Consider the following 57554-nt stretch of genomic DNA (forward strand, 5'->3'; position numbering starts at 1 on the left):
GGGCCAGGGGCGGGGGGGGGGGCCGCGGCGGGGGAACCGGCCGTCGCGGCGAGCGCGGTGCCGGCCGCCGGGCCCGCGCCGAGCAGGCCGGTACGGCGCAGCATGGTGCGGCGCGACTGCTGTTCGGGGGTCAGGGCCTCGTCGGGGACGGAGGCATCGAAGGCGGCGGGCAGCGCCGGAGCCGACTCGTGATCGTGGCTGTGATCGTGCGCGTGGCCGTGACCGTGTATGTGGTGATGCCCGTGTCCCATGAAGCGCCTCCTGGATGCCGCTGCCTTCTGCGGCTGCCTTCTCACGGCGCGAATGCGCCGCGTGAGGAGAATCGAGGCGAAAGATGAACATTGAACGGCCGGGGGGTGATCGCCGGGTTCCCTGGACACGGCGGGTAAACCCGTCCCTCACTGTTCTCCCAACTGACCTTTACCGTCACACTGGTTGCCGCTGAACCTGAGCCTCGTTCACCTTCTTCCTTCCGACTCCCCCGACCGGAGACACCCCCACCATGAGAAGACTGCTCGGCACCCTCACGGCCGCGGCACTCGCCGTCACCGGCCTCGCCACCACCGGCTCGACCCCCGCGGCGGCCGCCACCGGCTCCTTCAACGTCCTCACGTACAACGTCGCGGGCCTCCCTCTCGGCCTCGGCGACAGCGACCCGGAGACCAACACCCCGCTGATCGGCCAGCGGCTCGGGCCGTACGACATCGTGAACGTCCAGGAGGACTTCAACTACCACGCCTCCCTGTACGCCAACGACACCCACCCGCACCGCACGCCGACGAGCGGCGGCGCGGCCTTCGGCGACGGGATGAACACCCTCTCCGACTACTCCTTCGACGACTTCCAGCGGGTGAAGTGGAACAACTGCACCGGCACGAACTGCCTCACCCCGAAGGGCTTCTCGCTGGCCCGGGTCCGCCTCGCCGAGGGCGTCTTCGTCGATCTCTACAACGTGCACACCAACGCCGACTCCGACGACGCCGCGCTCGCCGCCCGCCGCGCCAACATCGAGCAGATGTCGGACTTCATCCAGGCGAACTCCGCCGGCAACGCGGTGATCGTCATGGGCGACACGAACACGCGGTACACGCGCGCCGGCGACAACATCCGCACGCTCATCTCCGAGAACGGCCTCAAGGACCCGTGGGTCGACCTGGTCAAGGGAGGCACCCCGCCCGCGCAGGGCAGCGACGCCCTGCTCTGCGACTCCGCCGCCCCGGCCAACGACTGCGAGGTCGTCGACAAGGTCCTCTACCGCGGCAGCGACCTCGTCTCCCTGAACGCCACCCGCTACAACAACGACTGGAAGTCGTTCCTCCGCTCCGACGGCAAGCACCTCTCCGACCACTTCCCGCACGCCGTCGACTTCTCGTACACCGTCAACTCCGCCCTCAAGGCGAGCGACTTCTGGGGCGGCCCGCACGGCACGGCCTTCAACGACGCGGACGACCTGCCGGGAACTGTCTCCCCCCGCACGCTCACGCTGCGCGGCGCCTCCCGCCTGGACGGGGTCTCCCTGACCCACGACGGCGGCACGACGCTCAGCCACGGCGGCACGGGCGGTACGGCGACGTCCCTGACCCTCGCCTCCGGAGAGCACCTCACGTCCGTCAAGCTGACGCAGGGTCAGAAGGACGGCCGCACAAGGATCTTCTCCGCCGCCTTCACCACGGACAAGGGCCGCACCCTGACCTCCGGCACGCCGACGTCCGCCGCGAAGACCTTCACGGCCCCGTCCGGCTGGCAGATCGTCGGCTTCACGGGCCGCGCGGGGGGCGAGATCGACAAGCTGGGTGTGCTGTACGCGCCGATCGGCTGACGGGGCAGGACCTCAGGATGACGCGGTCGGCCGCCGCAGAGGACGGCCGACCGCCGGAGCGAACCGGGCGTCCGCGACCTCCCCGCGTCTGACGTGGCGTGCGCGCGCCCCGACGGCGCGATGTCGTTCGGGGCGCGCGGCAGCGGTTGGTTCGGGTTCAGGCGTTGTAGCCGCCGTGGGCGTCCAGTACCGCGCCCGTGACGTACGACGCGGCGGGGCTCGCCAGGAAGGCGATCGCCGCGGCGATTTCGTCGGGGTGCCCCATGCGCTGCAGGGACAGCGAGCTGAGCAGGGCCTTGAGGGTCTCGGGATCCGGCGCTTGCATGCCGCCCTCCATCAGTCCGGCCTCTACGACGTTGGCCGTGATGTTCCGGGGCCCGAGGTCGCGTGCGGCGCCCAGGGTGTACCTCTCGATCCCGGACTTGGTCGCCGCGTAGTCGGCAATGCCGGGAGCGCCGACCCGGGAGCCCAGTCCGGAACTCACCGTGATGATGCGGCCGCCCTCGCGCAGCACTCGGGAGGCGGCCCGGATGACGGCGATCACGCCGAGGTAGTTGGTGGCGTGCATCCGGTCCAGCGCGGCGGTGTCGGCGTCCGGATCGTCCACCATTCCGGCCGCCGGGACCGCCGCGTTGTTGACGAGGATGTCCAGGCCGCCGAAGTGCGCGACCACGTCGTCGATCAGCGCAGGCGCCTGACTCATGTCCGCCTGGTCGGACTTGAAGGCGACGGCCTTGGCTCCCTTGCCGTGCACCTCGTCGACGACGGCCTGCGCCTGCTTCTCGGAGCTGACGTAGGTGAAGGCGACGTCGGCGCCCTGTTCGGCCAGCAGTCGTACGGTCGCGGCTCCCAGTCCGCGCGACCCCCCGGTGACCAGGGCGACCTTGCCCGTGAGTGGCTTGCTCATTCTTCTCACCTCGTTGATTGACTCTTTCCGGCAGTCGCAACGTTAATTGTTACGACAGGCTGTTGCAACCTTTGTTGTTACGACAGCGGCCGTCGTAACATAAAGCGTTGCGGCCGAGAGGAGGGGTGCATGAGTGCCAACAGCAGGTTGACCATCGCCGCCCACGCGCTGGCCTGGATCGGCCTCTACCAGCGCCAGGGTCATGAGGTCGCCACCTCCGAGCAGATCGCGGCCAGCGCGAACACCAACCCCGTGGTGATCAGACGGCTGCTCGGCGAGCTGCGCAGGGCCGGGCTCGTGGAGTCCCGGCGGGGGGTGGGCGCGGGCTGGTCGCTGGCGCGCGAGCTGGAGTCGATGACCCTGCTCGACGTGTACGAGGCCGTGGAACCCGGCCCGCTGTTCGCGATGCACCGCACCACCCCGGACCAGGAATGCGTGGTGGGTCACGGCATCCAGCCGGCCATGCAGGGCATCTACGAGGGCCTCGAGAAGACCCTGAGACACGAGCTGGCCCGCGTCACGCTCGAGAACGTACTCCGGGACGTACTCGCGGCACCTCGCTAGCGCCCCCCGAGCGGCTCGCGGAGACGCTGGTTCCGGTCGGCGTCCCAGGTGCCACGCCGACCACATAGACTGGAAGCTTCGCGAATGTCACGTGCCGTCGGCCACGGGGGAGGGAACGCGCCTTGTCTCAGCAGCAGTTGGGCCGCAGGCCGCGCGGGCCCGGTTCGGTGCCACCGGTGCCGGACGGCGGGGACGGCGACGGCGGTGCGCAGCCGGCCCGGTTCGTCGGCTGGCTCGGCGGACTGGGCTGTGCGGCGGCCGGGTACGGGGTGTTCCAGTTCCTGTTCGGGGTACTGCCTGACTCCCTCGACGGAGAGGCCGCCAAGTATCTGATCGCCGGGGTGAGCGGCCTCGGCACGGGGCTCGCCGCCTGGCTGGCGGCGGCGCTGGTGCGGGCCCGGGCCGCAGCCGTCGCACGCGTGCCGAGCACAGCGGCTCCGGCGATCGGTCCGACCCTCGCGCCCGGCCCGCTTCCCGAGGTGTTCGCCGGTGCGTACGACGCTCTCGCCGAGCAACTGGCCGTCGTCGACGACCCGGACCTCGGGCGGCTCACCGGCTGGACGCACTCCCTGGGCGAGAGCAGCCCCGCCCGCCCCACCGCGGTCGGCACGGCCTACGGCCTGCACATCATGCTCGACCTCGGCGCGCCCGACGGACGGGTGTCCACCGGCGATCTGGTGGACACGCTGTGGCGGCTGCGGCTCCCGGACGGCGGCTGGTCGGCCCGCTCGCAGGGGTCCGAGCCGCGTCCGGAGGTCACCGCGCTGGTGCTGGGCGCGCTGGCCCGGGCGGGGGCGTCGCGCGACCGGCTCGCGGACGAGGTGGCCCGGTGTACGGCCGGGTTCACCCATGAACTCGACCGCGCCGGACGGGAGTCGACGCACGTCGTGACGACGGTGCTGCGCGGACTGCTGCGCGCCGCGCCCGACTCCGCCCTGCTGCCCCGGCTGCGCGAGGCGATCGTCGACGGCGCGCTCAGCGACCCGGGCCGCGAGCACCTGCGCTGCTGGGACTACCGGCTCGACCTGGACAACGGCACGGCGTCCGCGCTGCACACCGCCCAGGCGGTGGTCGCCCTGGACCGGGCGGCCCTGGTCCTCGGCGACAACGCGTCCGCCCGCGCCACCCGGGAGGACGGCGTCCGCTGGCTGCTGGCCTGCCCGGACGGACCGCACGACTCCTGCGCCGACCTGGCCAACCTCCGCGAAGAGGTACGGCGCCCCCGCACCGACGACCCCTCGCGCCACGAGGTGCTGAACGTACGGCACTTCACCGCCGCCTGGGTGGTCCGTGCCCTGATGTCGCCGACGGCACGGCGGGTCGCCCGTGACGAAGGGCTCGAGGAGCGGTGGCGGGAGCGGCTGGACGGCGCCGTCGCCGCGGTGTGGGCCGGGCAGTCCGGCGGCACCTGGACCTGGGGGCTCGGTGACGGCACACAACTGCGCCGGCCGATCTGGATGACGTATCAAGGCCTTTGCGCGCTGCGGGCCCATGCCGTATGGATGTATCAGCCAGAGGCTTGAGCGCCGAGAGGCAACTGCGGTCGGTCGAACTCGCCTGTCGCGGGCGGGAGTTGGAGGTTGATGCATGGGCGGTCGGCAGGTTCTGGGGGCTCGGCGGCTGCTAGCTTCGGCGCTGGACGGTGAGCTGTCCGAGCACGAGTTCGCGACCGCCGCCCGCTCCGTCGTCGCCGAACTGGGCTCCACGGAGCGCCTGTTGGAGCTGATCGCCGAACTCGCCTCCGGGGAGGGCGATCCGGAAGGATGCGCCAGGCTGTCGTACCGCCATGTACTCGGTTTCGACAAGCTCCTGCTGATCGACGGCGGTCCCCGGCACATGCTGCGTGCGCACCTCTGGCATCCCGGCACCGGCGGGATCGGCAAGGAGGACATCCACAACCACCGTTCCCCGCTGGCCTCTTACATCGTCCGGGGGCGGCTGGCCATGGAGCTGTACGAGGTGCGGGGCGACGGCGGGATCGCTGCCGACCGGTACGAGGAGTCCCTGGCGGAGAGCTCGGCGGACTGGCGACTGGCGCCGGCGGGTCCGGCCCGGCTGCGGCTGACGCATGTGGGGCAGTACGCGGCGGGCAGCTCGTACGCCCTGCCGCCGCACACCCTGCACCGCGCCTGGTGCGACACCGACCGGCCGACCGTGACGCTGTTCCTGGAGACGGGAAGCGAACGGCGGCGCAGCACCGATGTGTTCACGGCCGCGGGCCCGCATCCGGGGGCGGTGGCGAAGGTGCCGATGAGCACGGCGGACTACCTGGGCGCGCTCGGCGGTCTGGCGGAACTGCTCAGGAGTTCATGAGGGCCTGGCGTACGACATCGAGGTTGTAGTCGTCGATGTCGACCCGGGTCAGCTCGGACGGCCGCAGCCAGATGTGCTCCTGGTCGGGTTCGGGCAGGCTGACCGACCCGGACAACGGCCTGACCAGGAAGTTGTCCTGCCAGTTCTTGATCTCGCGGCCCCGGTAGTCGCTGACGAAGGACGACTGGCCGACCTTCCGTACGATCTCCCCGAGCAGCCCGGTCTCTTCCTTCAGCTCACGCAGCGCGCCGTCCTCGGGACTCTCTCCCGGCTCCAGCTTCCCGCACGGCACGCCCCACACCCGCGGCAGAAACCGCTCCTTCTCACTGCGGCGCACCAGCAGTACCTGCTGGTCGTCGTTCATCACGACGGCGGCCGCCAGTCGCCTGTCGCCGGGGATGTCCATATCCATGGTTCCTCGGTCCCTCGCCGGTGATGAGTACGGTGCTGCGTACAAAGGTTCTGATACCCACGAAAGCATCCACGGTACCAGCCGGGCCGTTTCCGGTCTGTGCCGTCGGTCTCACGGCGTACCCGCCCGCTCCCCCGCCCCGCGCTCCACGCAGAACTCGTTGCCCTCGGGATCGGCGAGGACCGCCCAGCCCCTGCCGTCCGGATTGCGGCGGTCGTCGAGCAGCGTGGCGCCGAGGGCCAGGAGCCGCTCGACCTCCTCGTCACGCGTGCGGTCCTGCGGCTGAAGGTCGAAGTGCACACGGTTCTTGACAGACTTGGCTTCCGGCACGGCGATGAAGAGCAGGCCCGCGCCCTCGATCAGGACCTCATCGTCGCCGGGCTCGTCGTCCTTGTGCACGGGCAGGTCCAGGACCCGCGACCAGAAGGTGGCGAGTTCGTAGGGGTGGGCGCAGTCGATGCTCGTATGGCGGATCGCGGAAGTCATGCGGGGATTCTTGGTCACCCGGCGGATCCGGGCAACGCAATAACGTCCAGGTGTCGGTTTCTACGCGGTGGCGGTGGCGACCAGGACCGAGGAGAGCGAGAGCAGCGCGGGTGGCAGCACTGCCTGTCGGTCCGAGAGGGGAAGGACTTCGTCGGCGATCCGCAGGCCGAGGGTGTGCGTCATGAAGGTGCGGCGGGCGGTGACGCGTGCCCACATCTGCGGGTAGCGCTCGGCGAGTTCCGCGCGCAGGTCGGCGTCGGCGATCGCGACGGCGTCCTCGCAGTTGGCGGCCAGGTCCGGGGTGCATCCCACGGGGATGATGTCTGCTTGCAGTGACATGCCGGAGTGGACGGTGCCGTGGGATCCGGCGGCGAAGGGGCTGTCGAGCCATTCGTCGATGTGCTGCAGGTGCCCGGGGTTCAGTAGCGGGCGGATCGACGACTTCGCCAGCTCCCGCGTGGTCCGCTCGGCGATCTCGGCGGTCGATGCCCCCAGGGTGAGGCCCTGGTACCAGGTGGCGATGGCGGCGAAGTAGCCGGCCGCGAAGTCGGTCTGCCGCTGGTCGAGTTCGTCGGCGCGCAGTACGTATCCGGCGCGCGAGGTCAGTCCGCCCTGGAGACCGACCGCGGTCGACAGCAGGTCTCCGTGTCCGATCACGCGGTCGCTGGGGCTGCACAGACCCACGATCTTGCCTGACCCGGTGGTCAGCATCACGTGCGCGGTCAGGGGCAGACCGTTGAGGGCCATGTGCTCGGCGGTCGCCAGTTCCGAGCGTCCGGGCGTGAGCGCCTCGAGTGCGCGCCACGCGTGGCCGGCGGCGCGGGTGGCGCGGTGCTCGTTGAGCGCGATCTGGTCGGCCTCGTTGCGGGAGCGCAGGCCGTCGATGCCCATGGGGATCGACGTGGCGTCGGTGAGGTTCTGGGTGACGTCGAGGATCTCGCCGATCACGAAGGCCGGGACGGCGTAGGCGTACGGCGAGAGCGGGGAGTCGCCGGCCGTGATCTGCCGCCATCCGACGAGTCCCACGCGGGATTCCGGGCCGACGCCGGCCTGGCGCAGGGCTGCGGAGACGCGCTGCTGGATGCTGCGGTCCTGCCCGGGCAGGCTGAGCGACTGGCACAGCACGGCGTTCGCGGTGACGGGTAGGCCGGGGATCATCGCGCTCGACTCGTTGCCGGCGAGGATCCAGGGTGCGTTGTCCAGGTCAAGGACCACCAGGGCTTCCTCGAACCGGGGGTCGAAACCCGTCAGGTAGAGGCTGTTGCCGGGGTGTTCCCGGTCGGCGTAGGCGATGAGGTGGGTGAGGCCCAGCTCGCGCATCCGCGCGCGCGTGCGGCTGATCCGGCCGGCGTACACCTCGCCCGACAGGACCGGCTCGGGCTCGAGCGCGGACAGCGGGGGGAGTTCGACGTCGCGCAGTGTGATGTGGTCAGACACGGGAGTCTCCTTCGGCGACGATGGCGACCGCGCGGACCGGGGAACCGGTGCCGCCCGCGATCTTCAGCGGCAGGGCGGCGAACAGGACCACCGGGGGCAGTCCGTCGAGGTTGGTCAGGTTCTCCAGGACCAGGACGCCGTTGGGCAGGAACTCGTAGTGCGCCTTCAGGTCGGCGCCCGACACGTCACCGGGGTCGATGCTGATGCAGTCGATACCGACCGCCTTGATGTTCTTGCCGCGCAGATAGGCGGACGCCGCACCGCTCAGCCCCGGCCAGCCGCGCAGGTAGTCGAAGCCCTCGGGGATGCGCTTCCAGTGCCGGGCCCAGCCGGTGTTGACGATGACGATGTCGCCCTCGCGGACCGGCTCGTTCGCCTCCTCCCAGGCCCGCACGTCCTCCAGGCTGATGTGGTGGCTGGTGGCCTCGAAGGGGCCGAAGGCCATCACCACGGCGCGGCCGATCAGTTGGGACACACTCAGGTCGGCGGTGGAGATCCGCCGGGGGTCCTCTGGATCGGGGACGAAGTGCGAGGGCGAGTCGATGTGCGTGCCGGAGTGGTCGCACATGATGAGCTGCTTGAATTCCGCGACGTCGTCCATCGACACGTAGTCGGCGATGATGTACTTCGGATGCGTCGGGAAAGTGGGGATGCCGATTTCGAGCGTGTGGCTCAGGTCGACGATGCCGAAGCCACGCAAAGTGTCGGCGAGACGGTCTATCTCACCGACGGCGTTTATCTGGGGAGTCATGCGAGTAGCGAAACACGCTTGCCGGAGGGGTAACAAAGACCACTTCTCACTTACCTAAGAGGAAATAGCTATAGGGCACGCCTATGAGGTGGCCCTTAGAGTGGCCCTATGACAGTCACCCTGCGGCAGATCGAGTACGCACTCGCTGTCGATGAAGCGGGGGCCATCTGCGCCGCCGCGAAAGCACTGCATGTCGCCCAGCCGTCCCTGTCCCAGCAGATCTCGAGCCTGGAACGATCCCTGGGTGTCGTGCTGTTCGAGCGTACGGCGACGGGCACCTCGACCACTCCCGCGGGGCGGGCCTTCCTCGTCGAGGCCCAGCAGGCGATGCGGGCGGTCGAGCGTGCGCGGGAGGTGGCGGTCCAGGCGGCGGCCAGCACGCGCAAGGACATCGTCATCGGCGCGAACGAGATGACGCCCACCCTGTGGCTGGCGAAGTCCGTGGCAGCTCTGCGGGCGTCCGCTCCGAAGCTCTCGGCTCGCGTCGTGAACTTCGCCGACGCGGAATCGCTCGTCGAGGCAGTCAGGTCGGGGGGCATCGACGTCGGCGTCGGTCCTCTTCACGCGTCGTCGTGGCGGGAGCGTAAGCACCGCATCGGCTCACTGGAACTCGGGATGGCCGTCCCCCACGGCTCCTCCCACTCCCCCACGGCTCCTGTGCCGGCCGGGGACCTCGGGGCACAGGACTGGGTCGCCTGCCCGTCGAACGCTCCGGTCCTGACCGAGCTGCGGAAATCGATCGGCGACACGCGCACGGACGATCCGTCCGCGGCCAGTCTGAGTGCCGCCGTTTCCTATGTGGACGCCGGCCTGGGAGCGACCCTGGTGCCTTCCGGCTACGCCCTGCCCGCGTCGCTCGACCTGGTGCCCATCGATCCCCCACCGACGGTGGACGTCTTTGCCTTCGCCCTGCGCGGCACCGACGCGGTGACGTTCAACCGGATCGCACGAGAGATCACCGCGCACGGTACCGCGCCCTGAAGGGGCGCGGGGCTGTGACATTTGCGGCTCCGCCGCGTGGGCGCGACCAGCCACAACGGACCCGCAGCGCAGAACCGCCCTACGCCCGCCCCGCGGCCTTCTGACTGCGACGGGAGACGGAGTCGATAACCACCGCACCCAGCAGAACACCCCCGGTGATCATGTACTGGATCGACGTGTTCATGTTCAGCAGGTCGAGACCGGTCTGGATCGACTGGATGACCAGCATGCCGAGCAGCGCGGACCAGACGGAGCCCCGACCGCCGAACAGCGACGTACCGCCGATGACCGCCGCGGCGATGGCCAGCATCAGCGTGTTGCCGCCACCGGCGGACAGCGTGGCGCTGGCGGTCTGGCCGGCGAAGAACATGCCGCCGACCGCGGCGAACCCACCGGCGATCGCGAAGACGGAGATACGGATCATCGGCACGCTGATACCCGCACGGCGGGCCGCCTCCGTGCCGCCGCCGACCGCGAACACCTTCCGGCCGTAGGTGGTGCGGCGCAACACGAAGTCCATGGTGATCAGGCAGGCCAGGAAGATGACCAGCGCGTTGGAGACGCCGGCGGAGTTGTTCAGCACGGCCGCGGCGGCGAAGGACACGAGCGCCAGCAGGAGGACGCGCAGCAGGATCTCGCCGGTGGGCCGGAAGGGCACGTTCGCGGCCTTGCGGCGGCGCTGCTCGTTGACGTTGCCGACGAGACTCAGTACGACGCCGAGGCCGGCCAGCAGGTAGGCGCCGATGATGGCCTGGTCCATGAAGAAGGAACTCTGGCCGAGCAGGTGGACCGGGCCGGAGTCGGACGGGATGTTGATGGTGCCGCTGTCGCCCAGCAGCCACAGCATCAGTCCGTTCCAGCCGAGGAAACCGGCCAGGGTCACCACGAAGGCGGGTACGCCGATCCTGGCGAAGAACCAGCCGTGCAGCGCACCGATCAGGATGCCGGTGATGATCGTGAGGGCGAGCGCGAGCCAGGCGTTCAGCCCCTGGTCGGCCACGAACACCGCGAACAGGGTGGACGCCAGGCCGCTGACCGAGCCGACGGACAGGTCGATCTCGCCGAGCAGCAGCACGAACACCAGGCCGATGGCGAGCATGCCGGTGGCCGACAGGTAGTAGCTGATGTTCGCCAGGTTGTCGGCGCTCAGGAAACGGTCGTTCTGCAGTTGGAAGATCGCCCAGATGACGACCAGGCCGATGACCACCGGCAGCGAGCCCAGCTCGCCGCCCTTGATCTTCCGCCGGAACTCGGTGACGTAGCCCTTGAGGCCCTCCTCACGGACCAGCAGGCGCGGGTCGACGACGGCGACCGGCGCGGCGGTGGGGTCGTCGGCGGCCGCGGAGCGGGGGGTCAGGGTCTTCGAGGTGTTGCTCACTGTGCCGCCTCCGCGGTGCGACGCCCCGCACGACGGGTCACGGCGTTGTCCGTGGCACCCGTGATCGCGGCGATGATCTCTTCGTGGCTGGTGTCCTTCACGGGGAAGGAGCCGTTGTTCCTGCCCAGGCGCAGGACGGCGACGGTGTCCGCGACCGCCTTCACGTCGGCCATGTTGTGGCTGATGAGGATGGTGCCGAGGTTCCGCTCACGCAGCCGCTCGACCAGGTCGAGGACCTGCGCGGTCTGCTCGACGCCGAGGGCGGCGGTGGGTTCGTCGAGGATGACGACCTTCGGGTCGCCGATGAGTGCGCGGGCGATGGCGACGACCTGGCGCTGACCGCCGGAGAGGCTCGCGATCGGGATGCGCACGCTGGGGATGCGGATGGAGAGCGTGGACAGCAGCTCGCGGGCGTTCTTCTCCATCGACACCTCGTCGATGACGCCCCGGTGCAGCAGTTCGCGGCCGAGGTAGAGGTTGCCGACCACATCGAGGTTGTCGCAGAGCGCGAGGTCCTGGTAGACGGTCGCGATACCGAGACCCTGGGCGTCGTGCGGCTTGTCGATGCGGGCCGGCTCGCCCTCCCACTCGATGACGCCCTCGTCGATGGGGTGGACCCCCGCGATCGTCTTGACCAGGGTGGACTTTCCGGCGCCGTTGTCGCCCACCAGGGCGACCACTTCTCCGGCGTGGACCTCCAGCTCGACGTCGGTGAGTGCCTGCACCGCACCGAACCGCTTGGAGACTCCGCGCAACGCCAGCACGGGCGTAGCGGACACGTGAACCATCTCCTTCGCCGCCTGACCGGCGGGAATACCGTGCACGCCTGGGCGGGCGCGGTGGATGACAAGAGGTGGATGACAAGAGACGCCTATTCGAGGCCGGCCTTCTCGCAGGCGGCGGCGTAGCCGGCGGTGCATATGTCGGTGACCGTGTACAGGCCGTCCTTGACCACCGTGTCGTCGATGTTGTCCACCGTGACCGACACCGGGGTCAGCAGCCGGGAGGGGACCTTGTCGCCGGAGCCGCTGGTCTCCATCTGGGTGGCGAGGGCGGAGATGTCCTTGCCCTGCAGCAGGTTGACCGCGAGCTGGGCGGCGGCCTCGGCCTCGGGCTTGAAGGCCTTGTAGATGGTGGCCGACTGGGTGCCGGTGAGGATGCGCTGGATGGCGGCGAGCTCGGCGTCCTGACCGGTCAGCGGGATGCCGCTGATACCGGCGCCCTTGAGGGTGTTGGCGATGCCGCCGGCCATGCCGTCGTTGGCGGCGTAGACGCCCGCGATGTTCTTGGCGCCGAGCTGGGTGATCGCGGCGGACATCTTCTGCGCGGCGACGGTGTCCTTCCACAGGCCGGACTGCTCGTAGGCGATGTCGACCTTGCCGTCGAGGGCTTTGTGGGCGCCTTCCTTGAACTTGGCGGCGTTCGGGTCGGCGTCGTCACCGTTGACCATGACGACCTTGGACTTCGGGGTCGCCTTGGAGCCGAGCGCGGCGAGCAGGGCCCGGCCCTGGAGTTCGCCGACCTTGACGGTGTCGAAGGAGACGTACGCCGAGACCGGGCCCTGGGCCAGGCGGTCGTAGGCGATGACCTTGATGCCCTTGTCCACCGCGGACTGGATGGAGGACTTGATCGCGGCGGAGTCCTGCGGGTCGACCACGAGGACCTTGACGCCCTTGGTCACCATGCTGCTGATCTGCTGAGCCTGCTTGGCGGGGTCGCCGGCGGCGTTCGCGTACTCGACGGTGCAGTCCGGGCACAGGGACTTGACCTTGGCCCCGAAGTACGGCTTGTCGAACTTGTCGTAGCGCTCGGTGACGCTGTCCGGCAGGAGGAGGCCGACGGAGTTGCCTCCGGAGGAGGAGCCGGCGCTGTCACTGCCGGAATCGTCGTCCCCGGCCTTCCCGCAGGCGGCCACGGAAAAAGCCAGCGAAACCGCGGCAGTGCCTATGACGAATCTGCGCATCGGTGCGTTCATTTCGGAATGCCTTCGAGAAAGGGCCGCAAGATGGCGGCCGGCTGGGGACTGCCGTATGCCTTTAGCAGAGCAGTCAAGCCGCATTCGTCCGCTTGTTACAAAGACGGGTTTCCTCTTCGGCGATAGGGCGAGCCTCTTACCCGGGATCTGGGAAATGCGCGGATCCGTCGTGCAGCCGGACCCGCGTCTCGGTGCCGTCGCTCCAGCGGACGGTCAACTCCCCCGCCCCGTCGAGATGCACGGCGGCCGAGTCCGCGAGAGGGACCGGTTCCGGGTCAACGGTCAGCCGGGCGAGCGCGACGAAGAGAGTGCCGTCGGTCGTCGATCCCGTGAGGTCGTCGTTCAGGCCCACCACGGGCAGGAGTTCGGCCCGCGCCCCGTCCTGCGCCGCCCATCCGGTGATCCGCACGGAGGTGCCCTCCGGAGCACCGGACACCCTGAAGGCCCTCACCTCCACCGCCCCCCGCGCCAGCACCAGGCTCGTCACCCGGGCCCCGCCCGCCGCCCGGTGCCGGGAGGCGACCCAGCCCTCCCCCACGCCCAGCGGCACGATGTCCGTGCGGCTCGGGTCGTCGTCGACGATCACACTGTTGTCGTACGACGGTGAGGGCCGCGTCACGGTCGAGTAGGCGAGCCGGGTGTAGTACGGGTCGTAGCGGACGTCCTCGCTGCCGTGGTTGTGGAGGCGGACCAGGCCGTCGGAACGGGTGGAGTGGATCAGCCAGTTCGCCGGGTGGACCGGGGTCACGGCGTCGGAGCGTTCCGCCGGTCCTGGCTCCTCGGTCGCCGTCCACACCTCGTGGTCCGGCGGCAGGAGCAGGCCGAGGAAGCCCTTGCTGGCCCAGTAGGGGGACGCCGGGCCCGAATAGCCTTGCAGGAGCGCCTCGTCGGGGCCGTGCCAGCCGAGGGTGAGCAGGCCGTTGTCGTCCACCGCACCCCGGTCGAGAAAGTAACGCAGCGCCCCTGAGGCCAGCCGTCGGGTCTCGCCCGGCGACAGGGGGGTACGGCCGGTCAGCGCGCCCAGCCACAGCGGGGACGTCGTGGCGAACCGGTACGTCAGGGAGCGGCCCTGGTGCATGGGGGCGCCGTCGCCGCCGAACAGCCGGGCGTAGTCCTCCAGATGGCGTGCGAGCCGGCCGCCGTAGAGGTCGAGCAGTTCGGGGTCGTCGGCGAGCCAGGCGTGCAGCACCGGGTAGAGGTGCATGGCCCAGCCGTTGTAGTAGTCGAACTTGCGGCCGTCGCCGTCGGTGTACCAGCCGTCGCCGACGTACCACTTCTCGATGCGTTCCAGGCCGCGGTCGATCGCCGCGCGGGACGCCTCGGTTTCGTAACCGATGTCCTGGAGGAAGCCGCCCACGGTGACCGGGAACAGCTCCCAGTTGCAGGGCCAGGCTTCGGCGGTGAGCGCGTCGCCCAGCCAGGCCGCGGCGCGCTGCCGGACGCCGTCGTCGAGACGGTCCCAGAGCAGGGGGCGGGTCAGTCGCAGGGCGAGGGCGATCGAGGCCGCCTCCACCAGCGGCTGGCTGCGGTCCTCGATACGCGGCCAGATGCCGGAGACGCCCGCCGCGAGACCGTCCGCGTAACGCTCCAGCGCGGTCTCGTCCCGGAGGAAGGCCGCCAGCAGCAGCGTACGGGCGTAGCCCTCCAGGCCGTCCGACAGCCGGCCGGACCAGCTCGTGCGGTCGCCGGGCAGGTGGTACAGCGCACGGTCCTCGGTCGCGTACGGCTCGACCGCGGCGAGCAGGGCACCGGCGGCGGCCTCCCAGTGGGCGCGGGTGTAACCGGTGTACGGGCTCAGGTCACGGTCGTCGCGGGGCAGTTCCATCAACAGCGCTTTCCTTCCGGCAAAGGCCTGGGGCGCTCCGGTTCCGGTCGGAACGCCCCAGGGGCTCATCCCACCCGCACCAGGCCCTTGGGCACTAGATGCCGGGTGACGAGTTCTGCACGGACCAGTTCCGCATACACCGTGGCCCCGCGCACGGAGGTGTGCGTGTTGTCCCGCTTCTCGTTGTACAGGTACAGCGCCTTGGACGCCTCGGCTCCCAAGGACTCCACGAGCGTCTTCGTCTTCGCCGTCAAGTCGATCAGCGGGACGTCGTGCGCGGCGGCGACCGAGCGGGTCACGGCCGGGTGGTCGACGCCGAGGCCGTTGACCAGGAGCGCGGTGCCGTTGTTCAGGGTGCCGTCGGAGTTGAACCAGCGTCGCACGATGGGGGTCACCAGGACCGGGGTCCCGCCCTTCTCACGTACGCCCGCGACCAGTGTCTCGAGGTTGGCGCGGTATGTCGCCCCGTCGGTCGTCTTGTCGTTGTGGGCGAGCTGGATCAGGACGAGGTCGCCGCGGTGGATCAACGGCTGGACGGTGGCCCACAGTTGGGGATTCTGCAGGTAGCTGACCGTGCTCTCGCCGGAGTCGGCGTAGTTGGCGACGGACACGCCCTTGCGGAGGAACTGGGGCAACTGCTGGCCCCAGCCGGAGTACGGGTCGCCGGGCTGGTCGCAGACCGTGGAGTCGCCGACGAGGAAGACCTGGCGGGCGTGCCGGGCGGGGGTGACCTTGATGTCGGCGAGGGCGGGGGCCGAGCCGCCGATCGCCAGGTCGAGGCCCGCGGTGCCGTCGGGTCCGGTGGGTTCGCCCTCGGGGGTGCGGACGTTCACGGTGAGGCTGCGGGCGACTCGCTCACCGGCCTCGGCGGCCGTCTCGGGGAGGAGAGCGCGGCGGGTCTCACCGGTGATGCTCGTGCTGGACGCGGTCTCGCCGCCGAGGAGGACCCTCACGTCGTACGTGCCGGGCGGGAGGTCGAAGTGGCAGGCGGTGGCGGTGCAGTGGGACAGGTCCAGCGGCCGTGGGTGGGCCTGGGCGGGCGCGGCGGACAGCGCGCTGCCCAGCGTGACCGCCACCAGGGCGGTCAGGGCGAAACGTCTCATGCGCGGCTCCCTCCGACGACAACAGCGGCAGGCTCGACAATGCTTGGCCGCTGGACCGTATCGCGCTTGGCAAGCGCTTTCTAGACCCCGCGCGTCCACTGCTGGTTGCTCGCGCCGTTGCAGGTGTACGTGATGATCGCGGCGGAGTTGGCGGTGGACGCTCCGTTCACGTCCAGGCACTCACCCGTGGCGCGGGACTTGATGGTGACGTAGCTGCCGGTGGTGGTGAGCGACCACTGCTGGTTGGTGGCCGACGCGTTGCAGTTCTCCTGGGTGACCGTGTTCGCGTTCTCCTGCACGCACAGGGAGCTGTTTCTCACGGCCAACTGGTAGTAGCCGCCGCCCACCGACTTGAACCAGTACCTCTGGTTCCCGCCGCCGTTGCAGTCGTACTGCTTGAGCTGCGCGCCCTGCCACAGCGACTGGCTGGTCACGTCGGCGCACTTGGAACTGTGCCGGGCGATCAGGGTGTTGTACGTGGCACTCGCGCCGCTGATCGTGCCGGTGGCGGTGTCGATGGTGACCTCCGGCGACCAGGACATCGACATCGAGGTGGAGGTCGGGAAGGTCAACGGCAGCCAGACGTAGCGGGAGTCGTTGACGGTGCCGCCGAAGGAGTTGCCCCAGCGGTCGCCCAGGTAGAGGTACGAGGTGGTCGAAGTGCCCTGCACGGGAAGGACGTACGCGGTCTGCGAGCCGTAAGTCGTCGAGTCGCCGACGTTCTTCATGGCCGTCCACGGGCCGGCGATGTTCGTGGCGGTGGCGTACTGCTGCTGGTTGGGGCTCCAGCCGGTCGCGCCCGAGGTGAGCATGAAGTAGACGCCGCCCCGCTTGAACAGGGCCGGGGCCTCGCGGTGGCCGCCGTGCCAGGGGTCGGCGACCAGGGCGGCGATGCCTGTGTAGTCGCTGGTCAGGCGGTAGATCTGGAGGTCGTAGTTCTCGCGGGCGGCGGAGATCATGTAGCCGGTGCCGTCGGTGTCGACGAAGACCGTGATGTCGCGGGACATGTGCTGGCCGAGCGGGCGGAAGCTGCCCCGCCAGGTGTAGTTGCCGTCCACGGTGTCGGAGACGGCCACGGCGGCGCGGGCCTCGCTGTAGTCGGAGCCGTTCTCCTTGTGCATCCACATCACGAACTTGCCGGTGGACGCGTTGTACATGACCTTCGGGCGCTCGATGTTGGCGGTGGCGAGCTCCGGGTCGCTGGCCTCGGTCAGGACGTGGTTCCTGAACTCCCAGTTCTTCAGGTCGCTGGAGCGGTAGGCGTCGACGTAGCGGAAGGTGTTGTCGGCGTTGCGGTGCTCGCCGAACCAGTAGTAGTACGAGCCGACCTTGATGACCCCGCCGCCGTGGGCGTGCACGGGGGAACCGTTGACGTCGGTGAACTGCGTGCCGTTCATGATGGTCTGGGGTGCGGCCTGGGCCGGGCCCGCGGTGACCAGGGCGCCGGCCAGGGCCAGACAGAGGGCGAGCAGAACCGCGTACGCACGTCTCATGTCACGCACTCTCCTTCGCGGGGGCGGCTGCCGTGTCGGCCACGGGGATGCCGAAGTCGGGGGTGCCGTCCGGTTTCCAGCCGAGTTTCTGGACGCGGGTGTGCCGGTTGGGGTCGTTCAGCGGGTCGCCGACGATCTCCTTGTACTGGCGGGCGTGGTAGACGATGACGTCCGTGCGGCCGTCCTCGGCGACCGTGAAGCTGTTATGGCCAGGGCCGTACTGCTTGGTCGTGTCGTTGCTGGTGAAGACCGGCGTCGGCGACTTGGACCAGTTCGCGGGGTTCATCAGGTCGGCGTCCGCGTCGACGGTGAGCAGGCCCATGCAGTAGTTCGCGTCGGTGGCGCTGGCGGAGTACGACATGAAGAGCCGGCCGTGGCGGGCGATGACGGAGGGGCCCTCGTTGACCTTGAAGCCGATGGACTCCCAGTCGTACTCGGGGGTGGAGAGCCGGACTTGAGGTCCCGTCAGGGTCCACGGGTTCGCCATCCTGGACAGGAAGATGCCGGTGTTGTTGTCCATGCCGGGCTCGTGCTGCGCCCAGGAGAGGTAGCGGGTGCCCCGGTGGGTGAAGGTGGTGGCGTCGAGGGAGAACGTTTCCCAGGCCGTCTTCAGCTGGCCGCGCTCCACCCAAGTCCCCTTGAAGGGGTCCCTGCTGGCGTTCTCCAGGACCCAGATCCGGATGTCCCACACGCTCTCGGCGGGCGCGGCGGCGAAGTAGATGTACCACTTCCCGCCTATGCGGTGGATCTCCGGCGCCCAGATGTGCGCGCCCATGGGGCCGGTGGCGTGCTTGGTCCAGATGACCGACTCGGCGGCGGTGGCGAGCCCGTTCAGGGTGCGGGAGCGGCGCAGGATGATCCGGTCGTACTCGGGGGCGGTCGCCGTGAAGTAGTAGTGGCCGTCGCTGTGGCGGTGGATGTGCGGGTCGGCGCGGTTGCGGACGAGCGGATTCACGAACGGCGCGGCCTTCCGGCTGGGTGCGTCGGTGGCGGCGTGGGCCACCGAGGGGGCGGCGACCAGGGCACCCGCGGCCAGGGCGCCCTTCAGCATCAGTCTGCGGTCGAGGGCATGGGATTCGTAGCGGCTCATTCGGGCTGCCTCTCGGGGGGCGAGAAGTTTGATGTGCGGCTCGTTCGGAATCGCGAACGTCATCTGTGATTACGAACGCCGAAAAGGTATGGGGGTGCCACGGGGAGGTCAACGGGACTGACGCGCCGAATTTCGGTCGGGCAGATTTCTGTTATCCCTCGCCGACCGGCGCGTCTCCTGTGCGTGAGCAGCTTCCCCCACAAGACCGCAGCGGCGGCCGGCGCCTTCGCGGCCATCGCCTTCCTGGTGACCGCTCCCCCTGCCGAGGCCGCGGGCACCCGGGACGTCACCGCCGACGTCCTCGCGGACCGCGACGTGACGCTCAACGGCGACACGGTCGTCACCGTGCCGTCGGGGACGACGACGTACGACGGCGCGTTCCACGGCGAGGGCACACTCACCGTGCGCGGCACCGGCACCCTGGTCCTGACCAAGGACAGCGACTTCACGCTGCCGAAGTCCCGGCAGCGGCAAAGGGTCACGACGCAGGGCGGCAACCACCCGTACGTCACCACGGCCGACCCGGACCCGCCCGCGGTCACCGTCGAGCGCGGGGCGACGCTGCAGTACGGAAACGGGGGCACGACCGGGCTGATCGGCCGCTTCCCGTACAACACCCCGGCGTTCCGGCTCAACCAGGACAACATCCGGGTCGACGGCACTCTGCGGCTCTCCCTGAAGAGCGCCTACAACCTGGGCACCATCAGCGGCTCCGGGCTGATCACCCAGCCGAGGTTCCTCTGGGGCACCTGGGACATCTCGGGCACCCACCCCTTCTCCGGGGTGATCGACAACGGCACACAGGCGAACGCCGGACGACCGGAGTACGCGACGTCACTGCCCAACATGCGCAAGGTCCTCAACCAGGGCACGTGGACCGTCGACACCCCGCTGGGCCAGACCGTCACCCAGCGCATGGACTTCTACCAGCGCGAGTACGGCAGCGACATCAACGTCCAGTCCCGGCCCGGCAGCAAGGTCGTCCTGACCGGCCAGTACAGCTGGTCGAACCAGGGCGGCGACACCAACCCGTCGCTCAGCGACCCCGCCCTGAACTGGACGCCCGCACGGAAGAACATCAACAAGCGCGGCACCAACATCAAGGGCGCCAACGTCCAGTGGGGCGACGGCACCACGAACAAGATCTTCATGCCGGGTACCGCCGAGACCGTCTACATCAACTTGCTCGCGGCCAGATCGCGTTCGCTGCTCACCTTCGACTACAACGGGCCGGTGACCCTGGGCGCCCCCATCGGCGGCGGCGTCTTCCACGACACGCTGTCCGCACCCGGCGCCGGCGACATCGTCATCGCCGGGACACCCGGCAACGACGTCACCTTCGCGGCCAAGCAGTACTACGACGGCTCGACCACGGTGAAGAAGAGGGCGGTGCTGCGGCTCGGCTCGGGCAAGCGGGGCGGCGACGGCTCGCTGCTGACGGGCACGGAGCGGCGGCGGGTGGTGAACGACGGGACGCTCGTCGTGCGGAACGTGACCGACCCGGTGAAACTGACGCACGTCAGCGGCGGCGGGTCGCTCGTGCAGTCGGGCGCGGCGACGACCACGCTCACGGGCGGCTCGGTCACGTACACCGGGACCACGACCGTGAAGAAGGGCACCCTGGCACTGCGGGACGGGGCAACGCTCGTACGCAGCAGGGCGATTCGGCTCATGTCGGAGGGGGCACGGCTGGACGCGGGTACGGGGGTACTGCGTGTGGCCACTGCCCTCTCCGGCAAGGGCACGGTGAAGGGCTCGGTGACGAACGACGGCGTGGTCGCGGGCGGTGTCGCCGTGACCGGTGACTACACCCAGGGCGCGAAGGGCCAACTGGTCCTGGCGGACAAGCCGTTGAAGGTCGCGGGAGCGGTCCGGCTGGCCGGGGACCTCGATGTGTCCGCCGCCGGTACGCGGCCCGCACGCGAGATCACCATCCTCAACCACACCGGCCGGGCGAAGACCACCGGCACGTTCACCGGCCTCAAGGAGGGCGCCCGGCTGAAGCTCGCGAACACGACGTACCGGATCAGCTACCGGGGCGGCGACGGCAACGACGTCGTCCTGACGACGAAGGCGACCACCGCGAGCTCCTCCCCGACCGCCTCCACCCGCGCGGCAGCCGGCGCGGCGCCCGCGGACACGCCCACGGCGAGCGCGGACAGCGAGCCGTTCGGCTGGTGGCCGTACGCGCTGGGGCTCGGCCTGCTGGGCGGGCTGATGGTGCCGGCGACGCGACGGATACGGGGCCAAGGAGGGCGGCGGCGGGGCGGGCGGCACGCGGCGTAGACGTCAGCGTCCGCTCGGCGCCTCCGGGAACCCCAGCCGCGGGGCCAGTTCACGCGCCTCGGCCGCCCACCCGGCGAGGAAGGCGAGCGTCAACCCGCGTTCGCGGTAGCGGAGTTCGGCGGAGACGGTGCGAGCGCCGCCGTAGTCGAGCTGCTCTTCGCCGGCGCGGGCGAGCATGAGGGCGGTGATCCAGTCGTACTTCACTGCGGACGCGCACACGCCCAGCCGCACGAGCTGCTCGTCACCCTGCCAGCCGCTCTCCCGCAGGCCGTGCAGATAGGCCTCGTACGCCTGCGCCGCGTATCCGGGCAGCCGGGCGGCGGGGATGAACAGGTCGAGAACGGTGTCGGGAAGGTAGTTGCCGAGGTCCTCGCCGAGCGCGCCGTCTCCGGCGAAGGCCCAGTCGAACAGGACGCTGTCCGGGCCGTGGGAGCGGACGTTGGCCGGCCACTGGTCGAGGTGGCTGAAGGCGCGCGGCAGGGATTCCATGACGTCCAGGAACCACTCCCGGTCGTGGTGGAGGCGGACCATGTCCTGGCGCAGGCCGGCCGGGAAGTGGTCGCGGACCAGGGGCTGTTGCCAGGCCTCGTCGGCGTCGAGCAGGTCCTGGCCGAGCGTGTTGCTGCTCACGTATTGCCGCAGGAAACCGCGCGTCAGCCACGGCTTGTCGTCCGGATGGACGGCTCCCTGGGCGACGCCCAGGCGGCGGGCATGCTCGACATGCCGGGCGAGCGGCCAGACGGTACCCGGTTCGCCCGGCACGTCCTCCAGCCACAGCGCCACATCGCCGTCCGCGCGTTCGACACAGGCGAGCAGCCGGGGCGCGCGGATCCCGTACGGCTGCCAGAGCTGCGCGAGCCCGGACTCGTAGACATGGGCCTCGCGGCGCCAGTGGTTCCAGTGCCGGGGGTCGTCCGAGGCGGCCCAGCGTCCGGTCGCCTCCTTGGTGCGGGTGAGCAGCTTCAGGACGGCCGAACGGTCTTGGGCGGTGACCCGCCAGACGCCGGCTGTGACACCGTTCTTGGGATTGTGGACGAGGGGTTCGAAAACGGCTTCTTCAGTTCCGAGGACCTCGCGTACCGCGGTGTCCACATCCACGGGCATGCGCCAAGACTAGGCGAGTCGCGTCCCACATGGTGGGTGATCCGCTCACGCACTGGACACAGGCGGCCGTCCGCCGCGTGCTCGACTAGCGTCGTGGCATGACCAGCGACACCTCTCTCTCCCTGGCGGACGCCCTCGCCGCCGGAACCGTCGTCCTCGACGGCGGAATGTCCAACCAGCTCGAGTCCGCCGGGCACGACCTGAGCGACGAGCTGTGGTCGGCGCGGCTGCTGGCCGAGCGGCCCGAGGCGATCGTCGAGGCGCACCTCGCCTACTTCGAGGCGGGGGCGAACGTGGCGATCACCTCCAGTTATCAGGCCACCTTCGAGGGCTTCGGCAAGCGCGGGATCGGCGAGGAGCGGGCGGCCGAGCTGCTCGCGCTCAGTGTGGAGCTGGCCCGCGAGGCCGCTCGTCGAGCACGGACGGACCGGCCGCTGTGGGTGGCCGCGTCGGTGGGCCCGTACGGGGCGATGCTTGCGGACGGCTCCGAGTACCGGGGGCGGTACGGGCTGAGCGTGGACGCGCTGGAGCGTTTCCATCGTCCGCGGCTCGAGGTGCTGGCCGGCGCCCGGCCCGACGTACTGGCGCTGGAGACGGTGCCCGACGCCGACGAGGCGACCGCGCTGCTGCGGGCGGTGCGGGGACTCGGCGTCCCGGCCTGGCTGTCGTACACGGTCGACGGGGAGCGCACGCGTGCCGGTCAGCCGCTGGAGGAGGCGTTCGCGCCGGCCGCCGACGCGGACGAGGTGATCGCGGTCGGGGTGAACTGCTGCGCGCCCGAGGACGTCGACGGCGCGATCCGGATCGCGGCCCGGGTGACCGGCAAGCCGGTCGTCGTCTACCCCAACAGCGGCGAGGCGTGGGACGCGGAGGCCCGTACCTGGACCGGCCGCGCCGGCTTCGCGCCCGAGCAGGTGCTGGGCTGGCGGGACGCGGGGGCGCGGCTGATCGGCGGGTGCTGCCGGGTGGGGCCCGAGGCGATCACGTCGATCACCCGCTCGCTGTAGTAACTCCTGCGAAGCATGGGCTCAATGGGGACTTCACGCGCTGATGATGAAGTCCTCCTACCTGTCCGCCGATCATGGAGGCTGCCGTGTCCGAGCCGCCCACGCAGGACCAGTTGGACGCCTATGTGAGAACCCGGCTGGCGCTGGCCGGCTTCGATCTCGCCCTGCTGCCCGAGGAGACGGACCCCGACACCGGGGTGCCGACGCGGGCCCAAGCACTCGCCGCACTGCGGTCGTTCGTGGCGGCCACGCCCGGCGCGATATCCGGCTGGGCTCCGCCGGCCGACGGACCCGAGTACGCCCAACAGGCCGCGCCGCCACTGCTGTACCCGTCGATCACCGAGGCCTGGACCGGGAAGGCGGACCCGCGATGAGCCGTGCTCTCAACCGGCGTGTGTTTCTGGCGAGTTCGATGGCCGTGGCGAGCGGAGCGGCACTCCAGGCGTCCGCGACCCCGGCGCGGGCCGCCGCAACGCCCGTACGCGTCCCCGACGTCGACGTACGACAGGCCGCCCGGACCGACCCCACAGAGGCCACCCTCGCCGAGGCCGTCACCCTCATCAGGCGCCGCAGGCTCACGTCCACGAAGCTGACCGAGGCGTATCTGGAGCGGATCGAGCGCCACGACGCCACCTATCAGGCGTACGCGGAGGTCACCGGAGAGGCCGCGCTCAGGGCGGCGCGTGCGGCGGACCGCGCATCGGGAGGCCCCCTGCGCGGCATTCCCCTGTGCATCAAGGACAACTACTTCACGCGAGGCGTGCCGACGCGCTGCAACTCGTACATCTTCGAGGACTTCGTCCCGGACGAGGACGCCGCGGCCGTGACGCGGCTGACCGCGGCCGGCGGAATCGTGCTCGGCAAGGGGCAGATGGGGCCGCTCGCCACGACCCGGGCCACGAAGCCGAACGGCACGGTCACCACGGTCAACGCCTGGACACCCGAGGACCCGTCCGTCGACCCGGGTGGTTCGTCGACCGGTCCGGCCTGCGCGGTGGCCGGGCGGCTCGCGACCTCGTCGATCGGGACGCAGACCGGCGGTTCGATCGTCCTGCCGTCCAACCAGCAGAACCTCACGGGACTGAAGCCGACGATGGGCCGGGTGTCCGTGCACGGCGTCATCCCGCTCTCCTTCACCCGCGACCACGCGGGACCGCTCGCGCGGGACGCCATGGACGCGGCGATCATGACGCAGATCATGGCCGGGCCGGACGCGAAGGACCCCCGTACGCTCGGGCTGCCCGCCGTGCCCGACCTCGTCCGCGCCGCCACACCCGTCGTCTCCCGAAAGGGCGCGGTCCGGGTGCGCCGGGCCACCCGGGTCGGGGTGCCCGCTGATTTCCTGTCGGGGCAGAAGGAGCTGCGCGGCGCGTTCCTGGACCGGCTGGAGGCGCTTGCGGGCGTGACGCTCGTCGAGGTCACGTACCCGGACGACTGGACCCTGCTGACGGGCACCTTCAACGCCGCCCGGCTCGCGGAGCGCACCGAGCCCTTCCGGCACTGGCTGCGTACGGATCCGACCAAGTTCGGTGTCTCGCTGCTGAGTTGGCTGCAGGGCCTGATGCTGTCGGGCGACGAGTGGATCACGGCCCAGCGGGCCAAGAACCATCTGCTGCGGGAGGTGCTGGACGGGGTCATGAGCCGCTGCGACGTCGTCCTGCAGACCGGCCCGGTACCCTTCGACATCCTCGGACTGCCCGAGATCGCCTTCCCCATCGGCTTCGACGCCGCCGGCCTCCCGGTCGGCGCGATCCTCGGCGGCCACCCGTACGAGGAGGACCGGCTGCTGGAGCTCGCGGCGGCCTATCAGGCGGTCACCGACTGGCACACCCGGCGGCCGGCCGATCCGGCGACGACGACGGCCCGGCTCAAAGCCGCGGTGCCGCGTCCGCGACTGTCGGCGGAGGAGGCCGCGGAAGCCTCGGCCTAGCCCCGCGGCCCCTCCGGCGAGCAGAGCACCGCAGCTCTCTCGTCTCCGGCCTGCCTCGTCCTAGCCCTGCGGCCCTCCGGCGGGCGGACCGCCGCAGCTCTCTCGTCCCCGGCCCTCCCCCACTGCTAGCCTCCGGATCGGGAACCGGTTGCCACCGTGTTGCCGCAGCTGAACAGCGGGGTGGGCGGAACATGACGAGGAAGAGCGCGGACGCGAGCCGTAGCACCATCCGGGATGTGGCGGCGCGCGCGGGTGTGTCCGCGTCGACGGTGTCGCGGGTGCTGGGCGGGGTGTATCCGGTGAGCTCGGCGACCCGGACCCGGGTGATGCGGGCGGTGGGCGAGCTGGACTACGTCGCCGACGCGCGCGCCAAGGCGGTCGCGGGGGTCGGCACACCCACGCTGGCGTTCGTGCTGGAGGACATCACCGGACCGTCGTTCGCGCACATGGCACACGGCGTGGAACGGGAGGCGACCCGGCTCGGGCATCTGTGCGTGGTGTGCAGCACGGACGGCGACGTCCGGCACGAGCTGGAGTTCGTCGAGATGATGCGTGCCCAGCGGGCCGCCGCCGTGATCCTGGTCGGCGGCTCCGCCGACACACCCGAGTACCGCGAGCGCACCCGCCGGATGGCCGACCAGCTGGCGTCGGCGGGCTCCCGGCTGGTGCTGTGCGGCCGCCCGCCGCTGGGGCCGGGCGCACCGGTGACGGTCATCGAGTACGACAACGAGGGCGGCGCCTACGCCCTGGTCGCCCATGTCCTCTCCCAGGGCCACCGCCGGGTGCTGTTCCTCGGTGGCAAGCCCGACCACACCACCGCGCAGGGCCGTGAACGCGGTTACCTCGCCGCACACCGCGCCCGCGGCCTGGAATCCGACCCGGCGCTGCTCCTCCACGGCGACTTCACTCGCGACTCCGGCCACCGGCTGATCCGCGAGGCGCTCAAGCGGGGGCTGGAGTTCACGGCCGTGGTGGCGGCCACCGACATGGTCGCCGCGGGCGCGCTGACCGCTCTGCACGAGGCGGGCCTGAGCGTTCCCGGCGATGTCTCGCTGGCCGGTTACGACGACATCCCCTTCGCCCGGGATCTCCACCCGGCCCTGACGACGGTCCACGTCCCCTACGAGGAGCTGGGCCGTCTCGCCGTCCGTACGGCACTGGGCCGCACCTCGGAAACCCCGGACGAGCATCTGCTGCTGGGCACGCATGTCGTCGTCCGGAACTCCGTGGCGGCGAAGTAGCCGGTTCAGGACCGCCGTACCGTCCCCGGCAGCCGCAACCGTCGTACGACCGACCGCAGTTCCGCACCGCGCGCGACGACCGCGCCGTCCGCGGGCTCCGATTCCGGCACGGCTTCCCGAGCCCTCGCGTCGGCCGCCCACAGGGCGAGTTCCGCGTCGCGCGGGCCGAACGCGATCTCCGGCTCGCCGTCGCCGAACATGCGGACCGGATGGGTGCCGTCCCAGTGCCGCCAGCCGGGGTCGCCATGGGTCGCGAACCGCACCCACGCCGAGTGCATCGCGTCCGCCAGCTCCTGCGGGGCACCGTCGCCGGCCAGTTTCCGTGACTCGGGGACGTCGCCGGTGTCGAAGACGAAGCCGAGCTCCAGGGCGTGGCAGGAGCCGAGGTCGGGGAGGCTGGAGGGCCAGGTGAACTCGTAGACGTACGACGACCGCGGGCGGGCGTCGGCCAGGCGGTGCAGCGGCAGCCGCAGCAGGTGGTCGGTGACCAGCTGGCCGACGATCTCGGCGGTGCCCGCGTCCGGGCGCAGGGCGCGGTAGCCGCGCGGCACCTCGTGTCCGCAGCGGCAGCGGGCCATGGCGCCGGCCAGGGCGACCGGGCCGAGCCGGTCGACGCGCTCCAGGAGACCGCCGGGCACCAGCCACAGCCGGTACTCGTCGCGCGTCCACCCCATCATCAGGTCGACGCCCCGGGCCGCGTCGCCCTCGACCAGGGCCTCCAAGGGGTCACGCGGGACGACATCGCCGTCGACCACGATCCCGAAGGCGGGCCCGCCGAGCACCGGGCTGCTGAGCTTGCCCACGTCGGCCTGGGTGCGCAGGAGGAGTTCCCGGTCGACGTCGGCGAAGGCCGCGGCGGTGGCGGGGATCTTCAGCCGGGTGGCCATACGGCGCACCATCCGCCGTACCTTGTCCCGCTCGGCGGCCTCCGGCGCCCCGCTCTGCAGCACCGCACGCCGGATCAGGCCCTGCGCCTGCGGGGCGGCCAGCAGTGCGCCGGTGCTGATCGCGCCGGCCGACTGGCCGAACAGGGTGACCTGCGCCGGGTCGCCGCCGAAGGCCTCGATCGAGGCGTGCACCCACTCCAGCGCGGCGAGCTGGTCGCGCAGGCCCGGGTTGGCGGGGGCGTCCGGAAACAGTCCGTAGCCCTCCACTCCCAGTCGGTAGTTGACCGAGACGAAGACGACGCCGTCGCGGGCGAAGCTGCTTCCGTCGTACACGGGTACGGCGGAGGATCCGCGGGTAAGGGCGCCGCCGTGCAGCCACACCATGACCGGGAGCCGGGCGCCCGGGCCGGGTTCGGGCGTCCAGACATTGAGGTTGAGACAGTCGTCGCCGGGGACGACCGGGTCGGAGAGGTACTGGGCGAAGGCCTCGGAGTACGGCGGTTTCGGCGGGGTCGGCCCGAAGGCGCCCGCGTCCCGCACCCCGTCCCAGGGTTCCGGCCGCTCGGGCGGCCGGAACCTGCGGGGACCGAACGGGGGCGCCGCGTACGGGATGCCCCGGAACACCGCGACGCCGTGTTCGTACCGGCCGCGCACGGCCCCGTACGGCGTCCTGATCACCGGACGTTCCGCCGGCTCCGTCACCTGCCCCACCTGGTCTGCCGCCATGCGCCCACCTGCTTCTCGCCGCACTTCGTGCACCCTGCACATGTCAGAGCACCACATCACGAACGACTATTCCGGTGAGCGAGGTGGCCTGGAGGGCTATTTGGCGTACATCAGCGTGCCGAAGCCGAGCTGGTCGTAACCTCCGCTGGTGGAGCCGTAGTCGCCGCCACCCCCCTCCGGGTGGACCGACTGGGCGATGCGCTGCAGGTAGGGGACGGCCAGGTTGCGGCGGCGCCGGTAGTGGGAGTCGAGCATGGCCCACACCGGGCGGACCTGGCCCCGCCCGGCGTCGGAGATGACCGTGTGTTCCCGGTAGTCGCAGTTGACGCCGGTGCCCCAGGTGTACTTCGTGAAGGGCACGGTCTCACCGAGGTTGTACTTGGCGACGTACTGAGCGGCCTTCATGAACCGGTTGCCGTCGTAGCCGTACAGGTCCTCGCCCTGGTTCCAGGCCATCTCGCAGATGGCGCCCATCTGGCCCATGCCCATGACGGTGTGGCCCTGGTCCCGGCCCGACTCCTGCCACTGGGCGAGGTCGTCCGGGTGCAGGAACGGCACGGCCTTGCGGATGGCGCCGTTGCCCGCGCCGTTCTTGAAGTAGTTCACGGCCTGGTCGTACTTGGCGCCGTCGTCGCACAGGATGCCGATGGCCAGGACGGACGCGACGTTGCACAGGTCCCAGTTCGCCCAGTAGTTGGTGATGCAGGCGCCGTTGTGCTGGGTGAGGAACTGGTTGTTGAGCGGGTAGAACACGTTGCGCATCATGTTCTGGAACCGGCCGAGGTCGAAGCCGGCGTATCCGCGCATGAGTTCCGCCGCGTTGGCGAACTGCCAGCCGTAGATCCCGGCGGCGAGGAACCGGTCGGCGTTTCCGGTGATGGTGGTGAGCGTCGACGACCAGGCGTTGAGGATCCGCACGGCGCAGTCGGCGTTGTCCCGGGTGCCGCCCACGTGCCAGCGCAGCGCGTTCTGGTAGGCGGCGGCGATGTCGTTGTAGAGCTGGGGGTAGTTCTGGCCGTCGCCGCCGCGGATGACGGTCGCCGTCGCGCGGGGTGTCCAGGTGGACTGCGAGCGGCCGTTGGCGGTCAGCCTCCGCCAGCCGGACAGCCAGGGGTCGTCGCCCGCGGCGACCCTGACCTTGGCCCGGTTGATGTCACCGGCGTTGTGCAGCATGCCGGGGTGGGTGAAGGTCGCGGGGGCCGCGCCGGCCGTGCCGCCCGTCAGCACGGCCGTGGACCCGCCGACGGTGAGGGCGGCGGTGAGACCGCCAGCGGTCCTCAGCAGACCGCGGCGGCTCAACTCTGGTGTGGGGAGGTGCCGGTGGGGGGAAGTGCGGCTCATTGATGCATCTCCGTTCCGTGGAGTATCTACATGGGGGTGATGCTCACCTCGTCGAACTCGGTGGTGCAGCGGGCCAGTTGGTCGCGGGAGCAGACCACGAGGCCCACGTGGTAGGGGGCGTCACCGAACCCGGGGATCTCGCCGGTGGCGAGGGTGGTCCAGGTGGCGCCGTCATCGGTGGACAGGGCAGCGGTGAAGGCGGTCCCGACGCGCTTCAGCCGCAGCAGGGAGGGCAGGGCGGCTGCCCCGTTCCCGGTGAACGCCGACCGTCCGGCGACGGTCGTGCGCAGCATGAGCTGCGCGGCGGTCCCGCCGGTGACGATCGCCCCGGCGGCCTGGTCGAACGGTGACAGCGACTTGGCCATCAGCAGGCCCACCCGGTCGGCACTCGCGCCCGTGCGGGAGACGAGCCGGGCGGTGATCTCGCAGTCGCCGGTGACGGTCCGTCGTACGAACTGCCCTGTCATTCCCTGGTTGTTGACGGTCAGGTCGACACCCGCACCGCGCACGGTGAAGGTCCCGTCGTGGTACGACGTGCTGCCCGGCGTGCGGATCGCGACCACGCCCAGCGTCCCGAACGCGCGCTCATCGAGGACCGGGTCACCGAGGTCGCCGTACGTCCAGGGCGCGGGCGGGGGCGTGCCGACGGTGAGCGTGCCGCTGCCGGTGCCGGAGGCGTTGGCCGCGGTGGTGGTGACCATGAACTCGCCGCTCTCGGTGGGTGTTCCGGAGACCACGCCGGTGCGCCTGTCGAGCCGGAGGCCGTCGGGCAGCCCGTCCGCGCTGAACCGTAGGGGCACGTGCGAGGCGCGGAGGAGGTGCTGGAAGGGGACGCCCTTGTTGCCGAACGCGTCGGTGGCGGAGGTGAGTTGGGGAACGCCCGGTGTCGGCATCGGGGCGGAGACCGGTTCGGAGAGCGGGCCTCGTCCGGCGCAGTTCGTCTTCGCGACGACGTAGTGGTACGTCCTCCCGGGCGTCCCGGTGGCATCCGTGTACCGGACGCGGGTGCCGAAACCGACAGGGCCGATGCCGGTCGCGATCGTCTCGAAGGGCCCGTCGGCGCCCGTGGAGCGCAGCACCTTGTAGCGGGCGGACAGGTCAGGGTCGGTCCAGGCCAGCTCCACGGCGTCGGCGCCGGTGGACGCCTTGAGGCCGACGGCTCTGCGAGCGGGACGGGGCACCGACCAGACCTCGCCGGCCGAGGCCGAGAGGACGGTGACGTTGTCGAAGGCGCCGGTGCCGGTCTCCGCGTACTCCTCGTCGACACCGAGACAGGAGGTGAGGACCAGGCCCGCGGCGGCGGTGCGGCCCAACTCGACTTGTGTGGAGCCGACTTCGGTCCAGCGGATGCCGTCCGGGGAGATCGCGCCGGTGCAGCGGCGGCCCCTGCGGGTCACCCGCACCCAGTAGGGCGCCCGCAGCCGGTAGCCGTCGCCCGCGCCTTCCACGTACGGCGCCTGAAGCGGGGTCGCCGACTCGGGCAGGGTGCCAAGGTCGGAGATCGGGAAGGCCGCGTTCACGGTGATCGCTTGCTGCTGGGTGGGCGGCACGGGCGTGCTGCCGGTGCCGGAGACAGCGGCCCCGGTCTTGGGCCGTACGCTCCACACGCCGCTCCAGGTGTGCAGCGGCAGCCCCTGGATCAGCATCGAGGCGTGCGCGGCGTCCGCGTCGAGGGAGTCGCGCAGGGTGACGCCGATCTTGGCGTACTGGGAGCTGAGCGGGAACACGATCCGGGCGGTGATCGTGCCGTCGCCGGGCAGCGGGAGGTGGACCGAGCGGTAGGTGTCGGCGGTGCCGGACGCCTCGAGGACGAACCGTTCACCGTCGAAGGCGGCGGAACCGGGGGTGTTCACCGGGCCGACGTCCTGGGTGGACCAGGGGGCGGGGAGACCGGCGGTGGCGGAGGCGCTCGCCGAATCGCCGCTGCTGCCCTGGGAGTTCGTGGCAGTGACCGTGTAGTGGTACGTCCGGCCGGGACGTACGCCGTCGTCGGTGTGCGGTGTTCCGTCGACTGCCGACGCGATCTCCTCGTACGGCCCCTCGGGGCTGCTCGCCCGGCGGACGGTGTACGAGGTCGCCCACGCGGAGGGCAGCCAGGCCAGGGTGACTGACGTGTCGTGACCGGTTGCCGTGACGCCTGCCGGGGCCGTCGGGACGGTGGGGGCGGGCGCCTTGGTGCCCGCGTAGGTGAAGGTGCCCCAGCTGGGCAGATCGTCGTTGCTGCCCTCGACGACGCGGGCGCCGCCCGTGCCGCGGAAGACGGCCGCCTCGGTGTACGGAGCGTCGAGGCCGCGGACGCCGGCGTAGTGGGCGTAGTACATCTCGTAGATCGGGGGGATGTTGCCTCGGACGCGGTCCGAAACGGTCGTCTTGATGTACTTGCCGGTGCGGTCGAGGTCGGGGGTGAAGGGGACGTCGCCGCCGAGGTTGTAGCGGGCGGCGTACTCGGCGTTCGCGAGGATGCGGTGGTCGTCGAAGGCCCACAGGTCGACGCCCTGGTTCCAGGCGACCTGCGCGGCGTCGCCCATCAGGCCGACGGCGAGTTGCTCGTGGGCCTGGTCGCGGCCGGACTCCTGGCCCTGGCCGGTGTCGGCGACGACTCGGCCCGGGACGCTGCCGTTGCCCGCGCCAGCCGCGGCGAACCGCAGCGCGTCCTCGAAGAGGGTGCGCTCCTCGCAGAACACGCCGATGGCCAGGATGGACTGAAGGGCCGTCAGGTCCCAGTTGCCGTTGGCGTAGAGCATGTAGCCGGAGATCGCCGGATACCAGACGTCGAGGAAGGACCGCTCGCAGCGGGCGAGGTCCGCGTCCGTCCAGCCGTCGTAGTCGCTGTGGCGGAGCAGCTCGGCCGCGTTGACGAACTTGAAGACCTGGAGCCCGGCGCCGAGCGGGCCGTCGGCTCCGGTGATCATCGTCAGGGAGGCCGACCAGGCGTTGAGGATGTCCCGGGCCTTGTCGGCGTGGGCGCGCTCGCCCGTGACGCACCACATGAGGGCGTTCTGGTAGGCGGCGGCCGAGTCGGCGACGGCCTGGCTCATGTAATTGCTGGGACCGCGGCCCCAGGAGGTGATCTGCCCGGTGTTCTGGACGGCGTACGTCGACTGCGAGCGGGCGTGGGCCGCGAAGGCGAGGTAGCCGTCGTGGACAGGCGACTCCTTCGCGGCGACCGCGGCCTTCATCCGCGCCAGGTCGGCGGCGCTGTGCAGCAGGCCGGGGTGGGTGAAGGATCTGGCGGCGGTCTTCCTCCCGGCCGCCCGGGCCGTGCCCGGCGCGAGCAGTCCGCTCGCGCCCGCCACCAGCAGCAGGGCGGCCGTGCCGCCGAGGAAGCCCCGGCGGCTAGGCCCTGTCGTTTGGATCAGGCCGGCTGTGAGGCGCGGCGCCTCTCGACTGACCCGAGCGGGGTCTGGTGCGTGCAGCTGCAAGGCGGAGGAGGGAGTCATGGCGGAGCCATGGCGACCGACGACAACGCCGCAGATGTGCGTGCCAGACCCCGCGACGCCGGGATGATCCAAACGACAGGGCCTGGGTGCGGGGATCGTCATGACGCGGCGGCCGCCTCTGCCTCGGCGGTGGTGAGGAACTTGAGGTTCGTCACGTGCTCGTTGACGAACATGGGTACGCCGTCCGCGGCCAGATACCACGCCGGCTTGCCCGTGCTGTCGGCGATCACCCTGCCGTTGACCCGGAGGTTCTCGAAGGTGACGTCCTTGATCGCGTGCTCCGCGTCGAGGCCGGCGATGATCGAGAGGTCGGCGTTCTTGCCGTTGTAGCTGAGGTCCTTGATGTAGACGTTCTCGATGCCACGGCCTGCCGAGGTGTTGTACTTCGGGTTGTACTCGACCCGCAGGTGGATGAGCTGACCCCAGCGGAAGTCCTCCACGCGGATGTCGTCGAACCTGACGTCCCGGACGATGTTGCTGTCGCCGACCATGAAGGCGATGGCGCCCTGGTAGGTCACCTGCGGCTCGCGGTGGTCGAGGATGTCGATGTTCTCGTAGCGCAGGTTCTCCAGCACCTCGGGGGTGTCGGTGTTGCCGTGCACGCCGATGTTGATCGGGTGGGCGACGTCGGCCCAGAGGGAGCAGTTCTTGACGGTGATGTTGCGGGTGTCGCCGTAGAAGTCCCAGCGGTGGGTGTAGAGGGCGACGCAGTCGTCGGAGGTGCGCAGGAAGCAGCCGTCGATCGTGACGTTCTCGGAGCAGTAGAGCTGGATGCCGTCACCCCAGCCCTGGTGGCTGAAGGCGCGCAGGTTCTTGATGGTGAGGTTCTTGGACTCGGCGACCCTGATGTTCTCGTACCGGGGGTTGAGGATCGTGACGCCGTCGATCGTGACGTTCTCGCACTTGCGGACGAAGACCGCGCCGCCGGTCGTGTCGTAGATCACGCCGCGGCCGATCAGTCGGGCGTTCTCCACGTTCTCGAAGATCACGGCCGAGGTGAGGACGGCGCCCGGGGCCAGGTAGACGGTGGTGCCGGTAGGCACCTTCAGGGTTCGGTCGGGGTGGGTGTGCAGACCGGGCCCGAAGTACATGACCTTCTTGTCGCCCTCAGTGGGCACGTCCTGCTCGATCGGGTTCGCGAACAGGTGCAGGCAGTCGAAGATCTTGTCGTCGATCTGGACGACCAGGTTGCGGGGACGGTCCAGGGTGAAGCGCGCGGTGCTGCCGAGCACCTCGGGCTTGATGCCGTACGAGTCCGGGCGGATGCGGACCTTCTCGCCGCCGCCCGGGTTGTACGTGACCTCGACCTCGACCGTGCCGGAGAAGTCGAAGGCGGCCCAGGAAGAGCTCTGGGCTCTGTTGCTGCCGGTGTTCGGGTCGATCAGTGCGAGCTTGGCGAGGTAGACGCCGACCTTCTGCCAGGTGCCGCCGAGCGGCCGGACCTTGACGGTGAAGGAGTTGTTGACAGGCACCTTCGGAAGCGTCGGGTGGATGATCACGCTGTCGCCGGCGATGCCGGTCTCCTCGGCTGCGGCGGCCTGGACGGTGCCCGCGATGCTGCCGGCCAGGCCGGCGGCGGCGATGACACCGGCGGCCTGGAGGGTGGTCCGGCGTGACAAGGGCGCGTTCAAGGGCGCGTTCATGCGTAACTCCTTGCAAAAGGTTCGGTAAGAGGGACTACTTCAGTGAGGGGCTACTTCAGGCCGGTGGTGGACATCCCGGCGACGAAACCGCGCTGGGCCACGAGGAAGATCAGCAGGATGGGGACGACGTACATCACGGAGCCCGCGGCAAGGAGGTTGTTGACGGGCAGCCCGCCGTCCGTGACGTAGGAGGTCATGATGGCGACGGAGAGCGTGGTCTTGTCGCTGGACAGGAGCAGCATCGGGGCGATGAAGTCGCCCCAGGTCCAGGTGAAGGCGATCACGAAGCTCGCGGACAGGACCGGCCAGGACTGCGGCAGGAAGATCCGCCAGAAGATCCCGGCGTAGCCGACGCCGTCGATGATCGCTGCCTCCTCCAGTTCCTTCGGCATCCCGGCGAAGAACTGCCGGAAGAGGAAGACCAGATACGGGGCGGCCGACAGCCCCCACAGCACCCACGGCCAGTAGGTGTCGACCATGCCGACCTTCGCGAAGATGAGGTACGTCGGGAAGAGCGTGATCATCTGCGGCAGCATCATCGAGCCGAGCAGCACACCGAAGAGGATCTTCTTGCCGGGGGCGTTCAGGCGGGCGAAGCCGAAGCCGACCCAGGCGGAGCTCAGGGTGACGAGGGTGGCGTAGATCAGGGAGATGATGAGGGAATTGCGGGCGTAGCCGAGGAAGTCGATGGCGGTGAAGGCATCGGCGAAGTTGTGCCACTGGAAGTTCTCGGGCAGCCAGCGCACCGGGGAGGCCGCCAGTTCGGGCGTGGTCTTCAGACCGGTGATGACCAGCCAGCCGAAGGGGCCGAGCATCAGGCCGGTGACCACGACGAGCACGGTGTAGAGGACGAGACGGGAGGTGCGTACCTTGGGGGTCACGGTGGTGGCGGTCACTTCTTCGCCTCCGGGTCGACGTTGTAGAACACCACACCGGACGTGAACTTGAAGATCAGGCCGGTCGCGATGAGGATCAGGACGAAGAGCACCCACAGGAGCGCGGAGGCGTAGCCGTAACGGCCGAGCGCGAAGTACTGCGCGAACACGTGCATCATGTACATGTAGTTGGACTGCGGGATCGAAGTGACCCCCGCCGGGGTGGCGTTGGCGGCGAGCAGCATCGGCATGATGGTCTGCACCGAGGCGATCATCCCGGTCACGGCCTGGAAGAGCAGGACCGGCGAGAGCAGCGGCACAGTGACGCTGCGGAAGGTCCGCCAGGCGCTCGCCCCGTCGATCCTGGCCGCCTCGTGGAGTTCGCGAGGCACGTCCTGGAGCCCGGCCAGCGAGATGATCATGATGTTTCCGGCCGCCCACAGCACCGTCATCAGAATCACGTAGCGGGCGTACGGGTCGTCGAGCCAGGCGATGGCGTCGATACCGAAGATGTTGAGGACGCCGTTGGTGGCGCCGGAGTCCCGGTTGAAGAGCTGCTTGAAGATGAGGCCCGCGCCAACCGGCGGTACCACGGCCGGGAGGTAGAGCAGGGTGCGCCACAGGCCGCGCGCCTTGAGCGGGCGGTTGACCAGGACCGCGAGCCCCATTCCGGCGATGATCGACAGCGGTACCGAGGTGATGGCGAACAGACCGGCGCGCCCCAGGGCGTCCCAGGTCACCGGGTCGGAGAGCAGCTCCTCGTAGTTGCCGAGGCCGACGTAGCGCCAGTTGGGCGAGATGCCGTCGAAGGTGGTGAAGCTCAGCCACAGCGCGTACGCCATCGGGCCGATGGTCAGCAGCAGGAAGCCGATGATCCAGGGCGAGGTGAACATGTAGAACGCCCGGTGCCGGCGGGCGGTCATGGAGGTGTGGGGCGCGTCGTCGGAGCGTACGGCCCCGGAGCGTGTGACGGCCCGTGGCCGCTCGGCGACCTCGGGGATCTGGCCGACTGTCATCCCACCTGCTCCTTACCGCGCTTCAGCTGCTCGTTGAGGGCCGAGTTGAGGCGTCCCGCCAGGCGGTCGACGGAGATCTGGCCGTTCATCGCGGCCGGGATGACCTGGTTGATCAGGGCTTCGAAAGCGTCCCACTTGGCGTAGGGGGTGAAAGGAGTCACCGAGAAGTGCTCCAACTCGGCCTGCTGCACTTTGAGGACCCGCTTCTGGTAGTCCTCCTTCTGCGGCATCAGCGGGCGCAGCGACTTGAGCGTCGGTATCCCCCAGCCGCCCTCCGCGCGCGCCTTGGCCGGCGCTTCGCCGAAGAACCACTCGAAGACCCGCCAGGCGGCGTCCTTGTTGCGCGCCTTCTGCGGCATCCACAGGCCGGTGCCGGACTGGCAGGCACTGACCCGTGGGCCGCCCTCGAAGACGGGAGCGGGGGCGAGGCGGGACACCTCCGCCACCTTCGGATCTTCGTTGATCATGCCGCCGAGCCAGTAGCCGCTGCCGGACATGGCCATGCGGTTCGCGACGCAGGTGGGACCGTCCCAGGTGTCGGGGTTGGGCTGGATGAGACTCGGCCCGACCCTGGTCTTGGCGTACTCCACGTACCAGGTCAGGGCCTTGCGGGCCTCGGGGGTGGTGAAGTCGACCCGGCTGAAGTCCGCGGAGAAGAGGCTGCCTCCGGCGGTGGCCGTCAGGCTCGTCAGGAGGCCGGTGAGATTCACGCCGTTGTAGCTGCCGCCGTACACGGTCGTCTGGCCGTTCTTGCGCTGGACCAGGCGCTTGGCATTCTCCAGCCATTCCTCGTACGTGATCGGCTCGGTCTCGGAGGGGTGGTCGACGCCCCTCTTGTCGAAGAGCGCGGTGTTGTACCAGAACATCGAGTCCTGGGAGAAGTCCTTCGCCATGCCGTAGCGGGGGCCCCTGCCCTGGGTCGTGCCGTCGTACCGCCACACGTCGTTGGCCGAGTCCAGGTCGTCGGTCCTGAGGATGGTCGACCTGGCGAAGTACGGGTCCAGGTCCTCTGCCACACCCCGGGCGGCGAAGTACGGCGCGTCCAGGGCGCCGAGGCCGCGGACGAGGTCCGGCGGATTGCCGCTGGTGAGCATCGCGATCAGCCGGGTGATGTCGTTCTTCACCACGGTGATCCCGATGCCGAGTTCCTTCCGGGCCTGCTGGATCAACTCCGTGGAGATGTCGTCGAGTTCGACCATCATCGTGATGTTCTCGCCGCCGCCGGGTGCGGCTCCCGCGGTCGACAGGGCGCAGCCGCTGAGGGCCGCCACTCCGGCCGAGGCGCCTCCTGCGGACAGGGCGAGGAATCGGCGGCGGCTCGGGGAGGCACCGGGGCGGGGGTGCATGAGGGCACCGCCTCTCACGTCAGACAACCGGTTGTCAGGCAGTGGGGCAGAGCTTCTTCCTGTACGGAAACCGCGTCAAGACTCTGGGCGAACTTTCGAAAAGACTGTGTAACGTGGGTGACATGAGGTGGGGCGCCGAAGGGGCCCTCCGAAGGACGGCTTGATCATCGTCTTCGGCGGGGCGTGGGCGGGTGCTCTCCGTGGAGATTTCGGGAACCGGTTGCCGCGAGAGGGTTCCGGTACAGAAATTGGAGTAACCGATTTCTGCATCTGCTGCCTCGTCCTGTTCTGCATGCGTGTACGCCGCAGAAACGGCTCGGAGAAACTCCACTCCGTCCAACTGATTGACCCGCCGTTCTCGGCAGATCTACCGTAGAAGGCGCTTTCTGAAAACGTTTCTATCAGCATGTCAGGAGAGTCATGCCCAGCCCGCACCCGCCGAGGGCCGTGTTCGCGATGGATCCGGTGCACCTCCCCCTGCTCTTCCCTCCGCCGCTGATGGCCCGGCTGAAGCAGGCGTCCGACATCGACCCCGCCCTCGTCGTGCAGGACCTCACCGACCCGAGGACGGCTGGCGCCCTCGCCCGGGCCGAGGTGCTGATCACCGGCTGGGGCTGCCCCCACCTGGACGCCGACGCGCTAGTGGCCGCACCCGAGTTGCGCACCGTCCTGCACGCGGCGGGCTCGGTCCGTTCGCTGATCGGTGACGCCCTGTGGAAGCACGGCGTCACCGTCTCCAGCGCGGTGACCGGCAACGCGCTGCCGGTCGCGGAGTACACGCTCGCGATGATCCTGCTCGCCGGGAAGGACACCTTCACGCACCGCGAGCGCTTCCGCGCCACGCACACCTACCCGACCAACGAGGAGACCGCCTCCACCGGCAACGTCGGCCGCCGGATCGGCGTCATCGGCGCCTCGCGTGTGGGCAGACGGTTGCTGGAGCTACTGCGGCCCTTCGACTTCACCGTGCTGCTGCACGATCCTTACGTCAGCCCCGCCGAGGCCGCCGAACTCGGGGCCCAGCTGCTGTCGTTGGAGGACCTCCTGCGGCACAGCGACATCGTCAGCCTGCACGCCCCCGACATCCCCGAGACCTACCGGATGCTCGACGGCGACCGGCTCGCCCTCATCCGGGACGGCGGCGTACTGATCAACACCTCCCGCGGCGCCCTGGTCGACCACAACGCGCTCACCGACGAGCTGGTCTCCGGCCGGCTGCACGCCATCCTCGATGTCACGGAGCCCGAGCCGCTTCCTGCTGGATCGCCGCTGTACCGACTGCCCAACGTGTTCCTCACGCCGCACATCGCCGGGTCGCTCGGGAACGAGTTGGAGCGGCTGGGGCGGATTGTGGTGGAGGAGATGGAGCGGGTGGGTGGGGGGGATGCGTTGGTGCATGAGGTGCGGGTGGGGGATTTGGGGCGGGTGGCTTGAGGGTGGGGCGGTGCGGTGGCGCCGGGGGCCTTGCAGGGAGCGGTGCGGGGGCGCCGGGGGGCCTTGCAGGCGGCGGCACGATCATGCCGTGCAGCCTTGCAGGCGAGGGCACCTTCACGCCGAGCAGCCTTGCAGGCGACGGCACGATCACGCCGAGCAGCCTTGCAAGCGACGGCACCTTCACGCCGAGCAGCCTTGCAGGCGACGGCACCATCACCCCGAGCAGCCCTGCAGGCGACGGCACCATCACCCCGAGCAGCCCTGCAGGCGACGGCACCATCACCCCGAGCAGCCCTGCAGCTGGCGTGCCGAATGTCTGGCTCGGTCGCCTTCGGGGGCGCTTACTGCCGGTGTCGAGACGGCGATCGTGCTCAGCGCTCCGCGCCTCCGCGCGTTCGCCGTCTCGACACCGGCGCGCCCCCTGCGGCTCCCTCGCGGCCGGCGCGTGGGACCAGTGGGGGTTGGTGGGCCCTTGCCCGGGGTTGGGCGCAGGCTCGGTGGGCCGGAGTATGCATGGGATACGGTTTCTGTACCGGCGTCGGGCAGGTGCTGGCGTGGGTGGGACGAGGTTATGACGGTGAAGGAGCCGCAGGGGTGAGTCAGCGCAGGGCGTCTTCTGACGTCGGTCGGGCCACCATCCGGGACGTGGCGGAGCGGGCGGGTGTTTCGGTCGCGAGTGTGTCGCGCGTTCTGTCCGGCAACTACCCGGTGTCGGAGGATCTGCGGCGTCGTGTGATGAAGGTCGTCCGGGACCTGGACTACGTCACGAACGCCCACGCCCGTTCGCTGGCCGGCGGTGGTACGCCCACGGTGGCCATCCTGATCGACAACATCACCGGTGCCGCGTTCGCCCACGTGGCCAAGGGCGTCGAGGGCGCCGCCACGCTCCGGGGCTGGCTCTCTCTGGTCGGCACCACCGGGAACGACCCCGAGCGGGAACTCGCCCTGATCAACCTCATGCGCCAGCAGGGCGTCGCCGCGGTGGTTCTGCTCGGCGGTGCCTATGACCACGACGAGTACCAGCTGCGCATGGCCCGTTTCGCCCGCTCCCTCGACGCGGCCGGGTCCCATCTCGTCCTGGTGGGCCGGCCGTCCCTGGAAGGCGACGTGCCGGCGACTACGGTCGACTACGACAACGAGGGCGGCGCCTACGCGATGGCGAGCCATCTGCTGTCGGCCGGTCACCGCAAGGTCCTCGTCCTGCCCGGCGACGCCGAATTCAGCACCGCCCGGGGTCGGTTGAAGGGGGCACAGCGCGCCTTCGAGGCGTACGGCGTGCCCTTCGACCCGGGCATGGTGCGGTACGGCCCGTACGACTACCAGCACGGGTACGGGGCCGTGGAGGCAAGCCTGCGGGACGGGCTGGACTTCACGGCCGTGCTCGCCGGGACCGATGTGCTCGCCGCGGGCGCGATGCAGGCCCTGCGCGCGGCCGGGCTCAGGGTTCCCGAGGACGTGTCGATCGTCGGCTACGACGACATCCCGCTCGCCTCCCAGCTCACACCCCAACTGACCACCGTGCACGTGCCGTACGAGGAGATGGGCCGCGTCGCGCTACGGGCGGTGGCCGACCGGCGCGAGGGCAACGCCGGCCGCGGCAAGGGCAGCGACGGCGACCATCTGGTGCTGGGCACCCATGTCGTCGTACGCAACTCCGTGCAGCCGCCTGCCCGGCGCGATTGACGGGCGGATGGATCGGCGTTCGTTACGTAAGCGTTTTCCGAAGGTTTTGCCGCGTCGAGGGCGGGAGCTTCGAGAACGTTCTCAGCGGCCGGTCGAGGCGGTGCGTACCGCCGCTGAGCTGGTCACTTGTCCTCCTGTCCGCGATCGCTCGGTGCGCGTTCAGGCATAACTTCCTGGACCGACCCGCGTAACAAAAGTTCCGCACCCCTCTTGCTATGCGCGCAGGCGTCGGCCTACCGTCCCTGCAACCGCTTACTACAGCTTCCGCTTGGCCGACCCCCCGCAACCGCGAGCCGCCGGTTTCCGGCCGCCGTTCCTGGCCAGCCCACCGAGCCGCCGCCGTTCTGCAAGAACGCCCTCATCCGAAGGATCACGGTCAGATGAACTTCACCATTCCCCGGAGAAGGTTCGCCTCCGCCGCCGTCGCGGGTATCGCCCTCGCAGGTCTGCTCTCCGCCTGCGGTGGGTCCGGCTCCGACTCCGGGGAGGACTCCTCGGGTCCGGTCACCCTGGACTTCTGGGGCTGGGCCAACGGCCAGGAGGCCGTCGTCAAGGCGTTCAACGCCAGTCACAAGGACGTCCAGCTCAAGTACACGAAGGTCACCGACCAGTTGACCATGCAGAAGCAGCTGACCAACGCGGTCAAGGCGGGGAACGCGCCCTGTCTGGTGCAGAACACCGGCGAGTACGTGACGAGTTGGGTGTCCCAGGGCGCGCTCGCCGACATCACGGAGTACGTCGAGGGTGAAAAAGGCAAGTTCAATCCTGGGGCCTGGACGACCGCTCAGGTGCAGGGCAAGTTCTACGGCGTCCCCACCAGCTCCTCGCCGAACTTCACGATCTACCGCACCGACATCTTCGAGAAGTACGGCATCGAGCCCCCGGCGACCTGGGACGACTTCATCGCCGCGGGCAAGGAGCTGAAGAAGCACAACGTCAAGATCACCAACTACGCCGGTGAGGACCCGAGCACCCTGGAGGTGCTGGCCATGCAGGCCGGGGCGCACTGGTACTCGATCGACGGCGACGCCTGGAAGGTGGACTTCCAGGACGCGGGCACGCTGAAGGCCGCGAAGGTGATCCAGGAGGTCATCGACAACGACCTCAACTCGAAGCTGTCCTTCGCCGACTACGCCGCCGTGCAGCGCAATTACGACAACGGCTCCACCGCGACCCGGCAGATCTCGACCTGGCAGATGGCCGGCATGGTGCAGAACTTCACCAAGTCGTTCGGCGACTGGGCGCTCTCGCCGTGGCCGACGTTCAAGGGTGAGGCGGCCAAGACCCCGGCGGGCACCAATCTGACCGCCAGTGTGACCCTGGTGACCGAGGACTGCGCGAGCCGGCAGCAGGCAGCGGAGGCGGCTCTGTGGATGTCCACCGACACCACCGCGGTCAAGACGATGGCGAGCCCGGAGACCGGTAACGGCGTGATGCCGGCGCTGGCCGACAGTGACACGTACGTCCCCGAGGCGATCTCCGAGAAGCTGCTCGGCACGAACTACGAGCCTGCGCAGAAGGTCGTCAAGGACAGCCTGGGCACCGTCACCACCGACTGGACCTTCGGCCCGAACTGGACCGCCATGTTCACGGAGATGCAGGCCGGCTGGGCCAAGGTCGTCAGCAAGGAGCAGAAGGTCACCGATCTGCTCGCGCACATGCAGGAGTGGACGGTCAAGGATCTGAAGTCCCGCGGTATCAGCGTCAAGGGCTGAGGCACTTCCACATGATTCGCTCCCAGCGCTGGAAGGGTGCCGCGTTCACGGTCCCCTTCCAGCTCGGCTTCGTCTTCCTGTACCTGCTCCCCATCGGTTACGCCGTCTACCAGTCGCTCTATCGCGAGCAGCAGTCCGGGCTCGGGCTCGGCGGCGCCACCGAGCAGTTCGCCGGCTTCGACAACTACCGGCAGGGTCTGACCGACTCGGCGTTCATGGGGTCCGTGCTGCGGGTGGTGCTGTTCGCCTGCGTGCAGATCCCGGTGATGCTGCTGATCAGCCTGGCGCTGGCGCTGCTTCTGGACGCGCTCACCTCGAAGGTGGCCGGCCGGTTCCGGATCCTGCTGCTGGTGCCGTACATGATCCCCGGCGTGGTCGCGGCGATCGTCTGGATCAACCTCTACAGCCCCGAGGTCGGCCCGCTCACCCCGCTCGGCGAACTCTTCGGCTTCGACTGGAACTTCTTCGCCCCGTCGATGGTCTGGCCGGCCATCGGCAACTTGCTGACCTGGCACGGCATCGGCTACAACATGGTGATCATCTACTCGGCGCTCCAGGGCGTACCCCGTGAGCTGTTCGAGGCGGCGCGGCTCGACGGTGCCTCCGAGTGGCGGATCGCGCGCAGCATCAAGATCCCGTTCGTGCGGGGCGCGCTGGTCCTGACCGGCATGCTGTCGATCATCCAGATGCTGCAGATCTTCAACGAGCCCGCGCTGTTCCGGAACGTCACCCCGCAGACGGTCAGCGACACCTTCACCCCGATCATGATCATCTACAACCAGGCGTTCAACGCCGGCAACTACCACTACGCCGCGACGCTGTCAGTGCTGCTCGCCCTGATCCTCGGTGTCGCGTCCTTCCTCTTCTACAAGCTGACCTCGAGGGAGGTGGACTGATGGTGCTGACTGACAAGGCCACGAAGGACGCGAAGGAGTCGGCGGGCCGTCCCGTCCGGCGCCTGAACCGGCCGGACTCCGCCGCCCGCTCCCGTGGCGGCCAGCGGTTCCTGCTCGTCGGGCTGATCATGGCCAGCATGTACAGCCTGTTCCCTGTGTGGTGGCTGATCGTCGCCTCGACGAAGGACCGCACGGGCCTGTACCAGTCGAACGGCCTGTGGTTCTCGGGCTGGCACCTGTGGGACAACCTGGAGCAGCTGTTCACTTACGAGGACGGCATCTTCCTGCGCTGGACGGCCAACTCGTTCCTGTACGCGGGCCTCGGCTCGCTCGGCGGCACGCTGCTCGCGCTGGCGACGGGCTACGGTCTGGCCCGCTTCGAGTTCCCCGGGCGCAATCTGGCGTTCGCGGCGGTGGTCGGCTCGTTCCTGATCCCGATCGCCCTGCTCACCCTGCCGCTGTATCTGCTGTTCTCGGAGATCGGGCTGGTCGACACGCCCTGGGCGATGCTGATCCCCTGCCTGATCAACCCCTTCAGCGTCTATCTGGCCAAGGTCTACACCGAAGCGACCATCCCCTACGAACTCCTCGAAGCCGCCCGCATCGACGGCGCCGGTGAGCTGCGGATCTTCTTCAGCATCGTGCTGCGCATGATGACGACGGGCGGGGCCACGGTGTTCCTGCTCGCCTTCGTGAACACCTGGAACGCCTTCTTCCTCCCCCTCACCGTGCTGCGCGGCGAGGAGAACTGGACCCTCAACCTGGGCCTGTACAACTGGTCCGGGAAACGCCTGGAGTCCGGCGTCGACCTGACCAGCCTGGTGCTGACCGGCGCGCTGCTGTCCATCGTCCCGATGGCGATCATGATGGTCGCGATGCGCCGCTACTGGCGGACCGGCGTCACCTTGGGAGCCCTCAAGTGACCCTGCCGCCATACGCGGGCCGCGTGCGGGACGCCGTCCCCGGCGACTCTCCGGCCGGGGTGCCCGGCTGACCACCGCCCTCCGTTCGAAGTTTCGAAAGCGCAGGCCCGTCGGATCACGCCGAAGTCCGGCCTCTTCCCGCCGAACTGTGGTGAACCTAGGGTAGGAAGCGCTTACTATTTCGCGCCGACTGTTTCTGCGCTGGTCGAAACTTTCATGGCCCCGCGGGCGGGCCGGAGAGGTGGGTCCGATGGGCCGTACAGGGAGTGCGAGCGTGGCGGCCGGGCCGACGCTGGCCGTCGTCGCCCGGGAGGCGGGCGTGTCCGTGCCGACCGCGTCCAAGGTCGTCAACGGCCGGGAGGACGTGGCACCCGAGACCCGCCGCCGGGTCACCGAGGCGCTGGACCGGCTCGGTTATGTGCGCAGACCGAGGTTCGACACGGCGCGGGTGTCCGGGATGGTCGACCTGGTGCTGCACTCGCTGGAGAGTTCCTGGTCGGGTGCGGTGCTGCACGGGGTGGAGGCGGCGGCCCACGACGCCGGTCTGGAGGTGGTCGTGTCGGCCGGTCCGAACCGGACGCGGGTCGGCCGTCCGGAGCGCGGCTGGCTGGACAAGCTCACCGCACGCGGTTCGTCGGGCGTGCTGTTCAACCTGGCCGAGCTGACGCCGTCCCAGCACGCGTGGCTGGAGCAGCACCGCATCCCGTACGTGCTGATCGACCCGGTCCTCGATCCGCCGCCCGGCGTGGTGTCGGTGGGCGCGGCGAACTGGCACGGCGGGGTGACGGCGACCGAGCATCTGCTGTCGCTGGGCCACGAGCGCATCGCCGTGGTCGCCGGCGGCACGCACACGATGTGCAGCAGCGCGCGCATCGCCGGCTATCGCTCGGCGCTCGTGACGGCGGGGATACGGCAGCGGCCCGAGTACGTCCGGCACGCCGGCTTCGACCAGGGCGCGGCCCGCCGCCGCACGCTGGAACTCCTCGACCTGCCCGAGCCGCCCACCGCGGTCTTCGTGTGCTCGGACCGGATGGCCCTGGGCGTCTACGAGGCCTTGGCCGAGCGGGGGTTGAGCGTGCCGTACGACCTGAGTGTCGTCGGTTTCGACGATCTGCCCGAGGCCCGCTGGACCACGCCGGCCCTCACCACGATTCGCCAGCCGCTGTCGGAGATGGCGGCGACGGCCCTGCGGCTGCTGGTCCGCATGATGGAGGGCGACCGGCCGGAGAACACCCGCACCGAGCTGTCCACGCGGTTGGTGCAGCGGGAGAGCACGGCCCCGCTCCGGTGAGTCAACCATCACGGTTGTTGCATCGGAACGGCCTCTGCGCATACCGATTGACCGCGACAATGCGTGTATGACCGATGACTGGCAGCAACGTATCGACGCCTTGCAGGAGGAGTTGGTCCGCCGTGACGACCCCGCCGCCTGGGTGCGGGAGGCCGACGCGATGGAGGCGACTGTGCGGTATCCCCGTATCGCCCTGCGCGGGCCGGTGTTCGGGATCGCGGCGCAGGACCCGGCGGTGGGGCCCCAGTGGCGGGTGGTGAAGCCGGTGGTGGACGGGATGCCGCAGGTGGCGCGGGACGGGCTGCAGTCGCATCTGTTCTTCACCGCGAAGGACGACACCGACGATCCGGCCGTACGGCGTGAACTGCTGGCGGCGGTGGAGGTGTTGGAGCGGGAGCCGGTGGACGAGGTGACGGCCTGCGGGGTGCGGTACCGGGTGGTGCGCGGGGACGAGTTCGCGCGGATGGGGGACGACGGCCTGGAGCCGCCCCGGCCCACCGACCGGGAGCCGGTGGAGCGGTCGTGGGATCGGCAGACGCGCCACGCGCCCCTGGACGTGGAGTTCGTCCTCGATCCGGAGCGCCTGGACGGGCCGTCCGCGGGCGCGCTGACGCTGGGGCTGCGGGACTTCGCGTACCGGGGCTCCCGCTTCCCCGCCGACGTGCGCGCGGATTCCGAGCGGGCGGTCGCCACGCATCCCGAACTCGTGCTGCTGCCCACCGGTTTCGGTGTGGTCGAGCGCGGCGGCGACGGCTGGCATCCGCGCAGCACGCTCCAGCCCACGCCGCATGACGCCCGGCGCGTGCTCTATGACGGGATGGCCGAGATCTGGGCCATGCTGTACCAGTTCGACGACGCGAAGAAGGCCCGGTACGCGCGGGCGGCCGAGGAGTACCGGGCGCTCGGCCACGCCGACGAGTTCGAGGTGGACGGCCAGGTCTTCCGGATCTGCCGAGTGGAGCGGTTGCTCCGCACGGGTGCGGACGGGCCGGAGATGCCGCGGCCGTCGGACGTGGACGAGTACGGGCCGATGAAGATGCATCCGACGATGGATCCGGCGGACGGGAGCCTCACGCATGAGTGAGGGGTGCGTGGTCGATCCTCTGCGGCGCCGTTGTGGCTGGTCGCGCAGTTCCCCGCGCCCCTTTCGGGGCGCTGCTGTGTCCGATTCTTTCAAGACCGCCGTCGCTGCGCTGCCTACGGTGGTCGCATGACTCCACGATTCGATGCGATCGGCCTGATCGTCGCCGACATGGGTGCCTCTGTCGCCTTCTACCGCCGAGTCGGCTTCGCCTTCCCCGAGGGGGCCGAGAACGGACCGCACGCCGAGGCCCAACTGCCCGGCGGGCTGCGGCTGATGCTGGACACCGAGGAAATGGTCCGGTCCATCGTCGCCGGGTGGCAGCCTCCGGCCGGTGGCGGCCGGCATTCGCTGGCGCTGCTGTGCGACAGCCCGGGTGAGGTGGACCGGGTGTACGAGGACCTGGTAAGTGCCGGGTACGAGGGCGGACACAAGCCGTGGGACGCCGAATGGGGCCAGCGGTACGCGGTGGTACACGACCCGGACGGACACGGGGTCGACCTGTTCTGCCCCCTGTGACGGTTCGGCAGCGCCCCAAAGGGGCGCGGGGCTGTGTCAATTTGCGGCTCCGCCGCGTGGGCGCGACCAGCCACAACGCACCCGCAGACAACCGACAACCCGTCGTCACCGTCCCAGTAGTTGGCTGAGCGGCATCCCCGCCAACTCCCGCACATCCCGGGCAAGATGCGCCTGATCGGCGAAGCCCGCCCGTACCGCCGTCTCGGCGAGGGGAACCCCGTCGCGCGCCAGCGCCAACGCGCGTTGCAGGCGCAGGACCCTGGCGAGCGTCTTGGGGCCGTAACCGAAGGCGGTCAGGCACCGGCGGTGCAACTGGCGGGCGCCGAGCCCGAGTTCGTCGGCGGTGGCGGCGACCGGGCGGCCGGTGTCGAGTGCCGCGACGACCCGAAGCAGCAGCGGGTCGGGCGGTTCGGTGTCGGCGGCCCGCTGCAACGCCACGTCCTCCAGCCCCGTCATGGGGTCCGCGGCCGCCTCGATACGGCCGCGCAGGCGCCGTACCTCCGCGGCCGGCCACAGGTCGGCCAACTCCACGCGCCGGTCCCGCAGTTCGTGTGCGGGCACGCCGAGGAACGCGGGCGCGGTGCCGGGGTAGAAGCGGACGCCCGCCCAGTGGCGGGGGCCGCCTTCGGGAACGTACACCTGGGTGTCGGGTCCCGCGACGAGCAGTCGGCCGTCGTTCCAGAGCAGGTCCATGCAGCCGTCGGGCAGTACGGGCCGGCCGACGGGGTCCTCGATGGTCCGGCGCCACACGACCGCGCCCGGCAGCCGGGACGCTCGCTCGGTGTACACGTACGAAAGGCTACGACGCCACGCGCGTCCGATGGTCCTGCGGACTGATGCCGTACACCCTCTTGAAGGCGCTGGACAGGGCGAACGCGCTGCCGTAGCCGACGTGGCGGGCGATGGCGGCGATGGTGTCGTCGGTGGTGCGGAGGCGGTCGGCGGCGAGGGCGAGGCGCCAGCCGGTGAGGTAGGACATCGGGGGCTCGCCCACGAGGTCGGTGAAGCGGCGGGCGAGGGCGGCCCGGGAGACGCCGGCCTTGGCGGCGAGGGAGGCGACCGTCCAGGGGTGGGCCGGGTCGTCCTGGACGAGGCGGAGGACGCGGCCGACCACGGGGTCGGCCAGGGCCCGGTACCAGGCGGGGGCCTCCGCGTCGGGGCGGGAGAACCAGGCCCGCAGCGCGGCGATGACCAGCAGGTCGAGAAGGCGGTCCAGGACGACCTCCTGGCCCGGTTCGTCGCGGACGATCTCCTCCATGAGCAGCGGGGTGAGCGGGCACTGCCACACGTCGGAGGTGAGGGTGATCAGTGGCGGGAGGGCGTCCAGGAGCCGGCCGCTGATCTCGCCCTGCATCGGGTAGGTGCCGATCAGCATGACCGCGGAGCCGTCGAGCCGGTCGCCCCAGGTGCGGACGCCGAGGTCCATGGAGCCGTTCAGGGCGCGGCCGTCGGGGTAGCGGCACTCCTGGCCCGGCAGGATGAGGGCCTGCGGGGCGGTGCCGGGGGCGTCGGCGCAGGTGTACGGGTCCGGGCCGCGGGCGATCGCCAGGTCGCCGGGCGTCAGCCGGACCGGCTCCCCCGTGTCCGGCAGGATCCAGGCGGCGCCGCGGACCATCAGCATCACCGTGAGCGGGGCGCGGTCCTCGATGCGGATCGCCCACGGTGGCTCGAAGCACGCACGGATCATGAAGGCGCCACGCGCGCGTGGACCCTCGAGAAGGCCTGCGAGAGCGTCCATGGGGCCAGCGTAGACGCGCACGTATGGGAATGAGCCGTTCAGCGATGGGCTGTTGGGGCGCGCGGCCGTTGGCTGGAGGCATGACGGAGAACACGCGGAACATGACGGTTGTGGTGACCGGCGCCTCCGGGCGGACCGGCAGCCGGGTCGCCGACTCCCTGCGGGGCGCCGGCCTGAGCGTGCGCGAGGCCTCGCGCGCCCGGGGTTTCGACTGGGAGGACCCGACGACGTGGGCGGACACCCTGCGCGACGCCGACGCGGCGTATCTGATGTACCCGTCCGACGTCGGCTCCCCCGCGGCGGCCGAGGGCATCGGCGCGCTCGCCCGGGAGGCGGTGGGGCTCGGCGTACGGCACCTGGTGCTGCTGTCGGCGCGCGGCGAGGAGCAGGCACGGGCGACCGAGGAGGCGCTGACGTCGTCCGGGGCGGACTGGACGATCCTGCGGTGCACGTGGTTCGCGCAAAACTTCAGCGAGGGCCTGCTCGCGGAGGGGCTGGTGCAGACGGGCGAGCTGGTGTTCCCGGCCGGTGAGGTGCCCGAGCCGTTCCTGGACGTGCGGGACATCGGGGACGTGGTCGCGGCCGTGCTGACGTCCGGGGACCGGTATGCGGGACGGACGCTGGAGCTGACGGGGCCGCGGCTGCTGAGCTTCCGGGAGGCGGTGGCGGAGATCGCCGCTGCCACCGGGACCGAGCTGAGGTACACGCCGGTGCCGGCGCGGGCGTACGGCGAGTTCCTGACCGGCTTCGGCGTCCCGGCCGAGGAGGCGGACTTCCTGGTGGAGGTCTTCGAGGGGCTGCTGGACGGGCGCAACGCCCATGTCACGGACGGGGTGCGGCAGGTGCTGGGGCGCGAGGCGCGGGACTTCGCGGAGTTCGTACGGGAATCAGCGGCGGCCGGCGCCTGGAAACGCTGACCGGGGCCGAGCGGACCTCGGAGCCGGGGGTATGACACGGGCTCTCACTGCCCCTCCGGCGTCCCCGCCTCCTCCCCCTTCGGCGCGCTCTTCGCATGGGTGCGCAGGCGTGAGGTCACATCCTCCGGGGGGAGGAAGCGGGACCAGCGTTCGGGGAACTCGGACGGCATGTCCGGGTCGTCGGGGTCGGTGTCGCCGCGGTGGGCGGCGGCGCGGGCGACGTACTCGGCGATCTGGGCCTCGCGCATCCGCTCGTTGGCGGCGCGTGCCGCGGCGGTGGCGGCGGCCGGCCAGACGCGGTCGATGGCGGCGTTGACGGCGGCCCCGACGAGGACGGCGAAGGCGGACACGCCGATCCACAGCATCACGGCGACGGCGGCGGCCAGCGAGCCGTAGATGGTGGCGCCCTCGACCGTGTTGGTCAGGTAGATCCGCAGCAGGAAGCTGCCCAGCACCCACATCCCGAGGGCCACCAGGGCGCCCGGCACGTCCTCGATCCACGGCGAGCGCACCGGCACGGACACGTGGTACAGCGTCGTCAGGAACGCGATGGACAGCACCATGACGACGGGCCAGTACAGCACCTGCACGAGGGTCTCCGACCACGGCAGGATGTTCAGCACCGCGTCAGGACCGGCCACCATCAGCGGCAGCGCGACCGAGCCGATCACCAGGGCCACCAGGAAGAGCACGAAGGCGACCAGCCGTGTCTTGACGATGCCGCGGACGCCGTCGAGGCCGTACATCACGGTGATCGTGTCTATGAAGACGTTCACCGCACGCGATCCCGACCACAGCGCGAACAGGAAGCCGATGGAGATGACGTCGGGACGGCCGCCCTTCATCACGTCGTCCAGGATCGGCTGGGCGATCTGCGAGACCCCCTTGTCCGACAGGACCGTGCGGGAGGCCTCCAGGAGGTTGGCCTCCAGACTGCTGATGGTGTCGGTGCCGGTCCAGTCGTCGACGTAGCCGAGCAGTCCGATCATGCTCAGCAGCAGCGGGGGGACGGACAGCAGCGTGAAGAACGCCGCCTCCGCCGCGAGACCAAGGATCCGGTACTCGATGCTCGAGTTGACGGTGTCCTTGAGCAACAGCCAGGCGGTCCGGCGCTTGGAGACGTTCCGGTAGAGGGCACGAGCCCGGTGGAGACGGCCTGAGGGGGGCGTCTCGGAGGAATCACTTGCTGGCTGCACGAACTAAAGGTATCCGCCGCGGGAGGCTCCGCTCACCCCCCAGTGGCGCGGCCGGGTCACCGCGTCCGTCCCATGTGAGGCGGGGCGTGCCAGTGTGGTGACCCTCGCCGTACCGAGGGGTAGGTTCGCTGACATGTCCGGCAATACCCATACCGTGACCAACCAGCCCCCACCGCTGGTCGGATACGACGTCTACAGCGCCGACAAGGCCCTGACCGAGGCCGTCGAACGGCACCTCGACCCCGCCCTCCTCGACGAGGTCCGCGGCGAGCTGGCGGCGCTCGGTCGTACCTCCGGCTCGGCGCAGGTACAGGAGTGGGGCGTCCAGGCGAACGAGTGTCCGCCCCGGCTGCGCACCCATGACCGCTACGGCCGTCGGATCGACGAGGTCGACTTCCATCCGGCCTGGCACCGGCTGCTCGGCAAGGGCGTCTCGGCGGGCCTGACCGCGGCCTGGGGCCGGCCCGGCGGACATCTGCGGCGGGCGGCGGCGTTCCTGGTGTGGACGCAGGTCGACGCGGGCAACTGCTGCCCGCTGTCGATGACGCACGCGGCGGTGCCCGCGCTGCGCACCGACCCGGCGCTGGCCGCCGAGTGGGAGCCGCGGCTGACGTCCATGATCTACGACCGTGAGCTGCGCCCGGCGCCGTTGAAGGCCGGGGCGCTGTTCGGGATGGGCATGACGGAGAAGCAGGGCGGCAGCGACGTACGCGCGAACACGACGTCCGCCGTGCCGCTGGCCGAGGCCGGGACGTACGCCCTGACCGGGCACAAGTGGTTCTGCTCGGCACCGATGTCCGACGGTTTTCTGGTGCTGGCGCAGGCTCCGGAGGGCCTGACCTGCTTTCTCGTCCCGCGTGTGCTGGAGGACGGCACCCGCAATGTGTTTCTCCTCCAGCGGCTCAAGGACAAGCTGGGCAACCGGTCGAACGCCTCCAGCGAGGTCGAGTTCGACGGGACCTGGGCACGCCGGGTCGGCGACGAGGGGCGCGGAGTGCGCACCATCATCGACATGGTGGCCGCGACCCGGCTCGACTGCGTCCTCGGCTCGGCGGGACTGATGCGGCAGGCCGTCGCACAGGCGGTGCATCACTGCACCAACCGCGAGGCGTTCGGCGGGAAGCTCCTCGACAAGCCGCTCATGCGCAACGTACTGGCCGACCTGGCCCTGGAGTCGGAGGCGGCGACCACCCTCGCGCTCCGGCTCGCCGCCGCCTACGACGACGGCGGCGAACAGGAGCAGGCACTGCTGCGGTTGGCGGTGCCGGCCGCCAAGTACTGGGTGACGAAGCGCTGTACGCCGGTGACGGTGGAGGCCGCCGAATGCCTGGGCGGAAACGGTTACGTCGAGGAATCCGGCCTGCCGCGGCTGGTCCGCGAGTCACCGCTCAACTCGATCTGGGAGGGCGCCGGAAACGTCCAGGCCCTCGACGTGCTGCGCGCCCTGCGCCGCGAGCCGCACGCCCTCAACGCCTACCTCCAGGAGGTCGGCCGAGCCCGAGGCGCCGACCACCGCCTGGACGCGGCGATCAAGGACCTCCTGACCGACCTGGCCGACATGGACGGCATCGAGGCACGGGCCCGCCGCCTCACCGAACGCCTCGCCCTGGTCCTCCAGGGCTCCCTCTTGGTCCGCTACGCCCCACCGGAAGTCGCAGACGCCTTCTGCGCGTCCCGCCTGGGCACGGACGGCGGAGCGGCGTTCGGCACACTGCCGCCGACCTTGGACTTGGCGTCGGTGGTGGATCGGTCAAGGCCGCAGGCCTGACCGGTAAGGGGCGCGGGGAACTGCGCGACCAGCCACAACGAACCGTAAGACGCCAACGCAACAGCACACCGCACCCCCTGTCGCGATGCGGCCCAACCGCCGGAGGCGAGGGTGGTGCTGCGCCGACACGGCACCACCCCCGCCATTGGCCCATTCAAGGCCACGAACGCCGCCCGAGAGCGACGCGCTGCTCAAGTTTCAGTCAGGGCGCGCGGAGACCACCAGGGTTGCAAGGGGTTGCAACTTGTTGGCGTCTGTGTGCGGAGGGCATCCCTCCGCTCGCCGTGGACTCGCCACCGTCGACGCGGCGCAGGCGGCGCGGGTGCTCAGCGAGGTCCGGGCTGCTGAACACCGAGGAGATCCAGCGACGCCAGGAGGACTCGCCGCTCAGGCAGGTGCTGCCGGTGCTCCGCAAGGCCGACGGGCTCGGCTTCGAACTCGGCGCCGACTGGCGCGAGGACGTCGTCGGAACGAACGGCGTGGGCACACCGGCAGTGGTGCGCCGGTCCGTACAGGTCTTCGCCGCGGAGCACCTCGTACGATCGCACGCCTCCTGGACGTGGCCGGTGGCACACGGCTCCTGGACCCATGAACTGAGCCCCCGGCATGCCGAGTTGCTCTGTCTGCTGCCCTGCACCGCACCGGCCGCAGTGCCGCCGGGCTGGCCGAGGACCTGTTCGGTGATCCGGGCCGCACGGTGACGGTACGCGCCGAGATGTCGCGAGGACGCCGAGGTCGACATCGTGCTGCCGGACGATCCGCATGCGGTGCTGCCGCACTCCACGGTCTCCGGCGGTGGCCAAGGGACGGATGTCGATTCATGTGTCCTGAGGGGGACAAGAGGTGGCATCTTCCGCATAATTGCAGGGTCTTCGTCATGGGCGGCCACGGACTGCCGTAGCATCCCTGTACGGGCCACACCCCACCTGCTCCTCGGTCAACGCAAGGACCAACAGGCGCAGTTGGCTCGCGTCTGGAGGTTGGATGATGAGTCGCGGCCGACACCGCCGACGCAATCGGGGCAGGGCGCTGCGCGCCGCCCTCGCCGGAACCGCCCTCGCGCTGACCGCGGCCGCCACCATTGTCAGCGCCTCGCAGGCCGACGTCGGCAAGGAGACCGGCGCGCTGAAGCCGCTCGCCTCCGCCGCGGACACCGACCCGCTCCAGCTCCAAGAAGACCTCGTGCCCGCGCGCACGCTCGACCGGCTCGCCGACGAGATGGGCAAGCCCGTCGGCGTCGGAGCCGTCCTCGACAGCGCCGACCGCACCCTGCGCACCGCCTCCGGCTGCACGGCCGCCGAGCGCACGGCACTGCCCGTCGAACCGGCGGCCACGCGCGCGTACTGCTGGGACGAGGCCGACACCCTGAGCTGGCAGCCCGGTGCGGTCACCTCCTCCGGGGACGCCGACGACGACGGCTGGTGGGGCGGGAACCGGGCGATCCTCTCCGGCTGGAGCGGATCCGACGCCTCCGACGCACAGGGCCTCGCCCGGGTCGCCTTCGTCGACGCGAACGACCTGGGCCGGCTCAGCTACACCTGGGCACTGCTCGCCGTACCGGTCGACGGCGGACGTGACTACCGCGCCCTCGGCTCGCGGGTCTCCGGCATGGTCTGGTACCAGGACAAGCTGCTGGTCACCGCGGACGGCGGGGACAGCACCGCGCTGTATGTGTACGACATGGACCGCGTCCAGCGCACCACCGTCACCAGTGCCGCGGTCGGCCGGGTGCCTGGCGGCTGGTCGGCGCACGGCAACCGGTGGGTACTGCCCGCCGTCGCCTCGTACCGCCTGACCGGCGGGGCCTGCGACCCGGGCACGGACACCGGCGTCCCCTGCCTCGGCGGCATCTCCCTCGACCGCAGCTCCACGCCCGACAGCCTGGCCGTGAGCGAACAGACCGGAGCGGACGACGAGCGGCCCACCCGGCTGTGGCGCTACTACTTCAGCACCGACCCCGCCCGCACCGGGCTGCTCGCCACCGACCCGGCCGGGCGCGTAGGCGCCGACGAGGCGTACCGGACGAAGACGGCCGGCATAGGAGGCGTCCTCTCCCACCAGGAGGCCGGCGCCGCCCGCGCCGACTGGTACCTGGCCGGCACGGGAGCCGGGCGCGGCACGCTGTGGCGGCAGAACGACGAGGACGCCCGGGCCACGGAATGCGGGGCCGACGAGACACACCGCTGCTGGAGCGCCGACACCGCGTCCCTCTCCTACTGGGAGGCGCTGGGGGAAGTCTGGTCGCAATCGGGCAGGGTGCTGTTTGCATTGCCGCTGGCGTCGGTGGACAAGTCGCTAGGCTGAGCGCCCCCAGTTGAAGCGCCCCGAAGGGGCGCGGGGCTGTATCAATATGCGGCTCCGCCGCGCGGGCGCGACCAGCCACAACGAACCCGCAGCCGATCGACAGCTCCCCCACCCGGATGATTCCCTGACCGACATGCCCAACATCGCCGTGACCACCTGGTCCCTGGAACAGACCGCACCGACCGACCTCCTCCCGGCCGCCGCGCCCGAGGGCGACGTGAAAGTCGTCCGCGCCGACATACCCTCCCCCGAGTTCAGCCGCTTCCTGTACACCTCCGTCGGCGGAGACGTCCGCTGGACCGACCTGCTCGGCTGGACGTACGCGCAATGGCAGGAGCACCTGGACCGGCCCGGTGTGGAGACGTGGGTCGCCTACGACCGGGGCACGCCCGCGGGGTACGTGGAGCTGGTCCCGCAGGACGACGGCGCCGTCGAGATCGAGCACTTCGGGCTGATCCCGGCCTTCCGCGGACGGCGGATCGGCGGGTATCTGCTGTCGTACGGCACCGCCCGCGCGTGGGATCTCGCGGACCGCTGGCCGGGGCGGGCGCCGACGAAGCGGGTGTGGCTGCACACCTGCAGCAAGGACGGCGAGTTCGCGATGGACAACTATCAGCGCCGGGGCTTCAAGCTCTTCGACACCAAGGTCGAGGAGGAGCCGGCGGTGGCCGCGCCGGGCCCCTGGCCTGGGGCGCACCCCGCCTGAGTCCTTCGCCGTACCCCTGTCTGACCTGGGCAGACACCGGCTGTTTCGGGCCATGTGACCGACGACACCCTTGTCCCACGATGCGGGACAAGGGTGTCCGCATGATGGACGAAGCTGGACTGTGTCCAGATCGCCGTGACACGCTTCCATCATGTCTGGAACTGGAATTGCCTTGGTGAGTCGGCGGCACGTCGACCTCGGCCGCATGTCCAGCGCCATCTGTCCGGCCCGCTGAGAGCCCAGCCGCGCCGACATCCCCCAGTTCCATCCGATTTCCCGCGCAATGTCGCGCACGTATGCCCATGCGCCGTACGCGCGCAGGTCAGAGCCGCTTCCCGCCTGTCCGAAGGACTACCACCATGGCCGCCACCCCGGAGAACCCTGCCGCCGCGACTCCCCGCCGCAAGGTGAGCCGTCACCGCGGTGAGGGCCAGTGGGCCGCGGGGCACTTCACCCCGCTCAACGGCAACGAGCAGTTCAAGAAGGACGACGACGGTCTCAATGTGCGGACACGCATTGAGACGATCTACTCCAAGCGGGGCTTCGACTCGATCGACCCCAACGACCTGCGCGGCCGGATGCGCTGGTGGGGCCTCTACACCCAGCGCAAGCCCGGGATCGACGGTGGCAAGACCGCGATCCTGGAGCCGGAGGAGCTGGACGACGAGTACTTCATGCTGCGCGTCCGTATCGACGGCGGCCGGCTCACCACCGAGCAGCTGCGGGTGGTCGGTGAGATCTCGCAGGAGTTCGCGCGGGGCACCGCCGACATCACCGACCGGCAGAACGTCCAGTACCACTGGATCCGGATCGAGGACGTGCCGGAGATCTGGGAGCGGCTGGAGGCGGTCGGCCTGTCCACCACCGAGGCCTGCGGTGACACGCCCCGTGTGATCCTCGGCTCGCCCGTCGCCGGTATCGCCGAGGACGAGATCATCGACGGCACCCCGGCGATCGAGGAGATCCACCGCCGGATCGTCGGCAACAAGGACTTCTCGAACCTGCCCCGCAAGTTCAAGTCCGCGGTCTCCGGCTCGCCGCTCCTCGACGTGGCGCACGAGATCAACGACGTCGCCTTCGTCGGCGTGAACCACCCCGAGCACGGCCCCGGCTTCGACGTCTGGGTCGGCGGCGGGCTGTCCACCAACCCGAAGATCGGTCAGCGCCTCGGCGCCTGGGTACCGCTCGACGAGGTCCCGGACGTCTACGAGGGCGTCGTCTCGATCTTCCGCGACTACGGCTACCGGCGGCTGCGCACCCGCGCGCGGCTGAAGTTCCTGCTCGCCGACTGGGGCGTGGAGAAGTTCCGCCAGGTGCTTGAGGACGAGTACCTGAAGCGCAAGCTGATCGACGGCCCGGCGCCCGCCCAGCCCGTGGAGCGCTGGCGCGACCACGTCGGTGTGCACCGGCAGAAGGACGGCCGTTTCTACGTCGGTTTCGCCCCGCGCGTGGGCCGCGTGGACGGCACCACGCTGACGAAGATCGCCGAGCTGGCCGAGGCCCACGGCTCGGGCCGGGTACGGACCACCGCCGAGCAGAAGATGCTCGTCCTCGATGTCACCGAGGAGCAGGTCGAGTCGCTGGTCGAGGGCCTGGAGGCGCTGGACCTCACGGTGAAACCCTCGCCGTTCCGGCGCGGCACCATGGCCTGCACCGGCATCGAGTACTGCAAGCTCGCCATCGTCGAGACCAAGGCGCGCGGCTCCGCGCTGATCGACGAACTGGAGCGCCGTATCCCGGACTTCGACGAGCCGATCACCATCAACATCAACGGCTGCCCGAACGCCTGCGCCCGTATCCAGGTGGCGGACATCGGTCTCAAGGGGCAGCTGGTCCTCAACGACCAGGGCGAGCAGGTCGAGGGCTTCCAGGTGCACCTGGGCGGCGCGCTCGGTCTGGAGGCCGGCTTCGGCCGCAAGGTGCGCGGTCTGAAGGTCACGTCGGACGAGCTGCCGGACTACGTGGAGCGCGTGCTCAAGCGTTTCGAGGCCGAGCGCGAGGAGGGCG

47 protein-coding genes and 2 pseudogenes (1 of these 49 running past the window's edge) are annotated in these 57554 nt (G+C 70.2%); 25 read left to right on the forward strand and 24 right to left on the reverse strand.

Translation table 11 applies throughout. The annotated features are described in order from the left end of the window. Positions 1-251, reverse strand: a pseudogene (locus tag KCH48_RS31895) (histidinol-phosphatase); the annotation flags it as partial. A 251-nt stretch (positions 252-502) separates the two neighbouring features. Here KCH48_RS31895 and KCH48_RS31900 point away from each other — a divergent pair. Continuing rightward, positions 503-1819: a jacalin-like lectin gene (locus KCH48_RS31900; RefSeq protein WP_210579180.1), complete on the forward strand. Its 1317-nt coding sequence runs from the start codon at positions 503-505 to the stop codon at positions 1817-1819. A 157-nt stretch (positions 1820-1976) separates the two neighbouring features. Here KCH48_RS31900 and KCH48_RS31905 read toward each other — a convergent pair whose 3' ends face one another. Then, the gene (locus KCH48_RS31905) at positions 1977-2726 is read right to left on the reverse strand and encodes an SDR family NAD(P)-dependent oxidoreductase (protein WP_210579187.1); all 750 of its coding nucleotides are present in this window, start codon (positions 2724-2726) and stop codon (positions 1977-1979) included. A gap of 129 nt (positions 2727-2855) precedes the next feature. Between KCH48_RS31905 and KCH48_RS31910 the strand changes: the two genes are divergently transcribed. From KCH48_RS31910 to KCH48_RS31920, 3 genes are all read left to right on the forward strand, one after another. After that, on the forward strand, positions 2856-3290 hold the full coding sequence (locus KCH48_RS31910; RefSeq protein ID WP_210579189.1) for an Rrf2 family transcriptional regulator: 435 nt from the start codon (positions 2856-2858) through the stop codon (positions 3288-3290). Between the two features lie 122 nt (positions 3291-3412). Beyond that, entirely contained in the window at positions 3413-4813 is a 1401-nt protein-coding gene (locus KCH48_RS31915; protein WP_210579191.1) for a hypothetical protein, read from the forward strand. A 64-nt stretch (positions 4814-4877) separates the two neighbouring features. Further along, entirely contained in the window at positions 4878-5603 is a 726-nt protein-coding gene (locus KCH48_RS31920; protein ID WP_210579193.1) for a hypothetical protein, read from the forward strand. On the opposite strand, the gene KCH48_RS31925 is transcribed toward KCH48_RS31920, so the two are convergent. The 4 genes from KCH48_RS31925 to KCH48_RS31940 all read right to left on the reverse strand — a co-directional run bounded on the left by KCH48_RS31925 (position 5590) and on the right by KCH48_RS31940 (position 8689). Beyond that, positions 5590-6015 carry an NUDIX hydrolase gene (locus tag KCH48_RS31925; RefSeq protein ID WP_374104734.1) on the reverse strand — a complete coding sequence of 142 codons (426 nt, stop codon included), beginning with the start codon at positions 6013-6015 and terminating at the stop codon, positions 5590-5592. The two genes, KCH48_RS31920 and KCH48_RS31925, sit on opposite strands and share 14 nt — an antisense overlap. Positions 6016-6126: 111 nt before the next feature. Then, positions 6127-6501 (reverse strand): VOC family protein, encoded by a 375-nt coding sequence (locus KCH48_RS31930; protein ID WP_210579195.1) that lies wholly within the window; start codon positions 6499-6501, stop codon positions 6127-6129. A gap of 60 nt (positions 6502-6561) precedes the next feature. Continuing rightward, entirely contained in the window at positions 6562-7938 is a 1377-nt protein-coding gene (locus KCH48_RS31935) for a hypothetical protein (protein ID WP_210579198.1), read from the reverse strand. Continuing rightward, on the reverse strand, positions 7931-8689 hold the full coding sequence (locus KCH48_RS31940; RefSeq protein WP_210579199.1) for a cyclase family protein: 759 nt from the start codon (positions 8687-8689) through the stop codon (positions 7931-7933). The genes KCH48_RS31935 and KCH48_RS31940 overlap by 8 nt, the downstream gene beginning before the upstream one ends. Positions 8690-8797: 108 nt before the next feature. Here KCH48_RS31940 and KCH48_RS31945 point away from each other — a divergent pair, with 108 nt between their 5' ends. Beyond that, a complete protein-coding gene (locus KCH48_RS31945; RefSeq protein ID WP_210579204.1) occupies positions 8798-9670 on the forward strand; it encodes a LysR family transcriptional regulator in 873 nt (290 codons plus the stop codon). Between the two features lie 79 nt (positions 9671-9749). On the opposite strand, the gene KCH48_RS31950 is transcribed toward KCH48_RS31945, so the two are convergent. The 7 genes from KCH48_RS31950 to KCH48_RS31980 all read right to left on the reverse strand — a co-directional run bounded on the left by KCH48_RS31950 (position 9750) and on the right by KCH48_RS31980 (position 18534). Continuing rightward, positions 9750-11048: a sugar ABC transporter permease gene (locus KCH48_RS31950; protein WP_210579214.1), complete on the reverse strand. Its 1299-nt coding sequence runs from the start codon at positions 11046-11048 to the stop codon at positions 9750-9752. Then, positions 11045-11836: an ATP-binding cassette domain-containing protein gene (locus tag KCH48_RS31955; RefSeq protein ID WP_210579217.1), complete on the reverse strand. Its 792-nt coding sequence runs from the start codon at positions 11834-11836 to the stop codon at positions 11045-11047. The genes KCH48_RS31950 and KCH48_RS31955 overlap by 4 nt, the downstream gene beginning before the upstream one ends. A gap of 83 nt (positions 11837-11919) precedes the next feature. Next, positions 11920-13011 carry a sugar ABC transporter substrate-binding protein gene (locus KCH48_RS31960; protein WP_210579220.1) on the reverse strand — a complete coding sequence of 364 codons (1092 nt, stop codon included), beginning with the start codon at positions 13009-13011 and terminating at the stop codon, positions 11920-11922. 148 nt (positions 13012-13159) lie between these two features. After that, positions 13160-14848, reverse strand: a complete 1689-nt coding sequence (locus KCH48_RS31965; RefSeq protein ID WP_210579222.1) for a DUF2264 domain-containing protein — start codon at positions 14846-14848, stop codon at positions 13160-13162. 65 nt (positions 14849-14913) lie between these two features. Beyond that, positions 14914-15951, reverse strand: coding sequence for a rhamnogalacturonan acetylesterase (locus tag KCH48_RS31970; RefSeq protein ID WP_210579231.1), 1038 nt, complete (start codon positions 15949-15951; stop codon positions 14914-14916). A gap of 80 nt (positions 15952-16031) precedes the next feature. Continuing rightward, positions 16032-17444, reverse strand: coding sequence for an RICIN domain-containing protein (locus KCH48_RS31975; protein WP_210579233.1), 1413 nt, complete (start codon positions 17442-17444; stop codon positions 16032-16034). 1 nt (position 17445) lies between these two features. After that, positions 17446-18534 carry a family 43 glycosylhydrolase gene (locus KCH48_RS31980; RefSeq protein WP_210579236.1) on the reverse strand — a complete coding sequence of 363 codons (1089 nt, stop codon included), beginning with the start codon at positions 18532-18534 and terminating at the stop codon, positions 17446-17448. Positions 18535-18717: 183 nt separating this feature from the next. Between KCH48_RS31980 and KCH48_RS31985 the strand changes: the two genes are divergently transcribed. Further along, positions 18718-20820, forward strand: coding sequence for an autotransporter (locus KCH48_RS31985; protein WP_210579239.1), 2103 nt, complete (start codon positions 18718-18720; stop codon positions 20818-20820). Between the two features lie 3 nt (positions 20821-20823). Here the strand turns inward: KCH48_RS31985 and KCH48_RS31990 are convergent, their stop codons facing one another. Beyond that, positions 20824-21924, reverse strand: a complete 1101-nt coding sequence (locus KCH48_RS31990) for an aminoglycoside phosphotransferase (protein ID WP_210579242.1) — start codon at positions 21922-21924, stop codon at positions 20824-20826. A gap of 98 nt (positions 21925-22022) precedes the next feature. Here KCH48_RS31990 and mmuM point away from each other — a divergent pair, with 98 nt between their 5' ends. The 4 genes from mmuM (at position 22023) to KCH48_RS32010 (ending at position 26102) form a co-directional block, all read left to right on the forward strand. Next, positions 22023-22931 (forward strand): homocysteine S-methyltransferase, encoded by a 909-nt coding sequence (gene mmuM, locus KCH48_RS31995; protein WP_210579250.1) that lies wholly within the window; start codon positions 22023-22025, stop codon positions 22929-22931. Between the two features lie 86 nt (positions 22932-23017). Further along, positions 23018-23305: a hypothetical protein gene (locus KCH48_RS32000; RefSeq protein WP_210579253.1), complete on the forward strand. Its 288-nt coding sequence runs from the start codon at positions 23018-23020 to the stop codon at positions 23303-23305. Continuing rightward, complete coding sequence (locus KCH48_RS32005) at positions 23302-24861, forward strand: amidase (protein ID WP_210579255.1); 1560 nt, start codon at positions 23302-23304, stop codon at positions 24859-24861. Before KCH48_RS32000 ends, KCH48_RS32005 begins: the two co-directional genes overlap by 4 nt. A 191-nt stretch (positions 24862-25052) precedes the next feature. Next, entirely contained in the window at positions 25053-26102 is a 1050-nt protein-coding gene (locus tag KCH48_RS32010) for a LacI family DNA-binding transcriptional regulator (protein ID WP_210579257.1), read from the forward strand. A gap of 5 nt (positions 26103-26107) precedes the next feature. On the opposite strand, the gene KCH48_RS32015 is transcribed toward KCH48_RS32010, so the two are convergent. The 7 genes from KCH48_RS32015 to KCH48_RS32045 all read right to left on the reverse strand — a co-directional run bounded on the left by KCH48_RS32015 (position 26108) and on the right by KCH48_RS32045 (position 37376). Beyond that, a complete protein-coding gene (locus KCH48_RS32015) occupies positions 26108-27715 on the reverse strand; it encodes a carboxylesterase/lipase family protein (protein ID WP_210579259.1) in 1608 nt (535 codons plus the stop codon). A 96-nt stretch (positions 27716-27811) separates the two neighbouring features. Then, the gene (locus KCH48_RS32020; protein WP_210579261.1) at positions 27812-29056 is read right to left on the reverse strand and encodes an alginate lyase family protein; all 1245 of its coding nucleotides are present in this window, start codon (positions 29054-29056) and stop codon (positions 27812-27814) included. A gap of 26 nt (positions 29057-29082) precedes the next feature. Continuing rightward, positions 29083-32496: an alginate lyase family protein gene (locus KCH48_RS32025; protein WP_210579264.1), complete on the reverse strand. Its 3414-nt coding sequence runs from the start codon at positions 32494-32496 to the stop codon at positions 29083-29085. Positions 32497-32594: 98 nt separating this feature from the next. Beyond that, a complete protein-coding gene (locus KCH48_RS32030) occupies positions 32595-34127 on the reverse strand; it encodes a glycosyl hydrolase family 28 protein (protein WP_210579590.1) in 1533 nt (510 codons plus the stop codon). A gap of 62 nt (positions 34128-34189) precedes the next feature. Continuing rightward, on the reverse strand, positions 34190-35035 hold the full coding sequence (locus KCH48_RS32035; protein ID WP_210579276.1) for a carbohydrate ABC transporter permease: 846 nt from the start codon (positions 35033-35035) through the stop codon (positions 34190-34192). Next, a complete protein-coding gene (locus tag KCH48_RS32040; RefSeq protein ID WP_210579285.1) occupies positions 35032-36030 on the reverse strand; it encodes a carbohydrate ABC transporter permease in 999 nt (332 codons plus the stop codon). The genes KCH48_RS32035 and KCH48_RS32040 overlap by 4 nt, the downstream gene beginning before the upstream one ends. Further along, positions 36027-37376 (reverse strand): extracellular solute-binding protein, encoded by a 1350-nt coding sequence (locus tag KCH48_RS32045; RefSeq protein WP_210579301.1) that lies wholly within the window; start codon positions 37374-37376, stop codon positions 36027-36029. Before KCH48_RS32045 ends, KCH48_RS32040 begins: the two co-directional genes overlap by 4 nt. Before the next feature lie 420 nt (positions 37377-37796). On the opposite strand from KCH48_RS32045, the gene KCH48_RS32050 reads away from it, so the two are divergent. The 8 genes from KCH48_RS32050 to KCH48_RS32085 all read left to right on the forward strand — a co-directional run bounded on the left by KCH48_RS32050 (position 37797) and on the right by KCH48_RS32085 (position 46918). After that, entirely contained in the window at positions 37797-38810 is a 1014-nt protein-coding gene (locus KCH48_RS32050) for a hydroxyacid dehydrogenase (RefSeq protein WP_210579305.1), read from the forward strand. A 594-nt stretch (positions 38811-39404) separates the two neighbouring features. Then, on the forward strand, positions 39405-40493 hold the full coding sequence (locus KCH48_RS32055; protein ID WP_210579308.1) for a LacI family DNA-binding transcriptional regulator: 1089 nt from the start codon (positions 39405-39407) through the stop codon (positions 40491-40493). Between the two features lie 380 nt (positions 40494-40873). Beyond that, positions 40874-42208 (forward strand): ABC transporter substrate-binding protein, encoded by a 1335-nt coding sequence (locus tag KCH48_RS32060; RefSeq protein WP_210579313.1) that lies wholly within the window; start codon positions 40874-40876, stop codon positions 42206-42208. Between the two features lie 11 nt (positions 42209-42219). Continuing rightward, on the forward strand, positions 42220-43104 hold the full coding sequence (locus tag KCH48_RS32065) for a carbohydrate ABC transporter permease (protein ID WP_210579316.1): 885 nt from the start codon (positions 42220-42222) through the stop codon (positions 43102-43104). Further along, on the forward strand, positions 43104-44027 hold the full coding sequence (locus KCH48_RS32070) for a carbohydrate ABC transporter permease (protein ID WP_210579318.1): 924 nt from the start codon (positions 43104-43106) through the stop codon (positions 44025-44027). Before KCH48_RS32065 ends, KCH48_RS32070 begins: the two co-directional genes overlap by 1 nt. Before the next feature lie 250 nt (positions 44028-44277). Further along, positions 44278-45318 (forward strand): LacI family DNA-binding transcriptional regulator, encoded by a 1041-nt coding sequence (locus tag KCH48_RS32075; protein WP_210579323.1) that lies wholly within the window; start codon positions 44278-44280, stop codon positions 45316-45318. Positions 45319-45385: 67 nt separating this feature from the next. Then, on the forward strand, positions 45386-46402 hold the full coding sequence (locus KCH48_RS32080) for a DUF5954 family protein (RefSeq protein ID WP_210579325.1): 1017 nt from the start codon (positions 45386-45388) through the stop codon (positions 46400-46402). A gap of 126 nt (positions 46403-46528) precedes the next feature. Next, positions 46529-46918: a VOC family protein gene (locus tag KCH48_RS32085; RefSeq protein WP_210579327.1), complete on the forward strand. Its 390-nt coding sequence runs from the start codon at positions 46529-46531 to the stop codon at positions 46916-46918. Positions 46919-47023: 105 nt separating this feature from the next. Here KCH48_RS32085 and KCH48_RS32090 read toward each other — a convergent pair whose 3' ends face one another. After that, positions 47024-47707: a helix-turn-helix transcriptional regulator gene (locus tag KCH48_RS32090; RefSeq protein ID WP_210579330.1), complete on the reverse strand. Its 684-nt coding sequence runs from the start codon at positions 47705-47707 to the stop codon at positions 47024-47026. A 10-nt stretch (positions 47708-47717) separates the two neighbouring features. Next, positions 47718-48656, reverse strand: a complete 939-nt coding sequence (locus KCH48_RS32095; protein ID WP_210579333.1) for an AraC family transcriptional regulator — start codon at positions 48654-48656, stop codon at positions 47718-47720. An 80-nt stretch (positions 48657-48736) separates the two neighbouring features. Here KCH48_RS32095 and KCH48_RS32100 point away from each other — a divergent pair, with 80 nt between their 5' ends. Then, complete coding sequence (locus KCH48_RS32100) at positions 48737-49573, forward strand: NmrA family NAD(P)-binding protein (protein WP_210579347.1); 837 nt, start codon at positions 48737-48739, stop codon at positions 49571-49573. Between the two features lie 44 nt (positions 49574-49617). Here KCH48_RS32100 and KCH48_RS32105 read toward each other — a convergent pair whose 3' ends face one another. Continuing rightward, positions 49618-50769: a YihY/virulence factor BrkB family protein gene (locus KCH48_RS32105; RefSeq protein ID WP_210579352.1), complete on the reverse strand. Its 1152-nt coding sequence runs from the start codon at positions 50767-50769 to the stop codon at positions 49618-49620. Positions 50770-50902: 133 nt separating this feature from the next. Here KCH48_RS32105 and KCH48_RS32110 point away from each other — a divergent pair, with 133 nt between their 5' ends. The 6 genes and pseudogenes from KCH48_RS32110 to KCH48_RS32130 form a co-directional block, all read left to right on the forward strand. Continuing rightward, positions 50903-52537 (forward strand): acyl-CoA dehydrogenase family protein, encoded by a 1635-nt coding sequence (locus tag KCH48_RS32110; protein WP_210579368.1) that lies wholly within the window; start codon positions 50903-50905, stop codon positions 52535-52537. 332 nt (positions 52538-52869) lie between these two features. Next, positions 52870-53368 (forward strand): annotated as a pseudogene (locus tag KCH48_RS32115) (hypothetical protein); the annotation flags it as partial. Between the two features lie 153 nt (positions 53369-53521). Continuing rightward, positions 53522-54841: a hypothetical protein gene (locus tag KCH48_RS32120; protein WP_210579370.1), complete on the forward strand. Its 1320-nt coding sequence runs from the start codon at positions 53522-53524 to the stop codon at positions 54839-54841. A gap of 133 nt (positions 54842-54974) precedes the next feature. Next, positions 54975-55547, forward strand: coding sequence for a GNAT family N-acetyltransferase (locus KCH48_RS32125; RefSeq protein WP_210579373.1), 573 nt, complete (start codon positions 54975-54977; stop codon positions 55545-55547). Between the two features lie 151 nt (positions 55548-55698). After that, positions 55699-55782 (forward strand): putative leader peptide, encoded by an 84-nt coding sequence (locus KCH48_RS43515; protein WP_310591794.1) that lies wholly within the window; start codon positions 55699-55701, stop codon positions 55780-55782. A gap of 124 nt (positions 55783-55906) precedes the next feature. Continuing rightward, positions 55907-57554 carry the 5' portion of a nitrite/sulfite reductase gene (locus tag KCH48_RS32130; protein ID WP_210579378.1) on the forward strand. It continues 50 nt past the right edge of the window, so only the first 1648 of its 1698 coding nucleotides appear in the window; the start codon lies at positions 55907-55909; its stop codon lies off the right edge, out of view.

This window comes from Streptomyces sp. GESEQ-4, from assembly GCF_017948455.1.
Lineage (GTDB): Bacteria > Actinomycetota > Actinomycetes > Streptomycetales > Streptomycetaceae > Streptomyces.

Bases quoted from the DNA above. Each gene is read 5' to 3' on its own strand.
- KCH48_RS32080 (WP_210579325.1), top strand. From the start codon at position 45,386: ATGACCGATGACTGGCAGCAACGTATCGACGCCTTGCAGGAGGAGTTG.
- KCH48_RS32120 (WP_210579370.1), top strand. From the start codon at position 53,522: ATGATGAGTCGCGGCCGACACCGCCGACGCAATCGGGGCAGGGCGCTG.
- KCH48_RS32025 (WP_210579264.1), bottom strand. From the start codon at position 32,496: ATGACTCCCTCCTCCGCCTTGCAGCTGCACGCACCAGACCCCGCTCGG.
- KCH48_RS31945 (WP_210579204.1), top strand. From the start codon at position 8,798: ATGACAGTCACCCTGCGGCAGATCGAGTACGCACTCGCTGTCGATGAA.
- KCH48_RS31970 (WP_210579231.1), bottom strand. From the start codon at position 15,951: ATGAGACGTTTCGCCCTGACCGCCCTGGTGGCGGTCACGCTGGGCAGC.
- KCH48_RS31930 (WP_210579195.1), bottom strand. From the start codon at position 6,501: ATGACTTCCGCGATCCGCCATACGAGCATCGACTGCGCCCACCCCTAC.
- KCH48_RS31925 (WP_374104734.1), bottom strand. From the start codon at position 6,015: ATGGATATGGACATCCCCGGCGACAGGCGACTGGCGGCCGCCGTCGTG.
- KCH48_RS32125 (WP_210579373.1), top strand. From the start codon at position 54,975: ATGCCCAACATCGCCGTGACCACCTGGTCCCTGGAACAGACCGCACCG.
- KCH48_RS43515 (WP_310591794.1), top strand. From the start codon at position 55,699: ATGTCTGGAACTGGAATTGCCTTGGTGAGTCGGCGGCACGTCGACCTC.
- KCH48_RS31920 (WP_210579193.1), top strand. From the start codon at position 4,878: ATGGGCGGTCGGCAGGTTCTGGGGGCTCGGCGGCTGCTAGCTTCGGCG.
- KCH48_RS32015 (WP_210579259.1), bottom strand. From the start codon at position 27,715: ATGGCGGCAGACCAGGTGGGGCAGGTGACGGAGCCGGCGGAACGTCCG.
- KCH48_RS32110 (WP_210579368.1), top strand. From the start codon at position 50,903: ATGTCCGGCAATACCCATACCGTGACCAACCAGCCCCCACCGCTGGTC.
- KCH48_RS31975 (WP_210579233.1), bottom strand. From the start codon at position 17,444: ATGAGACGTGCGTACGCGGTTCTGCTCGCCCTCTGTCTGGCCCTGGCC.
- KCH48_RS32020 (WP_210579261.1), bottom strand. From the start codon at position 29,056: ATGAGCCGCACTTCCCCCCACCGGCACCTCCCCACACCAGAGTTGAGC.
- KCH48_RS32050 (WP_210579305.1), top strand. From the start codon at position 37,797: ATGCCCAGCCCGCACCCGCCGAGGGCCGTGTTCGCGATGGATCCGGTG.
- KCH48_RS32075 (WP_210579323.1), top strand. From the start codon at position 44,278: ATGGGCCGTACAGGGAGTGCGAGCGTGGCGGCCGGGCCGACGCTGGCC.
- KCH48_RS32070 (WP_210579318.1), top strand. From the start codon at position 43,104: ATGGTGCTGACTGACAAGGCCACGAAGGACGCGAAGGAGTCGGCGGGC.
- KCH48_RS31965 (WP_210579222.1), bottom strand. From the start codon at position 14,848: ATGGAACTGCCCCGCGACGACCGTGACCTGAGCCCGTACACCGGTTAC.
- mmuM (WP_210579250.1), top strand. From the start codon at position 22,023: ATGACCAGCGACACCTCTCTCTCCCTGGCGGACGCCCTCGCCGCCGGA.
- KCH48_RS31900 (WP_210579180.1), top strand. From the start codon at position 503: ATGAGAAGACTGCTCGGCACCCTCACGGCCGCGGCACTCGCCGTCACC.
- KCH48_RS32005 (WP_210579255.1), top strand. From the start codon at position 23,302: ATGAGCCGTGCTCTCAACCGGCGTGTGTTTCTGGCGAGTTCGATGGCC.
- KCH48_RS31940 (WP_210579199.1), bottom strand. From the start codon at position 8,689: ATGACTCCCCAGATAAACGCCGTCGGTGAGATAGACCGTCTCGCCGAC.
- KCH48_RS31955 (WP_210579217.1), bottom strand. From the start codon at position 11,836: ATGGTTCACGTGTCCGCTACGCCCGTGCTGGCGTTGCGCGGAGTCTCC.
- KCH48_RS31960 (WP_210579220.1), bottom strand. From the start codon at position 13,011: ATGCGCAGATTCGTCATAGGCACTGCCGCGGTTTCGCTGGCTTTTTCC.
- KCH48_RS31905 (WP_210579187.1), bottom strand. From the start codon at position 2,726: ATGAGCAAGCCACTCACGGGCAAGGTCGCCCTGGTCACCGGGGGGTCG.
- KCH48_RS32095 (WP_210579333.1), bottom strand. From the start codon at position 48,656: ATGGACGCTCTCGCAGGCCTTCTCGAGGGTCCACGCGCGCGTGGCGCC.
- KCH48_RS32060 (WP_210579313.1), top strand. From the start codon at position 40,874: ATGAACTTCACCATTCCCCGGAGAAGGTTCGCCTCCGCCGCCGTCGCG.
- KCH48_RS31980 (WP_210579236.1), bottom strand. From the start codon at position 18,534: ATGAGCCGCTACGAATCCCATGCCCTCGACCGCAGACTGATGCTGAAG.
- KCH48_RS32040 (WP_210579285.1), bottom strand. From the start codon at position 36,030: ATGACAGTCGGCCAGATCCCCGAGGTCGCCGAGCGGCCACGGGCCGTC.
- KCH48_RS31910 (WP_210579189.1), top strand. From the start codon at position 2,856: ATGAGTGCCAACAGCAGGTTGACCATCGCCGCCCACGCGCTGGCCTGG.
- KCH48_RS32085 (WP_210579327.1), top strand. From the start codon at position 46,529: ATGACTCCACGATTCGATGCGATCGGCCTGATCGTCGCCGACATGGGT.
- KCH48_RS32100 (WP_210579347.1), top strand. From the start codon at position 48,737: ATGACGGAGAACACGCGGAACATGACGGTTGTGGTGACCGGCGCCTCC.
- KCH48_RS32045 (WP_210579301.1), bottom strand. From the start codon at position 37,376: ATGCACCCCCGCCCCGGTGCCTCCCCGAGCCGCCGCCGATTCCTCGCC.
- KCH48_RS32010 (WP_210579257.1), top strand. From the start codon at position 25,053: ATGACGAGGAAGAGCGCGGACGCGAGCCGTAGCACCATCCGGGATGTG.
- KCH48_RS31990 (WP_210579242.1), bottom strand. From the start codon at position 21,924: ATGCCCGTGGATGTGGACACCGCGGTACGCGAGGTCCTCGGAACTGAA.
- KCH48_RS32065 (WP_210579316.1), top strand. From the start codon at position 42,220: ATGATTCGCTCCCAGCGCTGGAAGGGTGCCGCGTTCACGGTCCCCTTC.